Annotated in this window: 60 protein-coding genes (2 of these 60 running past the window's edge); 38 read left to right on the forward strand and 22 right to left on the reverse strand. The window is 64.2% G+C overall.

The window, feature by feature from the left end:
- The 8 genes from ACYCVF_RS32445 to ACYCVF_RS32480 form a co-directional block, all read right to left on the reverse strand.
- A protein-coding gene (locus tag ACYCVF_RS32445; protein ID WP_459603716.1) for a CpaF family protein crosses the window boundary here: on the reverse strand, nt 1–972 show its 5' portion. The gene continues 498 nt to the left of window position 1, outside the view; only the first 972 of its 1,470 coding nucleotides appear in the window; it begins with the start codon at nt 970–972; the stop codon falls past the left edge of the window.
- A 21-nt stretch (nt 973–993) separates the two neighbouring features.
- A complete protein-coding gene (locus tag ACYCVF_RS32450; protein ID WP_459603717.1) occupies nt 994–2,262 on the reverse strand; it encodes an AAA family ATPase in 1,269 nt (422 codons plus the stop codon).
- Nucleotides 2,259–2,993 carry a CpaD family pilus assembly protein gene (locus tag ACYCVF_RS32455; RefSeq protein ID WP_459603718.1) on the reverse strand — a complete coding sequence of 245 codons (735 nt, stop codon included), beginning with the start codon at nt 2,991–2,993 and terminating at the stop codon, nt 2,259–2,261. The genes ACYCVF_RS32450 and ACYCVF_RS32455 overlap by 4 nt, the downstream gene beginning before the upstream one ends.
- Nucleotides 2,994–3,013: 20 nt before the next feature.
- A complete protein-coding gene (locus tag ACYCVF_RS32460; protein WP_459603719.1) occupies nt 3,014–4,489 on the reverse strand; it encodes a type II and III secretion system protein family protein in 1,476 nt (491 codons plus the stop codon).
- A gap of 11 nt (nt 4,490–4,500) precedes the next feature.
- Nucleotides 4,501–5,298: a Flp pilus assembly protein CpaB gene (gene cpaB, locus ACYCVF_RS32465; RefSeq protein WP_459603720.1), complete on the reverse strand. Its 798-nt coding sequence runs from the start codon at nt 5,296–5,298 to the stop codon at nt 4,501–4,503.
- Between the two features lie 128 nt (nt 5,299–5,426).
- Entirely contained in the window at nt 5,427–5,951 is a 525-nt protein-coding gene (locus ACYCVF_RS32470; protein WP_459603721.1) for an A24 family peptidase, read from the reverse strand.
- 120 nt (nt 5,952–6,071) lie between these two features.
- Nucleotides 6,072–6,215, reverse strand: coding sequence for a hypothetical protein (locus ACYCVF_RS32475; protein WP_459603722.1), 144 nt, complete (start codon nt 6,213–6,215; stop codon nt 6,072–6,074).
- Nucleotides 6,216–6,284: 69 nt separating this feature from the next.
- The gene (locus ACYCVF_RS32480; protein WP_027544253.1) at nt 6,285–6,449 is read right to left on the reverse strand and encodes a Flp family type IVb pilin; all 165 of its coding nucleotides are present in this window, start codon (nt 6,447–6,449) and stop codon (nt 6,285–6,287) included.
- A 268-nt stretch (nt 6,450–6,717) separates the two neighbouring features.
- Between ACYCVF_RS32480 and ACYCVF_RS32485 the strand changes: the two genes are divergently transcribed.
- From ACYCVF_RS32485 to ACYCVF_RS32500, 4 genes are all read left to right on the forward strand, one after another.
- The gene (locus ACYCVF_RS32485) at nt 6,718–7,545 is read left to right on the forward strand and encodes a sterol desaturase family protein (protein ID WP_459603723.1); all 828 of its coding nucleotides are present in this window, start codon (nt 6,718–6,720) and stop codon (nt 7,543–7,545) included.
- 150 nt (nt 7,546–7,695) lie between these two features.
- Complete coding sequence (locus tag ACYCVF_RS32490; protein ID WP_459603724.1) at nt 7,696–8,199, forward strand: pilus assembly protein N-terminal domain-containing protein; 504 nt, start codon at nt 7,696–7,698, stop codon at nt 8,197–8,199.
- A 184-nt stretch (nt 8,200–8,383) separates the two neighbouring features.
- Nucleotides 8,384–8,965, forward strand: a complete 582-nt coding sequence (locus ACYCVF_RS32495) for a TadE/TadG family type IV pilus assembly protein (protein ID WP_459603725.1) — start codon at nt 8,384–8,386, stop codon at nt 8,963–8,965.
- Nucleotides 8,966–8,988: 23 nt separating this feature from the next.
- Nucleotides 8,989–9,603: a TadE/TadG family type IV pilus assembly protein gene (locus ACYCVF_RS32500; RefSeq protein ID WP_459603726.1), complete on the forward strand. Its 615-nt coding sequence runs from the start codon at nt 8,989–8,991 to the stop codon at nt 9,601–9,603.
- Nucleotides 9,604–9,703: 100 nt separating this feature from the next.
- Here ACYCVF_RS32500 and ACYCVF_RS32505 read toward each other — a convergent pair whose 3' ends face one another.
- The 3 genes from ACYCVF_RS32505 to ACYCVF_RS32515 form a co-directional block, all read right to left on the reverse strand.
- Nucleotides 9,704–9,916, reverse strand: a complete 213-nt coding sequence (locus ACYCVF_RS32505; RefSeq protein ID WP_014439634.1) for a cold-shock protein — start codon at nt 9,914–9,916, stop codon at nt 9,704–9,706.
- Between the two features lie 256 nt (nt 9,917–10,172).
- On the reverse strand, nt 10,173–10,460 hold the full coding sequence (gene infA, locus ACYCVF_RS32510; protein ID WP_024340539.1) for a translation initiation factor IF-1: 288 nt from the start codon (nt 10,458–10,460) through the stop codon (nt 10,173–10,175).
- Between the two features lie 23 nt (nt 10,461–10,483).
- The gene (locus ACYCVF_RS32515) at nt 10,484–12,067 is read right to left on the reverse strand and encodes a DEAD/DEAH box helicase (protein WP_459603727.1); all 1,584 of its coding nucleotides are present in this window, start codon (nt 12,065–12,067) and stop codon (nt 10,484–10,486) included.
- Between the two features lie 480 nt (nt 12,068–12,547).
- Here ACYCVF_RS32515 and urtA point away from each other — a divergent pair, with 480 nt between their 5' ends.
- The 15 genes from urtA to ACYCVF_RS32590 all read left to right on the forward strand — a co-directional run bounded on the left by urtA (nt 12,548) and on the right by ACYCVF_RS32590 (nt 26,569).
- On the forward strand, nt 12,548–13,870 hold the full coding sequence (gene urtA / locus ACYCVF_RS32520; protein ID WP_459603728.1) for an urea ABC transporter substrate-binding protein: 1,323 nt from the start codon (nt 12,548–12,550) through the stop codon (nt 13,868–13,870).
- Nucleotides 13,871–13,953: 83 nt separating this feature from the next.
- The gene (urtB, locus tag ACYCVF_RS32525) at nt 13,954–15,561 is read left to right on the forward strand and encodes an urea ABC transporter permease subunit UrtB (RefSeq protein WP_459603729.1); all 1,608 of its coding nucleotides are present in this window, start codon (nt 13,954–13,956) and stop codon (nt 15,559–15,561) included.
- On the forward strand, nt 15,558–16,727 hold the full coding sequence (urtC, locus tag ACYCVF_RS32530) for an urea ABC transporter permease subunit UrtC (RefSeq protein ID WP_459603730.1): 1,170 nt from the start codon (nt 15,558–15,560) through the stop codon (nt 16,725–16,727). The genes urtB and urtC overlap by 4 nt, the downstream gene beginning before the upstream one ends.
- 4 nt (nt 16,728–16,731) lie before the next feature.
- Nucleotides 16,732–17,493 (forward strand): urea ABC transporter ATP-binding protein UrtD, encoded by a 762-nt coding sequence (gene urtD, locus ACYCVF_RS32535; protein WP_459603731.1) that lies wholly within the window; start codon nt 16,732–16,734, stop codon nt 17,491–17,493.
- A gap of 3 nt (nt 17,494–17,496) precedes the next feature.
- On the forward strand, nt 17,497–18,192 hold the full coding sequence (gene urtE / locus ACYCVF_RS32540) for an urea ABC transporter ATP-binding subunit UrtE (RefSeq protein WP_459607028.1): 696 nt from the start codon (nt 17,497–17,499) through the stop codon (nt 18,190–18,192).
- Nucleotides 18,193–18,227: 35 nt separating this feature from the next.
- Nucleotides 18,228–19,058: an urease accessory protein UreD gene (locus ACYCVF_RS32545; RefSeq protein WP_459603733.1), complete on the forward strand. Its 831-nt coding sequence runs from the start codon at nt 18,228–18,230 to the stop codon at nt 19,056–19,058.
- Nucleotides 19,059–19,095: 37 nt separating this feature from the next.
- Nucleotides 19,096–19,398: an urease subunit gamma gene (locus ACYCVF_RS32550; RefSeq protein WP_027553946.1), complete on the forward strand. Its 303-nt coding sequence runs from the start codon at nt 19,096–19,098 to the stop codon at nt 19,396–19,398.
- A 130-nt stretch (nt 19,399–19,528) separates the two neighbouring features.
- Nucleotides 19,529–19,834, forward strand: coding sequence for an urease subunit beta (locus tag ACYCVF_RS32555; protein ID WP_194389956.1), 306 nt, complete (start codon nt 19,529–19,531; stop codon nt 19,832–19,834).
- 57 nt (nt 19,835–19,891) lie between these two features.
- Entirely contained in the window at nt 19,892–20,431 is a 540-nt protein-coding gene (locus tag ACYCVF_RS32560; RefSeq protein ID WP_459603734.1) for an HD domain-containing protein, read from the forward strand.
- A gap of 34 nt (nt 20,432–20,465) precedes the next feature.
- A complete protein-coding gene (ureC, locus tag ACYCVF_RS32565; protein ID WP_459603735.1) occupies nt 20,466–22,181 on the forward strand; it encodes an urease subunit alpha in 1,716 nt (571 codons plus the stop codon).
- 122 nt (nt 22,182–22,303) lie between these two features.
- The gene (locus ACYCVF_RS32570) at nt 22,304–22,603 is read left to right on the forward strand and encodes a putative quinol monooxygenase (RefSeq protein WP_459603736.1); all 300 of its coding nucleotides are present in this window, start codon (nt 22,304–22,306) and stop codon (nt 22,601–22,603) included.
- Between the two features lie 12 nt (nt 22,604–22,615).
- Nucleotides 22,616–23,245: an urease accessory protein UreE gene (locus ACYCVF_RS32575; protein ID WP_459603737.1), complete on the forward strand. Its 630-nt coding sequence runs from the start codon at nt 22,616–22,618 to the stop codon at nt 23,243–23,245.
- Nucleotides 23,226–23,954: an urease accessory protein UreF gene (locus ACYCVF_RS32580; protein WP_459603855.1), complete on the forward strand. Its 729-nt coding sequence runs from the start codon at nt 23,226–23,228 to the stop codon at nt 23,952–23,954. Before ACYCVF_RS32575 ends, ACYCVF_RS32580 begins: the two co-directional genes overlap by 20 nt.
- 38 nt (nt 23,955–23,992) lie before the next feature.
- Nucleotides 23,993–24,616, forward strand: coding sequence for an urease accessory protein UreG (gene ureG / locus ACYCVF_RS32585; RefSeq protein ID WP_035708617.1), 624 nt, complete (start codon nt 23,993–23,995; stop codon nt 24,614–24,616).
- Nucleotides 24,617–24,913: 297 nt separating this feature from the next.
- Nucleotides 24,914–26,569 (forward strand): CHASE domain-containing protein, encoded by a 1,656-nt coding sequence (locus ACYCVF_RS32590; protein ID WP_459603738.1) that lies wholly within the window; start codon nt 24,914–24,916, stop codon nt 26,567–26,569.
- 55 nt (nt 26,570–26,624) lie between these two features.
- Here ACYCVF_RS32590 and ACYCVF_RS32595 read toward each other — a convergent pair whose 3' ends face one another.
- Together ACYCVF_RS32595 and ACYCVF_RS32600 are read right to left on the reverse strand one after the other, a co-directional pair.
- Complete coding sequence (locus ACYCVF_RS32595) at nt 26,625–27,233, reverse strand: TetR/AcrR family transcriptional regulator (protein WP_459603856.1); 609 nt, start codon at nt 27,231–27,233, stop codon at nt 26,625–26,627.
- 81 nt (nt 27,234–27,314) lie between these two features.
- Nucleotides 27,315–28,457: an OpgC domain-containing protein gene (locus tag ACYCVF_RS32600; RefSeq protein ID WP_459603739.1), complete on the reverse strand. Its 1,143-nt coding sequence runs from the start codon at nt 28,455–28,457 to the stop codon at nt 27,315–27,317.
- 525 nt (nt 28,458–28,982) lie between these two features.
- Between ACYCVF_RS32600 and ACYCVF_RS32605 the strand changes: the two genes are divergently transcribed.
- Genes ACYCVF_RS32605 through ACYCVF_RS32620 form a run of 4 tightly spaced genes read left to right on the forward strand, consistent with a single transcriptional unit; the run spans nt 28,983 to nt 32,634 of the window.
- Nucleotides 28,983–31,220 carry a TonB-dependent siderophore receptor gene (locus tag ACYCVF_RS32605; protein ID WP_459603740.1) on the forward strand — a complete coding sequence of 746 codons (2,238 nt, stop codon included), beginning with the start codon at nt 28,983–28,985 and terminating at the stop codon, nt 31,218–31,220.
- 9 nt (nt 31,221–31,229) lie between these two features.
- The gene (locus tag ACYCVF_RS32610) at nt 31,230–31,922 is read left to right on the forward strand and encodes a PepSY-associated TM helix domain-containing protein (protein ID WP_459603741.1); all 693 of its coding nucleotides are present in this window, start codon (nt 31,230–31,232) and stop codon (nt 31,920–31,922) included.
- Nucleotides 31,901–32,440: a PepSY-associated TM helix domain-containing protein gene (locus ACYCVF_RS32615; protein WP_459603742.1), complete on the forward strand. Its 540-nt coding sequence runs from the start codon at nt 31,901–31,903 to the stop codon at nt 32,438–32,440. Before ACYCVF_RS32610 ends, ACYCVF_RS32615 begins: the two co-directional genes overlap by 22 nt.
- Nucleotides 32,437–32,634: a hypothetical protein gene (locus ACYCVF_RS32620; RefSeq protein ID WP_459603743.1), complete on the forward strand. Its 198-nt coding sequence runs from the start codon at nt 32,437–32,439 to the stop codon at nt 32,632–32,634. Before ACYCVF_RS32615 ends, ACYCVF_RS32620 begins: the two co-directional genes overlap by 4 nt.
- 8 nt (nt 32,635–32,642) lie before the next feature.
- Here ACYCVF_RS32620 and ACYCVF_RS32625 read toward each other — a convergent pair whose 3' ends face one another.
- The 3 genes from ACYCVF_RS32625 to ACYCVF_RS32635 form a co-directional block, all read right to left on the reverse strand.
- Nucleotides 32,643–33,098 (reverse strand): hypothetical protein, encoded by a 456-nt coding sequence (locus tag ACYCVF_RS32625; RefSeq protein WP_459603744.1) that lies wholly within the window; start codon nt 33,096–33,098, stop codon nt 32,643–32,645.
- Between the two features lie 92 nt (nt 33,099–33,190).
- Nucleotides 33,191–33,562: an ElaB/YgaM/YqjD family protein gene (locus ACYCVF_RS32630; protein WP_459603745.1), complete on the reverse strand. Its 372-nt coding sequence runs from the start codon at nt 33,560–33,562 to the stop codon at nt 33,191–33,193.
- A gap of 79 nt (nt 33,563–33,641) precedes the next feature.
- On the reverse strand, nt 33,642–34,754 hold the full coding sequence (locus tag ACYCVF_RS32635; RefSeq protein ID WP_459603746.1) for an AI-2E family transporter: 1,113 nt from the start codon (nt 34,752–34,754) through the stop codon (nt 33,642–33,644).
- Nucleotides 34,755–34,963: 209 nt separating this feature from the next.
- Between ACYCVF_RS32635 and ACYCVF_RS32640 the strand changes: the two genes are divergently transcribed.
- The 3 genes from ACYCVF_RS32640 (at nt 34,964) to ACYCVF_RS32650 (ending at nt 36,816) form a co-directional block, all read left to right on the forward strand.
- Nucleotides 34,964–35,761, forward strand: a complete 798-nt coding sequence (locus tag ACYCVF_RS32640; protein WP_459607030.1) for a L,D-transpeptidase — start codon at nt 34,964–34,966, stop codon at nt 35,759–35,761.
- Nucleotides 35,762–35,777: 16 nt separating this feature from the next.
- Nucleotides 35,778–36,425: a DUF2865 domain-containing protein gene (locus tag ACYCVF_RS32645; RefSeq protein ID WP_459603748.1), complete on the forward strand. Its 648-nt coding sequence runs from the start codon at nt 35,778–35,780 to the stop codon at nt 36,423–36,425.
- 235 nt (nt 36,426–36,660) lie between these two features.
- Nucleotides 36,661–36,816, forward strand: a complete 156-nt coding sequence (locus tag ACYCVF_RS32650; protein WP_007599832.1) for a Thivi_2564 family membrane protein — start codon at nt 36,661–36,663, stop codon at nt 36,814–36,816.
- A 136-nt stretch (nt 36,817–36,952) separates the two neighbouring features.
- Here ACYCVF_RS32650 and ACYCVF_RS32655 read toward each other — a convergent pair whose 3' ends face one another.
- The 4 genes from ACYCVF_RS32655 to cysD form a co-directional block, all read right to left on the reverse strand.
- On the reverse strand, nt 36,953–37,153 hold the full coding sequence (locus tag ACYCVF_RS32655) for a CsbD family protein (protein ID WP_061880957.1): 201 nt from the start codon (nt 37,151–37,153) through the stop codon (nt 36,953–36,955).
- 129 nt (nt 37,154–37,282) lie between these two features.
- Nucleotides 37,283–39,448, reverse strand: coding sequence for a malate synthase G (locus ACYCVF_RS32660; protein ID WP_459603749.1), 2,166 nt, complete (start codon nt 39,446–39,448; stop codon nt 37,283–37,285).
- A 293-nt stretch (nt 39,449–39,741) separates the two neighbouring features.
- Entirely contained in the window at nt 39,742–41,658 is a 1,917-nt protein-coding gene (cysC, locus tag ACYCVF_RS32665; RefSeq protein WP_459603750.1) for an adenylyl-sulfate kinase, read from the reverse strand.
- Nucleotides 41,659–41,679: 21 nt separating this feature from the next.
- The gene (gene cysD / locus ACYCVF_RS32670; RefSeq protein WP_459603857.1) at nt 41,680–42,474 is read right to left on the reverse strand and encodes a sulfate adenylyltransferase subunit CysD; all 795 of its coding nucleotides are present in this window, start codon (nt 42,472–42,474) and stop codon (nt 41,680–41,682) included.
- Nucleotides 42,475–42,718: 244 nt separating this feature from the next.
- Between cysD and cysG the strand changes: the two genes are divergently transcribed.
- The 5 genes from cysG to ACYCVF_RS32695 are packed head-to-tail and all read left to right on the forward strand — an operon-like array spanning nt 42,719 to nt 47,366.
- A complete protein-coding gene (gene cysG, locus ACYCVF_RS32675; RefSeq protein ID WP_459603751.1) occupies nt 42,719–44,155 on the forward strand; it encodes a siroheme synthase CysG in 1,437 nt (478 codons plus the stop codon).
- Entirely contained in the window at nt 44,152–44,469 is a 318-nt protein-coding gene (locus ACYCVF_RS32680; protein WP_459603752.1) for a DUF2849 domain-containing protein, read from the forward strand. The genes cysG and ACYCVF_RS32680 overlap by 4 nt, the downstream gene beginning before the upstream one ends.
- An 11-nt stretch (nt 44,470–44,480) precedes the next feature.
- A complete protein-coding gene (locus ACYCVF_RS32685; RefSeq protein WP_459603753.1) occupies nt 44,481–46,136 on the forward strand; it encodes a nitrite/sulfite reductase in 1,656 nt (551 codons plus the stop codon).
- Nucleotides 46,123–46,638 carry a DUF934 domain-containing protein gene (locus ACYCVF_RS32690; protein ID WP_459603754.1) on the forward strand — a complete coding sequence of 172 codons (516 nt, stop codon included), beginning with the start codon at nt 46,123–46,125 and terminating at the stop codon, nt 46,636–46,638. Before ACYCVF_RS32685 ends, ACYCVF_RS32690 begins: the two co-directional genes overlap by 14 nt.
- Entirely contained in the window at nt 46,635–47,366 is a 732-nt protein-coding gene (locus ACYCVF_RS32695) for a phosphoadenylyl-sulfate reductase (protein WP_459603755.1), read from the forward strand. The genes ACYCVF_RS32690 and ACYCVF_RS32695 overlap by 4 nt, the downstream gene beginning before the upstream one ends.
- Here the strand turns inward: ACYCVF_RS32695 and ACYCVF_RS32700 are convergent.
- Entirely contained in the window at nt 47,345–47,488 is a 144-nt protein-coding gene (locus tag ACYCVF_RS32700) for a hypothetical protein (protein ID WP_459603859.1), read from the reverse strand. The two genes, ACYCVF_RS32695 and ACYCVF_RS32700, sit on opposite strands and share 22 nt — an antisense overlap.
- Here ACYCVF_RS32700 and ACYCVF_RS32705 point away from each other — a divergent pair.
- The 7 genes from ACYCVF_RS32705 to ACYCVF_RS32735 all read left to right on the forward strand — a co-directional run bounded on the left by ACYCVF_RS32705 (nt 47,475) and on the right by ACYCVF_RS32735 (nt 54,016).
- The gene (locus ACYCVF_RS32705; RefSeq protein ID WP_459603756.1) at nt 47,475–48,476 is read left to right on the forward strand and encodes a sulfate ABC transporter substrate-binding protein; all 1,002 of its coding nucleotides are present in this window, start codon (nt 47,475–47,477) and stop codon (nt 48,474–48,476) included. The two genes, ACYCVF_RS32700 and ACYCVF_RS32705, sit on opposite strands and share 14 nt — an antisense overlap.
- A gap of 38 nt (nt 48,477–48,514) precedes the next feature.
- Entirely contained in the window at nt 48,515–49,351 is an 837-nt protein-coding gene (cysT, locus tag ACYCVF_RS32710) for a sulfate ABC transporter permease subunit CysT (protein ID WP_271529753.1), read from the forward strand.
- Between the two features lie 9 nt (nt 49,352–49,360).
- Nucleotides 49,361–50,272: a sulfate ABC transporter permease subunit CysW gene (cysW, locus tag ACYCVF_RS32715; protein ID WP_459603757.1), complete on the forward strand. Its 912-nt coding sequence runs from the start codon at nt 49,361–49,363 to the stop codon at nt 50,270–50,272.
- On the forward strand, nt 50,262–51,296 hold the full coding sequence (locus tag ACYCVF_RS32720) for a sulfate/molybdate ABC transporter ATP-binding protein (RefSeq protein ID WP_459603758.1): 1,035 nt from the start codon (nt 50,262–50,264) through the stop codon (nt 51,294–51,296). The genes cysW and ACYCVF_RS32720 overlap by 11 nt, the downstream gene beginning before the upstream one ends.
- 172 nt (nt 51,297–51,468) lie before the next feature.
- Nucleotides 51,469–51,972, forward strand: coding sequence for a CAP domain-containing protein (locus tag ACYCVF_RS32725; protein WP_459603759.1), 504 nt, complete (start codon nt 51,469–51,471; stop codon nt 51,970–51,972).
- A 78-nt stretch (nt 51,973–52,050) separates the two neighbouring features.
- Nucleotides 52,051–53,226: a DUF3734 domain-containing protein gene (locus tag ACYCVF_RS32730; protein WP_459603760.1), complete on the forward strand. Its 1,176-nt coding sequence runs from the start codon at nt 52,051–52,053 to the stop codon at nt 53,224–53,226.
- A 1-nt stretch (nt 53,227) separates the two neighbouring features.
- Nucleotides 53,228–54,016, forward strand: coding sequence for a 3-hydroxybutyrate dehydrogenase (locus ACYCVF_RS32735; RefSeq protein ID WP_061025180.1), 789 nt, complete (start codon nt 53,228–53,230; stop codon nt 54,014–54,016).
- A 132-nt stretch (nt 54,017–54,148) separates the two neighbouring features.
- On the opposite strand, the gene ACYCVF_RS32740 is transcribed toward ACYCVF_RS32735, so the two are convergent.
- On the reverse strand, nt 54,149–54,960 hold the 3' portion of the coding sequence (locus ACYCVF_RS32740) for a sulfite exporter TauE/SafE family protein (protein WP_459603761.1). The gene runs 13 nt beyond the window's last position; the window shows 812 of its 825 coding nt (coding positions 14–825); the start codon falls outside the window, past its right edge — the gene reads right to left on this strand; its stop codon occupies nt 54,149–54,151.

Below are 54,960 nucleotides of genomic sequence, written 5' to 3' on the forward strand. Positions count from 1 at the left end.
CAGCTCGCGCATGGTGACCTGGCCCTCGCCCTCGATGTTGGGCGGGCGGGTTTCCAGCCGGACCACATGGGGCTGCTGCAGCTGGAGCTCGGCGGCGTCCTCGCAGGTGATGACGCGTTCGTCGTGCTCGATGTAGTTGGTCAGGCAGTTGAGTAGCGTCGTCTTGCCCGAGCCGGTACCGCCGGAGATCAGCACGTTGCAGCGGACCCGGCCGATGATCTGGAGGATTTCGGCGCCTTCCGGCGAGATCGCGCCGAACTTGACGAGCTGATCGAGCGTCAGCTTGTCCTTCTTGAATTTTCGGATGGTGAGGGCGGGACCGTCGATCGCGAGCGGCGGCACGATGGCGTTGACGCGGGAGCCGTCGGCGAGGCGCGCGTCGCAGATCGGCGAGGATTCGTCGACGCGGCGTCCGACCTGGCTGACGATGCGCTGGCAGATGTTGAGGAGCTGCTGGTTGTCGCGAAAGCGGATGCCGGTGCGCTGGATCTTGCCGCCGACTTCGATGAAGACGGTGCCGGCACCGTTCACCATGATGTCCGCGATATCGTCGCGCGCGAGCAGAGGCTCCAGTGGGCCGTAGCCGAGCACGTCGTTGCAGATGTCATCAAGCAGCTCTTCCTGCTCGGCGATCGACATCACGATGTTCTTGATCGCGATGATCTCGTTGACGATGTCGCGGATTTCCTCGCGCGCCGATTCCGAGTCGAGCTTGGCGAGCTGGGCGAGGTCGATGGCCTCGATCAGTGCGCCGAAGATGGTCGCCTTGACCTCGTAGTAATTGTCCGAACGCCGGTTCTCCATGGCCGGAGGCGGCGGAGCCTTGGCAGGAGCAAGCGGCGGCGAGGCGATGGCCGGCGGAGCCGGGACGCGCGACACCGTCGGCGCCTGAGCCTGGGCAGGCTCGAGCGCCACGGCGCCCGGCTTGGGCGCCCGAAAGTCGGTGTCTGTTCCGCTACGCTTACCGAACACTTAACAACTCCATGCGGCGGCTCATCTTCCCCGCAACTTCTCAATCAGAGGTGAAAGCAGGGACGACTTTTGCTTCTTGGTCTCGCTGCGGCCGGTCAGGCGCTGGGCGATCTGCAAGAACATCTCGATCGACTTGTGATTGGAGGAGATCTCCGCGATCATCTGGCCGTTGTTGGCCGCCGAGCCGAAGATCTGCGGCTCGAACGGGATCGAGACGACCGGCTGACTCTCGATCGCCTTCGCGAACTCCGCGGCGGCGATTTCGGGCCGTTTCGGCACGCCGACCTGGTTCAGGCAGTAGAGCGGCGGCCGGTCGTTGGGGCGCGCGGCCTTCAACAGGTCGAACAGGTTCTTGGTATTGCGCAAATTGGCGAGGTCGGGCGCGGCCACGATCAGGATGTCGTCCGCTCCGATCAAGGCGCGCTTGGTCCAGCCCGACCATTGATGTGGAACGTCGAGCACGATGCACGGCATGGTGGAGCGAAGCGTGTCGAACACGGCGTCGAAGGCGTCGGTACCGAAATCATAGACCCGGTCGAGCGTCGCAGGCGCCGCCAGCAGGCTGAGGTGATCGGTGCATTTCGACAGCAGGCGGTCGATGAAAGCGGTATCGACGCGGTCGGGCGAGAACACGGCGTCGGCGATGCCCTGCGGCGGATCCTGGTTGTAGTCGAGTCCGGCGGTGCCGAAGGCGAGGTCGAGGTCGGCGACGACGGCGTCCATCGCGAGGTCGCGCGCGATCGCCCAGGCGACATTGTGGGAGATGGTGGATGCCCCCACACCGCCCTTGGCGCCGACCACGGCGATGATGCGGCCGACCGCCTTGGCTTCCGGCGCCGAGAACAGGTTGCAGATCGAGCGCACGACGTCGATCGCGCCGACCGGCGCGAGCACGTAGTCGCTGACCCCGCGGCGAACAAGCTCCCGATAGAGCATGACGTCGTTGATGCGGCCGATCACGACGACGCGGGTGCCGGCGTCGCAGACGGTGGCGAGCTGGTCGAGCCCACCCAGCAGGTCGTTGCGGCCGTCGCTCTCGAGCACGATCACGTTCGGCGTCGGGGCCGAGCGGTAAGCCTCGACTGCGGCCGCCATGCCGCCCATCTGGATCTTGAGATGGGCCTTGCCGAGACGGCGATCCTCGCCGGCCGACTGGACCGCCGCGGCAGTCTCCACGGTTTCGCAAAAGGCCTGGACCGAGACGCGGGGCGCGGGCGCAATATGCTCCTCGACCGGCGGAGGAACTGCTTCCGGCTGCTCTTCGTGTGTCTGGCGCGCGTAGCTGATCATCTTCCGGTGTCGCTGAGTTTGGCCCTGTCGGCCTCGGGATAGGTGGTCGTCGTCGAGACTCCCTTGCGATACTTCTCGAGACCTGTGATGCGCCGCGGGGTGTATGACGGAGTTTCGGGGCGCGGCTGCTCGAGGTCGGTCGGGTTGTCGACCATGGCCGCGAGGTTGCGCTGATAGGCGCAGCCGTAATTGTAATAGTCCTTGTTCTCGAACCAGCGCTTGTTCTTCATCGAGGGGCCGATGTCCTCCGGCCACAGGCCGCAAGGACCGGCGACCGCCGCGATCTTGGAATAAGTGAGCCTGATCGGCGGCAGGAAGCGCTTGTCTTCCGGCTGGTAGGGGTGGACGCTGATGCCGCGCGGCGGAACGCCTGCCGCCGCCAATATCGCCTGGATCTCACGCATCGTGTCAGCAACCGGACGGGCATTGGGCGTATTGGACGGCACGTCGATGCGGACGGCGCCGGTGCCTTCGCGCAACCAGGCTGATGCGACGCCCATCACGTCGGCGCGCTGGGCGGCGGTCAAACCGCCGCGGGCATGGCCGACGAAGACGACGATCGAGCGATTTTGCTCCTCGACGGCGATCGGATGGCGCTGCTTGTAGTCGTCGGGAATGGAGGCGGTCGTTACCTCGTCGTGCTGACAGCCAACGAGCGCGAGCGCAACGCCGACGAGCGCGCCACCAAGGCGGATGGCGCGTCTGCGAAGCTGGGGTGGTTTTGTGATCATCGTGAAGTCCCCGTTCCGCCTCAGTCGGTGATGAAGCCGTAGGTGCCGCGGTAGTTCTTGGCCGGTTCGGTTCGTCCGGGCACGCCGTAGAGCCGGTTGATGTTGCCGATCAGCTGAGCCTGCGGATCCGAGGGCGGGGCGAAGCCGTCATCCGGCCGCGACAGGTCCTTCGGCGCAACCGCGCGAACGACGTAGGGCGTCACGATCACGACCAGCTCGGTCGCGTTGTTGACGAAGTCGCGGCTGCGAAACAGCGTGCCCAGGATCGGGAGCTGCATCAGCCCCGGCAATCCGCTGACCGCCTGCTTGGTCTGCTGCTGGATCAGGCCTGCCATCGCCATCGCGCCGCCGGAGGGAATCTCCAGCGAGGTCTCCGCGCGGCGGGTCCTGATCGAAGGCACCGTCAGCGAGTTCACCGAGGTCGAGGTCACGGCCTGCGACAGCGTGATCGAATTCTCGTTCGACAGCTCCGAGACCTCGGTCATCACCCGAAGGCTGATCTTGCCTTCGCTCAGCACTACGGGAGTGAAATTCAGAGAGATGCCGAACTTCTTGAAGCTGATCTGGGTGGTACAGACATGCGTGACGGGGTCGCACGCATAGCCTGCCGGGACCGGGAATTCACCGCCGGCGATGAACGTCGCCGATTCACCCGAGATCGCGGTCAGGTTCGGTTCGGCCAGCGTTCGGATCACGCCCGCGGTTTCCATCGCACGCAGGGTGGCCTGTACCGACGGCGTCGCGCCGAACTTCGTGGTCAGATTGTTGCCGTCCACCAGGTTGCGGCCATAGGCTGTGAACGGGTTCGAGTTGGTGAAGCTCACCACGGAGGTGCCGTAGTTGAGATTGGCGGTGAGGTCGATGCCGAGCTGCTTGACGATGTTGCGCTGGACCTCGGCCACCGTCACCTTGAGCATGATCTGGTCGCGGCCGCGCACCACGATCGAGTTCACCACCTTGTCGGCGCCGCCGGCCAGGCGCGCGGCGAGGTCGTTGGCCTGCTGCGCTTCCATCGGGTTGGCAGCCGTGCCGGTCAGGACGATGCCGTCGCCGAGGCCATCGATCTGGATGTCGGAATGGGGCAGGATCTGCTTCAGCGCGGCCCGTACGCCGTTGAGGTCGCGCTTGACCGCGATGTCATAGGCCGCAATCTGCTGACCGGCGGAATCGAAGAAAACGATGTTGGTCTGGCCGATCGCGGCGCCGATGATGTAGGCGCGCTGTGCCGAGCGGACCACCGCATTGGCGATCTTGGGATCGGCGACCAACACGTCCTTGATGTCGCGCGGCAGGTCGATCACGACGGACTTGCCGACGCCGAGCGAGAGGAAGCGCGCGTTGATCTGGCCGTCCGCCGCGACCGGCGCCACCGGGCGGTAATCGGCAGCGACCACCGGGCTGATGGCCGGGTTGAGCGTCAAGGCGAGGGCGGCCGAAAACGACAGAGCGCGGACCACCGAGGTTCGCATCGTCGCCAAATCTGCCCTGAAATTCATGTCGACTGTCTTCATCGTGCCTTAGCCGTCTGACTTGGAATGCCGTAGCGAATGATCGCGACGCCGTCGCCCTTCTGTATGGAATCGTCGAGCGTGATCTCGCTCATCTTGACGTCGGCTATGCTGCGCAGTGCCAGAGACAGCGTTCCGGCCTGGCGCGCCGACGATAGCGCCTGGGTCTGTGCGGCAGCGAGTTCCAAGGTCACCGTCTTGCCGACCACCGTATTCTGGCCGTCCTTCTCCTTCGGCGCCTGGTCGATGGCCAGGACGCGGATGTTGGTCAGGATGATCTCGGAGGTGACGATGTCCGGAGCACCGTTGCTCTGGTCGGGGTTCTTGAGCCGGCGCGTGAGGATCACATCGACGCGGTCGTTTGGCAGGATGAAGCCGCCTGCGCCGGTCTCCGGCGAGATCTCGGTCGAGATCGCCCGCATGCCGCTCGGCAGGATTGCCGCCATGAAGCCCGAGCCTTCGGCCTTGACCAGCTTCTGGTCGCGGATCGGTTCACCCTGAATGAAGGGAGCGCGCGCGATCGAGCCGGTCACCTGGGTCACGCCATCGGGACGCTCGTTGCGGCGGATGAAAGTGGCGCTGGCGGTCGCTGCCGGCCAGGTCTGCCATTGCACGTCATCCGGCTTGACCGTCTGGCCGAGACCGATGTCGTTCTTGGCCACGAGGACATCGACTGTCGGAAGCTGCGCGGTCGGCGCCGCAGGCGGCGCAGAATTGTCCGTCCCGCTCGCCAGGTACGCGGCGACGCCGCCGGCGCAGATCGCGACCGTCAGGACGACAATGCGTGCCCTATTCATACGCTTCACTTTCCAACAATACGCCGCGACGCTGCCGCCGCCGTGATCGGCAGTTGACCAGCTATTCGTCAAAGCATGGTTAATGAGGCGTATCTAAATCGCCTTAACGCCGGGTTTACCCGGTGTGTTCAGCGCAGTGCGAGGTGAGCGAGGTCGATCGCCTTCACCCATTCGGTCTCCGGGTAGACCATCAACGCGCTCAGCGCGAGCGCGATGCCGTAGGGAATGCCGCTCTCCTTGGCGTGTAGCCGTGCAAGCCAGGCCTGGCCCGCAAGGCCGTAGGGCAGCGGCCATTGCCGGAACTGAAGCAGGAGCAGAGTCAGCGCCCCGCCGAACAGCGAGGCGTAGAGCAGGAAGTTCATCAGGTGTGCAAAGCCGAACCAGAGCGCGACGGAGGCCGCGACCTTGGCGTCGCCACCGCCGACCCAGCCCATAGCGAAACAGGTGAAGGCCACGACGAGAAGCAGCGCGCCGGCACCGACATGGCTCAGCATCTCGTAAGGTGCCATGCCACCAGCGAGGGCGAGGGCGAAGAAGCCTGCGACCAGCGCCAGCGACACCCGGTTCGAGATCGTCATCGTGAGGAGATCGCTCGCGGCGGCGAATGCCATCAGGGCAGGGAAGAGCAGGAGGCGCGCAAGGTCGAGGATCATGGGCTGCGTCTTGAGGCCTGGGTTTGCCGCGGGAGCTGGCGTCGCCGAATGTTAGCGCGCAGTGCTAAACAAACCGACAACGGCGGCGAGGGCGAGATGCCGAGGCCGCCGAAAGCGTCTTCACCAGAAGCTGGCAATGCGCGCGGCAAGCGCGACCGTCGCAAGCAACAGCGCAAGGCAGATCCAATAGGCCGGCGACCTGGCCGCCGCTTCCGCCTCGTGCGCCGCGACAGCGGCATCGGTTCTGAACTTGTGCAACGCCACTGGAACTTGCCGTCTTCAGAAAAGCAAATGCCCCGGAGGTCCGGGGCTCTTGCCGTCGTCGTCGGTTGCTTACTTCAGCGAGGTGCTGATCGAGGTGAACTTGGTGTTCAGCGTGGTGCCGAGATTGTTGACGACGGTGATGATGGCCAGCGCGATGCCGGCGGCGATCAGGCCGTATTCGATGGCGGTGGCGCCGGATTCATCCTTCGCGAAACGCGCAATCAAGTTCTTCATGAACAAAACTCCAACTGGGTGAGATCGCCTCGTTCGGCGCTGTCTTTGACGCGACGACCATGAGAGCCGAGCTCTTTCGGTAGAGTTAATTCGATCGGGTAAACCCGCGTCCGGCGCGATGCTTTTGCCCAGAGTGAATTTCCCCTTAAGGCGACAGCTGCCGCACGCTCCAGTTCCAGATGCATCCGCAGCGCGGCGCCTGCTTCACCCTCCCTTAAATTTCGCCGAGTAGACGTAGGCAGGAGTGGAATTCGCGAGAGAGGCGACGATGTCGAGCCTGCCAATGCAAGTCGCCCTGATGCTCGGCGAGACCGTCGTGAAGGTGATCCCCGTCACCTTCGTCCTCGCGGCGGTCTTCACCGTGCTGGAGCATTTCTGGGCCTGCAATCCCGGTGCGCCGTGGTGGCGCAAGCGGGAAATCGTTACCGACATCTGCTACTGGTTCTTCGTTCCGGTGTTCGCCCGCACCATGCGGATCGGGCTTCTGATCGTCGGCGCCGGCGCCGTCTTCAACATCCACGACCCCGACGAGCTCATCGCCTTCTACGACAATGGCCATGGTCCGCTGGCGCAGCTGCCTCTGTGGGTGCAGGGCCTGCTATTCCTGGTGCTGTCCGATTTCATGCTGTACTGGCTGCACCGGCTTTTCCACGATGGCGGCTTCTGGAAGTACCATGCCATCCATCATTCCTCCGAGGAAATCGGGTGGATCTCCGCGGCTCGTTTCCATCCCGTCAATCTCCTGCTCGGGACGATCAGCGTCGACGTCGTGCTGCTGATGGCCGGTATCTCCCCGAACGTCATGATCTGGGTCGGCCCGTTCACCACCTTCCATTCGGCCTTCGTGCACGCCAACCTGAACTGGACCTTCGGACCGTTCAAATATCTGCTGGCGACGCCGGTATTCCACCGTTGGCACCATACCTCGCTCGAGGAGGGCGGCGACACCAATTTCGCCGGGACGTTCCCGATCTGGGACGTGCTGTTCGGTACCTTCCGCATGCCGGAGGGGCAACTGCCGCAGGATTACGGCAAGGACGAAGCGACCATGCCGAGGGAGATCGGGGGCCAGCTCGCTTATCCGTTCCGCCACTAGGAGGGATGGCGGGCAAAGGCCAGTCCGTTCAAACATTGATCGGCGAGTTTGCGGAACGTTCATGAATTCAAGGCAGGTTAGCCGGGTCGGGCACCGGCTCCGCCGTGTCGAGTCGCTTCTGCCGGTTTGTGTCGTCCCGGGGGTAAGAGTATGCGTAAAGAACTGCTGCGCCGTCAGGCGCGCGTCGGTCTTCTGGTTGCGGCTGCAGTGCTTGCATGGCCGGCCACCGGCGGTGCCGAGCCCATCGCCGACACCATTGCCGTCAATGTCGACCAGGCCAGGCTGGTACGGCTGCCCGGCAAGGTGGCGACCATCGTGGTTGGCAATCCCCTGATCGCCGATGTCACGCTCCAGCCGGGCGGCATGATCGTCGTGACCGGGAAGGGCTATGGGGCCACCAACTTCATCGCGCTCGACCGGGGCGGCGAGATTCTGGTCGACCGTCAGATCCAGGTTGAAGGTCCGAGCGACCGGCTCGTCACCGTCTATCGCGGGGTCGAGCGCGAGTCCTACAGCTGCGTACCGCTTTGTCAGCGTCGCGTGACGCTCGGCGACAGCGACACCTACTTCACCAACACGATGAACCAGGCCGGTTCGCTGAGCAGCAGTGCCAGCGGTAGCAGCGGTGCCGGCGCGGCTGCCAAATCAAACTAAAGCCCCTTGCGGATCCGAGGCGGCGTCTCTTCGCGCGTGCCGTGTTTCCGTGCTTCGGGGCGCGGCTGGTTAACACATTCCTAAAGGCGCGGCCCGCCGGACGCGGATAGCCTGAAACACTTAGACAATCAGTTTCCGCTATTGAACGGGCAGATGATCGCCCGTTGCTGGGGAATTTGACGAGATGCCATCGCCTGCACCTACGAGGTTCACGCTCCGGAAAGCGCTGGCCCGGTTTCGCGGCAACCGTCGCGGCTCCGCAGCCGTCGAGTTTGCGCTGGTCGCACCGATGTTCTTCGGGCTGCTGTTCGCCATCATCGAGACGGCGCTCATGTTCTTCGCAAGCCAGGTGCTCGAGACAATCACTCAGAATTCCGCACGCGCGATTCTGACCGGCCAGGCGCAGGCGCAGGGCGGCTCGGTGGCGGCCTGCCAGACCGCGCCAAATACCGTCATGGCGTGCGACCAGGCAACGTTCAAGGCCTATGTCTGCAGCCAGATTCCGGCGCTGTTCGACTGCAGCAAGCTCTACGTCGACGTCGTGAGCACCAGCTCCTTCGGAGCGCTGAGCCTCAAGAGCTTTGGCACGTCCTGCGACTTCAATCCCACTGGCATGCAGTACAATGCCGGAACTTCCGGCCAGGTCGTCGTGGTGCGGCTGTTCTATCAGTGGCCGCTCGTCGTCACCGGCCTCGGCTACAACATGGGGTGCAGCAACAAGCGGCTGATGGTGGCGACCACCGCCTTCAAGAACGAACCCTTCTGAGGCAGATGGATCTGAGCGGACCAATGCAGGCGATTGCGATTATCTGGAGGAATGCACGTTGCTCCGCGCGCGACTTCGTCGCCGACAAGCGCGCGCTCGCGGCGACCGAATTCGCGGTCATCGTACCGCTGATGCTGGTCATGTTCTTCGGCACCGTCGAATTCTCGTCGGCCGTGGCGATCGACCGCAAGGTCACATTGATCGCGCGGACGCTGTCCGACTTGACGTCGCAGTCGACGGCGCTCGCCGATGCCGACATGCGGAACACGTTTACGGCAAGCATCTCGGTCGTCATGCCTTACGACGCTGCGCTCGTGAAGGGCACGATTTCCCAGATTTACGTCGATGCCAACAGCATTGCCACGGTCCAGTGGAGCAAGGCCGGCGTCATCGCGAGCGGCGCGACGCAAGCCACGTTGGCGACCTCGGCTCGGAACGCCGGCGACAAGGTCACCTCGGAGATTCCCCCGACGCTCTTGATTCCGTCGAGCTACCTCATACTGAGCGAGGCGAACTACACTTACACGCCGACCATCGGCTACGTGTTGAAGCCGAAAATAACGCTGAGCGATCTCTCCTATACGCGACCGCGCCAGGTCACCTGTGTGCCTTACAACGGCGTGCCGTCGACGTGTTGAAATCGCAGGCCGACACTGGAATGAAAAAGGCCGCGCGTTCCGCACGGCCTTCTTGCTTGTTCTGGCTCGGTTGACCGATCGGGGCCAACGGCCCGCAGGCTCAGCCCGCAGCGCGGAGGTTGTCCGCCGCCGACTTGCCGGAGCGGCGGTCGGCCACGATCTCGTAGGAAATCTTCTGGCCTTCGCGCAGCGAGCCGAGACCGGCGCGCTCCACGGCGCTGATGTGAACGAACACGTCCTGGCCGCCGTCGTCGGGCTGGATGAAGCCGAAGCCCTTGGTCGCGTTAAACCACTTCACGGTTCCCATGCTCATGGGGGAGTCCTTCTCAGATACACAATGTCGGAGCCCACTCGCGCGGGCAGGTTAGATCGAATTTCTGGAAGGGTCGTCAGCGTGTCTGAACCGGCTGTACCGGTGGATGCCAATGTCGTCCGGCCGAAAATCGATTAGTTCATTTTATCGGAAACGAGGCTTTGAAACAATCGGGACGTGCACGATTTTTTGATCCGCCGTCGGCGCGGCGGATCAACATGCAGGTCGGATTCGTGCGCCCGCGCGCTGCAGCGGATTAGCGGCGACGGAACTGGCCGCCGCGCTGTCCGGGACGGGGCGGTCCGCCCGCCGTGCTGGGACGCTCGTCCTTGTGGCGGAAAATCAGCCGGCCCTTCTCGAGGTCGTAGGGCGACATCTCCACCGTCACGCGGTCGCCCGCGAGCGTCTTGATGCGGTTCTTCTTCATCTTGCCGGCGGTATAGGCAACGATCTCGTGTCCGGCGTCGAGCTGCACGCGGTAGCGGGCGTCGGGGAGGATTTCGGTGACCAGTCCTTCGAACTGGATCAGCTCTTCCTTAGCCATGAATTTCTCCAGGTCGTGGACGGCTAGTGCGAATAGGGTTTGCGGTTCGGTTGGCTGTTTGGCCGACTCTCGCGGCGTAAAAAAGCAACGCCTTGTATCCCATCAGGGGTCCCGGCGCTATGCGCGGAACGCTGTTCCGGACGGTCGACAGGCGATGAATGCATCTTACCACCGGAGCGGCGGCGCCGAGAACCCTTCGAACCATTGGGGCCATTGCCGGGCCGTCCGTCAGCATGCCTCGCCTCGGCGTGCCGTCCTTCACCGTGCCTTCCGTCGCCTTGCTTGCCGGCACCATGGTGGCGCCCGTCGGCATGTCTTTCGTCGGCACGCCGCCCGTCACCGTTCCGTGCCCCTTGCGGGCGCTGGCCCGGGCGGCCGCCCGGCCGGCCCTGCCGTTGCTGCGACGGGGCGGGGCCGGCATCGCGGCGCCCGGCGTCGGTGCGGTGGTCCTCGCGCGGCAGCACCACGCGGATCAGCCGTTCGATATCACGGAGATAGCCGAGCTCCTCGCCGCCTGCGACCAGCGAGATCGCGGTGCCGTCGGCGCCGGCGCGGGCGGTGCGCCCGATGCGGTGGACGTAGGTCTCCGGGACGTTGGGCAGGTCGAAATTGATGACGTGGGTGATGCCGTCGACGTCGATGCCGCGGGCGGCGATGTCGGTCGCAACCAGGGTGCGGATCTCGCCGGAGCGGAACTGGGCGAGCGTCCGCTCGCGATGGTTCTGGGACTTGTTGCCGTGGATGGCGCTTGCGGCAATGCCGGCCTTTTCAAGGGTCTTCACCACCTTGTCGGCGCCGTGCTTGGTGCGAGTGAAAACCAGTGCGCGGTTGATCGGCTCGTCCTTCAGGAGCTTGGTCAGGAAGGCGGGCTTGGAAGAGAAGTCAACCTGGACGATGCGCTGGTTGATCCGCTCGGCGGTCGAGGAAACCGGGGTCACCGCGACGCGGGCCGGATCGCGCAGCATGGCGTCGGCGAGCTCGGCGATGTCCTTCGGCATGGTGGCCGAGAAGAACAGCGTCTGCCGCTTGATCGGCAGCTTGGCGACGATTTTGCGAATATCGTTGATGAACCCCATGTCGAGCATGCGGTCGGCCTCGTCGAGCACGAGGAACTCGACGCTGGAAAGCTTCAGCCCGTTGCTCTGCACGAGGTCGAGCAGACGGCCGGGGGTGGCGACCAGAACGTCGACGCCCTGCATCAAGGCGCGGACCTGACGGCCCATCGGCACGCCGCCGATGGCGAGGGTCGACGCCAGCCGGAGGTGACGGCCATAGGCGTTGAAGCTGTCCAGGATTTGGCCTGAAAGCTCGCGGGTCGGAGAGAGCACGAGTACGCGGCAGGTCTTGGGCTGCGGCTTGATGCGGTTCTCGAGCAACCGGTGGAGGATCGGCAGCGCGAAGGACGCGGTCTTGCCGGTTCCGGTCTGGGCGATGCCGACGACGTCCCGGCCGGTCAGCGCCGTCGGAATGGTCTGGGCCTGGATCGGGGTGGGGGTGACGTAGTTCTCTTCACGAAGAGCACGGGCGATTGGCTCGGCGAGGCCGAAATCCTGAAACGAAGTCAAAAGAGGGGTTCTTTCCATGTCGGAAGCGGGCGCCCGGCGCATTCAGCGCGGCGCGCGCAAAAGGGTGTCGAGATGACACCTGCGTGTTTGGGGTGTCGGATGGGCTTGGGAGATATGGGGCAAGCCAGAGGCCCGTACGGGCTTAAGAACACGCAGCTCGCTACGACCCCTTGATTCGCAAGAGGTCTCGGATGGTCATATGGAACATCGAGGGGGCGCTTTCAAGGCAAGTTCGCTCGAAACAGTGACCGCGGTGCAAAAATAGTGATGCCGGAAATTTAGCCAAAGTAGGAATTTTGCTTAGATAATAAACTGCCTGCCGCTTTCGCATACATTTGAATTGCCTGGAATTTAGGCGATGTGACTGCGGCGAAACTTTGATTTCTGGCGATTATTCAAACGAAAACAAGTGGTTGAAGGGTGCTCAGCCCATGGCATGGTTCTTGCGATTCCGTTAATCGCAGGCGGCCGTGGGGCCGTTTCGCAGCGTTTTAACGTCTGCGTCAGGGAGATGAGACACTCATGTTTAGCAAATCCACTCACGATATAGCGGCATCATTTAGCCGCCGCGGCGTACTCGCCGCGACCGCCGGACTGGTGCTGGGTCTGGCTTCATTGACTGGCGCGAACGCCGCGGACGACACCATCAAAGTCGGCGTGCTCCACTCCCTGTCGGGCACCATGGCGATCAGCGAAACCACGCTGAAGGACACCATCCTCTTCCTCATCGACGAGCAGAACAAGAAGGGCGGCGTGCTCGGCAAGAAGCTCGAAGCCGTCGTCGTCGATCCCGCTTCGAACTGGCCACTGTTCGCCGAAAAGGCGCGCGAGCTGATCACGAAGGACAAGGTCTCTGTCGTGTTCGGCTGCTGGACCTCGGTGTCGCGCAAGTCAGTGCTCCCGGTCTTCAAGGAGCTGAACAACATTCTGTTCTACCCTGTGCAGTACGAGGGCGAGGAGAGCGAGCGCAACGTGTTCTACACGGGTGCTGCGCCGAACCAGCAGGCGATCCCCGCCGTCGATTATCTGATGAAGGAAGAGAAGGTGAAGCGCTGGGTGCTCGCGGGCACCGACTACGTCTATCCGCGCACCACCAACAAGATCCTGGAAGCCTATCTGAAGTCGAAGGGTGTCGCCCAGGAAGACATCATGATCAACTACACGCCCTTCGGTCACTCCGATTGGCAGACGATCGTCGCCGACATCAAGAAGTTCGGATCGGCCGGCAAGAAGACCGCAGTGGTCTCGACCATCAACGGCGACGCCAACGTTCCCTTCTACAAGGAGCTCGGCAACCAGGGCATCAAGGCCAAGGACATTCCGGTGGTCGCGTTCTCGGTGGGCGAAGAAGAGCTCGCCGGCATCGACACCAAGCCGCTGGTCGGCCATCTCGCCGCCTGGAACTACTTCCAGTCGATCAAGACCCCCGCGAACGAGAAGTTCATCAAGGACTGGCAGGCCTACACCAAGAACCCGAAGCGCGTGACCAACGATCCGATGGAAGCGCATGTGATCGGTTTCGCCATGTGGGTGAAGGCGGTCGAGAAGGTGAAGTCGACCGATCCGGACAAGGTGATCGATGCGCTCCCCGGCATCGAGGCGCCGAACCTGACCGGTGGCGTCTCCAAGATGCTGCCCAACCACCACATCACCAAGCCGGTGTTCATCGGCGAGATCAAGGGCAACGGCCAGTTCGACGTGGTCTGGAAGACGCCGGGTCTCGTTGCGGGCGATGCCTGGTCGAAGGAGCTGGACGGCTCCAAGGACCTGATCGGCGACTGGGTCGAGAAGAAGTGCGGCAATTTCAACACCAAGACCAGCAAGTGCCTCGGTTCGGGCTCCTGAACCGGATCTGACGCTCCATGCACGATCGGGGAAGGCGGCGATCCCGCCGCCTTCTCCACTCATTTCTGCCGGGGTCATTCACAGTGCCAGCCCATTTGTCCGCCCGTCTCCGTTCGCTTGCACTCTCGCTGTTTCTGATCGCATTCGCGCTGCCGGCCTTTGCCGGTCCGTTCGAGGACGCGGTCGCCAAATTCGCCAACGACGATTTTTCCGACACGGAAGAGGCGATAGGTGTGGTCGCGGGCAGCGGCAACAAGCTGGCTTTCCCCATCATCAGCGCGCTTCAGGACGGCCGCCTCATGGCTGATCCTGACAGCAAGAAAGTTTACGTCACCGGCACCGACGGCAAGTCGATCGACGCTGCGACCGGCGAGGCCGTCACCAGCGTTCCCGACAGCGCGGCCGCGGTTCGCCTCAACAACCGCCTGCGCCGCAGCGTCGACGCCGCCATCGGCAGCTTGACGCTCCAGTCTCCGGATATCGGGACGCGGCTCCAGGCCGCGCAATCCGTCTTCAAGTCGCATGAGGAGACCGCGCTCGAGGCGGTCGATGGCGCGCTCGCCAAGGAAACCAACAAATCCGTCAAGGCTGCGCTCGGCGATGCCCGCGCCGCGATTCTGCTGTTCAAGCCGGACGCCACCGAGGTCGAGAAGCTCGAGGCGGTCGCCACCCTCAAGGCGCGCGGCGACCAGGAGGCGATGGCCCTGCTTACCGGCATGGGCGACCAGCCGGCCTCGGTGACCAAGGCCGCAGCGAGCGCGATCGGCTCGATCCAGAGCTCGCTCGCGGTCTGGTCCATGGTGCAGAACGCCTGGTACGGCCTCTCGCTCGGCTCGGTGCTGCTGCTCGCCGCGATCGGGCTCGCCATTACTTTCGGCGTGATGGGCGTCATCAACATGGCGCATGGCGAGATGGTGATGATCGGGGCCTACACCACCTTCGTGGTGCAGGAGGTGATCCGCACCCGCTATCCGGGCCTGTTCGACTATTCGCTGCTGATCGCCGTGCCTCTCGCCTTCCTGGTCGCCGGCGCCATCGGCGTTTTGATCGAGCGCAGCATCATCCGTTTCCTCTACGGCCGGCCGCTGGAGACGCTGCTGGCGACCTGGGGCCTGTCGCTGGTGCTGCAGCAGGCGGTGCGAACCATGTTCGGCCCGACCAATCGCGAGGTCGGCAACCCCTCCTGGATGAGCGGCGCGTTCGAGCTCGGCCAGATCACAATCACCTATAACCGGCTCTGGATCCTCGTCTTCACGCTCGCCGTGTTCATGATCCTGCTCGCGATGCTGCGCCACACGGCGTTGGGGCTCGAGATGCGTGCGGTGACGCAGAACCGCCGCATGGCGGCCTCGATGGGCATCGCCACCTCGCGCGTCGATGCACTGACCTTCGGCCTCGGTTCGGGCATCGCCGGCATCGCCGGCGTAGCGCTGTCGCAGATCGACAATGTCAGCCCCAATCTGGGCCAGAGCTACATCATCGACAGCTTCATGGTCGTGGTGTTCGGTGGTGTCGGCAATCTCTGGGGCACGCTGGTTGGCGCCTTCACGCTCGGTATCGCCAACAAGTTCCTGGAGCCGGTCGCGGGCGCCGTGCTCGGCAAGATCGCGATCCTGGTTCTCATCATCCTGTTCATTCAAAAACGGCCGCGCGGCCTGTTCGCGCTCAAGGGCCGTGCGGTGGAAGCATGACCCCTCACATGCTGACGCGGTCGCTGGACCGCAGCGCGACGATCTTCCTCGCCGTCGTCGCGGCTTGCGGCATCCTCATTCCGCTCTCCAATCTGCTGCTGCCCGCGGGTTCGTTCCTGCAGGTGCCGACCTATCTCGTCGCGCTGTGGGGCAAATATGTCTGCTACGCCATCCTCGCACTCTCGATCGACCTGATCTGGGGCTATTGCGGCATTCTCTCGCTCGGCCATGGCGCGTTCTTCGCGCTCGGCGGTTACGCCATGGGCATGTATCTGATGCGGCAGATCGGCACCCGTGGCGTGTACGGCAATCCGATCCTGCCCGACTTCATGGTGTTCCTGAACTATTCAAAGCTGCCCTGGTACTGGTACGGCTTCGACATGTTCTGGTTCGCGGCGCTGATGGTGCTGGTCGTGCCCGGCCTGCTCGCTTTCTGCTTCGGCTGGCTCGCGTTCCGCTCCCGCGTCACCGGCGTGTATCTGTCGATCATCACGCAGGCGATGACCTATGCGCTGCTGCTCGCCTTCTTCCGCAACGATTTCGGCTTCGGCGGCAACAACGGCCTGACCGACTTCAAGGACATTCTGGGATTCAACGTCCAGGCCGAAGGCACACGCGCGGCGCTGTTCGCGCTGAGCTGCCTGGCGTTGATCCTTGCCTTCCTGATCTGCCGCTCGGTCGTGTCTTCCAAGCTCGGCAAGGTGCTGATCGCGATCCGCGACGCGGAATCGCGCAGCCGGTTCCTCGGTTACCGGGTCGAATCCTACAAGTTGTTCGTGTTCACTCTCTCGGCCTGCATGGCCGGCGTCGCCGGTGCACTCTACGTGCCGCAGGTCGGCATCATCAACCCCTCCGAATTCGCCCCCGGCAATTCGATCGAGGCGGTGATTTGGGTCGCGGTGGGTGGCCGCGGCACCTTGGTGGGCGCAGCGCTCGGCGCCGTCGTCGTCAACTACGCGAAGACCTTCTTCACGTCCGGCATGCTCGCGCCCTACTGGCTGTTCATGCTGGGGGCGATGTTCATCCTCGTGACGCTGCTGCTGCCCAAGGGCATCGTCGGCACATTCAACGCCTGGTGGGACTCGTCGAAGGAAAAGCGCACTGCCGCGGCCGCGGCGAGCGCTGCGGCCGAAGACGGCGTCACCGAACCCAAGATGGCGGAGTAGCGCGATGAACGTCATGGACACCCGCGCGACCTCCGCGATGCTCTATCTCGACGGCGTGCACGTCTCGTTCGACGGCTTCCACGCCATCAACAATCTGTCGCTGACGCTTGAGCCCGGCGAGATGCGCGCCATCATCGGCCCGAACGGTGCAGGCAAGACCACGATGATGGACATCATCACCGGCAAGACCAAACCCGACGAGGGCGTGGTGCTGTTCGACGGCGTCACCGACCTGACGCGGCTCGACGAGACGCGCATCGCCGAGCTCGGCATTGGCCGGAAATTCCAGAAGCCGACCGTGTTCGAGAGCCAGACCGTGCAGGACAACCTTCTGCTCGCGCTCAACGTCGATCACTCGGTCCGCGGCACGTTGTTCTGGCGCGGCAACAAGGCGGAAGCGGAACGCATCGACAAGGTGCTGGAGACGATCCGCCTGACCGACGCCCGCAACCGCCTAGCCGGCAGCCTCAGCCACGGCCAGAAGCAGTGGCTCGAAATCGGCATGCTGCTGGCGCAGGATCCGAAGTTGCTGCTCGTCGACGAGCCGGTCGCGGGGATGACCGATGTCGAGACGCATCTCACCGCCGAGCTGCTGAAGGAGATCAACAAGACCCACACCGTGATGGTGGTCGAGCACGACATGACGTTCGTGCGCGAGCTCGGCGTCAAGGTCACCTGCCTGCACGAGGGTACCGTGCTCGCGGAGGGAACCATCGACCAGGTCTCGTCCAACGAGCGGGTCATCGAAGTGTATTTGGGACGCTGAGCCATGCTTGAGGTCAAGGACATCAACCTGTTCTACGGCGCGGCCCAGGCGTTGCGCGGCGTCTCGATTTCGGCGGAGCCCGGCAAGGTCACCTGCGTGCTGGGGCGCAACGGGGTCGGCAAGACCTCGCTCTTGCGCGCCATGGTCGGCCAGTATCCGGTCGCCTCGGGCGCCATTGTGTTCGATGGCAGCGATATCACCGGCCTCAAGCCGTATGAGCGGGCGCGCAAGGGCATCGGCTTCGTGCCGCAGGGCCGCGAGATATTCCCGCTGCTGACGGTCGAGGAGAATCTCAAGACCGGATTCGGTCCGCTCAAGCGCGAGGTCAGGCACATTCCGGACGACGTGTTCTCGCTATTTCCGGTGCTGCAATCCATGCTCGGCCGCCGCGGCGGCGATCTTTCCGGCGGCCAGCAGCAGCAACTCGCGATCGGGCGTGCGCTGGTGATGCGGCCGAAGCTGCTCCTGCTCGACGAGCCGACCGAAGGCATCCAGCCTTCCATCATCAAGGACATCGGCCGCGCCATCTCTTACCTGCGCAACCTCGGCAGCATCGCCATCGTACTGGTCGAACAATATCTCGACTTTGCGTGCGAACTCGGCGACAGTTTCGCCGTGATGGATCGCGGCGCGGTGAAGTACACCTGCGACCGCTCCAATCTCGACGCAAGCGAAATCAGCCGCCAGATGGCGCTGTAATCCGGCAGTTTCTGCCGCGACCGGCTGGGGGGCGGATGCGCAGCGACGTTTCAGTCACATCCGGGATTTTCGAAGCCAACCGCGCCCGCGGCGCGGTGCGCTTCGACGTTCATGCGCGCGATGGGGTGACGCGGCGGGGCGCCTTGCATGAATCCGGCTCGCTGCGCGTGCGCTTTCCCTCGCCGGAAGGTGAGGGTCTCTCCGGCGTGTTCGTCAACACAGCCGGCGGGGTGGCCGGCGGAGACCGTTTCGACGTCGAAATCGCAGCAGGACAGGGCTCGGGGCTCACACTCACCACCGCGGCAGCCGAAAAGGTCTATCGTGCGCCCGGTGCGGCAGCGCAGCTCAGTATCGCCTTGAAAGTCGCCGCGGGAGCCCATCTGGCCTGGCTGCCTCAGGAGACGATCCTGTTCGATCGTGCCCGGGTTCACCGTCGCTTCGATATCACGCTCGACGAGAACGCCTCGCTCCTGCTTTGCGAGATCGTCGTGTTTGGCCGCACTGCAATGGGAGAGCGGATGGAGCAGGGCGAGTTCGTCGACCGCTGGCGGCTGCGCCGCGGCGGGAAGCTGGTCTTCGCCGAAACGGTCAGGCTCAGCGGCGATATCGGCGCAAAGCTCGCGCGCTCCGCGGTCGCCAAGGGCGGCGCGGCAATCGGCACGGCCCTGATCGTGCCCGGCGACGAGGCATTGGTCGAGCGCGTTCGTGAAGCATCGGAATCCTTCGCGGGCGAGGTCGGGATATCCGCGTGGAATGGGTTTGCAATGGCGCGGTTCTGTGCCCAAGATGCGGCGCGTTTGCGCGCCGACATGATGGCCGTGCTGGCGCGCACCGGCGCCGTGCTGCCGCGACTGTGGTTGAATTGATTGGCTGAATTTACGTGTCGAACGGAAGAGATGTTGCATGAACCTGTCTCCACGCGAAAAGGACAAGCTCTTGATCTCGATGGCGGCGATCGTGGCGCGCCGCAGGCTGGACCGCGGCGTCAAGCTCAACCATCCCGAGGCGGTCGCGATCATCTCCGACTTCATCCTCGAGGGCGCGCGCGACGGCCGGACCGTCGCCGAGCTGATGCAATCCGGCGCGCAGGTACTGACCCGCGACCAGGTGATGCCGGGCATTCCCGAGATGATTCATGACATCCAGGTCGAGGCGACGTTTCCGGACGGCACCAAGCTCGTCACCGTGCACGAGCCGATCCGTTGAAGCGCGAAACCTTATCAACATCGTCATGCCCGGGCTTGTCCCGGGCATCCACGACTTTCAACCAGGCGGCACCACGTGGATGGCCGGGACAAGCCCGGCCATGACGCAGCGGAGCAAGACGAGGTAGCACATGATTCCCGGCGAACTCTTCATCCAGGACGGCGAGATCGAGCTCAATGCCGGCCGCAAGACGGTCACGCTGACCGTCGCCAACACCGGCGACCGCCCGATCCAGGTCGGCTCGCACTACCATTTCTTCGAGACCAACCCGGCCCTGAAATTCGACCGCAAGAAGGCCCGCGGCATGCGCCTCGACATCGCCGCCGGCACCGCCGTCCGCTTCGAGCCCGGCCAGACCCGCGATGTCCAGCTCGTCGCGATGGCCGGCAAGAGGACCATCTACGGTTTCCGCGGCGACGTGATGGGGAAGCTGTGACCTCCACAGGAACGAGCGCGGCGCGGCACGGTTGAGGCGGGAATGGAGGTATTTCCCATGCTCACGCCAATCCGCCTTGTCTCCGAAGCCGCCGAGCTCGCTGCGCAGCGCCACAACGGCATGGCGCGCAAGGGGCGCGGTAACGAGCCTTACATCAATCATCTCGCCGAGGTCGCGAATCTGCTTGCGACCGCGACTGACGGCGCCGACGCCGAGCTGGTTGCGGCCGGCTGGCTGCATGATGCGATCGAGGACACCGACACCGCGCCCGAGGAGCTGGCACGGAGATTTTCCGCGCGTGTTGCTTCCCTCGTCGTTGAATGCACCGACGACATGAGCTTGCCGAAGGCCGAGCGGCGGCGCCGGCAGGTGATGGACGCCCCGAACAAATCCGCTGGCGCGAAGCTGATCAAGATCGCGGACAAGATCAGCAATACAGGGGCGCGCATTCAAACCGATCCCAGTGCCGAGGAACGCGACGATCTCGCCGACTACGTCGGGTGGGCCACGCAGGTCGTTGCGGGCTGCCGCGGCGGCAATGCGTGGCTCGACGAGAAATTCGATGATGCCGTGAAAGCAGCGAAGGCGCTGCTGTGACCCACCAAATATTCAAACGCAAACGGGGCTTGCGATGTCCGTCAGAATGAAACGTTCCGTCTACGCCGACATGTTCGGCCCCACCACCGGCGACAAGGTGCGGCTGGCCGACACCGACCTCATCATCGAGGTCGAGAAGGATTTTACCACCTATGGCGAGGAGGTGAAATTCGGCGGCGGCAAGGTGATCCGCGACGGCATGGGTCAGTCGCAGGTCACCAACAGGCAGGGCGCGGCCGACACGGTCATCACCAATGCGCTGATCGTCGACCATTGGGGCATCGTGAAAGCCGACGTCGCCATAAAGGACGGCATGATCGCCGCGATCGGCAAGGCCGGCAATCCCGACATCCAGCCCGGCGTGACCATCATCATAGGCCCGGGCACCGATGTGATCGCGGGCGAGGGCAAGATCCTCACGGCCGGCGGTTTCGACAGCCACATCCATTTCATCTGCCCGCAGCAGATCGAGCACGCACTCATGAGCGGCGTCACCTCGATGCTCGGCGGTGGCACCGGTCCGTCGCATGGCACCTTTGCCACCACTTGCACGCCGGGACCATGGCACATCGCGAGGATGATCCAGTCGTTCGATGCCTTCCCGGTCAATCTCGGCATCTCCGGCAAGGGCAATGCCTCGCGGCCGGCCGCGCTGGTCGAGATGATCAAGGCCGGCGCCTGCGCGCTGAAGCTGCACGAGGACTGGGGCACGACGCCGGCCGCGATCGACAACTGCCTGTCGGTCGCCGACGATCACGACATCCAGGTGATGATCCATACCGATACGCTGAACGAATCCGGTTTCGTCGAGGATACGATCAAGGTATTCAAAGGCCGCACCATTCATGCCTTCCACACCGAGGGTGCCGGCGGCGGTCACGCGCCCGACATCATCAAGGTCGCGGGGCTGAAGAACGTGCTGCCGTCCTCGACCAACCCGACGCGGCCGTTCACCCGCAACACCATCGACGAGCATCTGGACATGCTGATGGTGTGCCACCATCTCGACCCCTCGATCGCGGAAGATCTGGCGTTCGCCGAGAGCCGCATCCGCAAGGAGACGATCGCGGCCGAGGACATCCTGCACGATCTCGGCGCGCTCTCGATGATGTCCTCGGACTCCCAGGCCATGGGCCGCCTCGGCGAGGTCATCATCCGGACCTGGCAGACCGCCGACAAGATGAAGAAGCAGCGCGGGTCGTTGCCGCAGGACAAGGGCAAGGACAACGACAATTTTCGGGTCAAGCGTTACATCGCCAAGTACACGATCAATCCGGCGATCGCGCACGGCGTGTCGAAGCTGATCGGCTCGGTGGAGAAGGGCAAGCTCGCCGATCTCGTGCTGTGGTCGCCGGCCTTCTTCGGCGTCAAGCCGGACTGCATCGTCAAGGGCGGTTCGATCGTCGCAGCGCCCATGGGCGATCCCAACGCTTCGATCCCGACGCCGCAGCCGGTGCACTACCAGCCGATGTTCGGCGCCTTCGGCAAGGCACGTACGGCGTCCTCCGTCGTCTTCGCCTCGAAGGCTGCCGTCACCGGCGGCCTCGCGCGAAAGCTCGGCATCGACAAGAAGCTCTATGCCGTCCAGAACACCCGCGGCAGGATCTCCAAGAAGAGCATGATCCACAACGACGCCACGCCCAATATCGAGGTCGATCCGGAGACCTACGAGGTCCGCGCCGACGGCGAACTGCTCACTTGCGCGCCTGCCGAGGTGCTGCCGATGGCGCAGCGATATTTCATGTACTGAAATAGCGCGTTTGCATGCCTCAGGAGCATGTTCGGGTGGCTTTTCGGTTTTGCGTTCGATCCCGCCTGGTCTAATGTCCGGCCCGGTATCTGAAGCCAGAAGAAAAGCCGGGAGGATTTCTCGTGATCTACGTCGTTGCCACCTTGACCATCAAGCCCGAAACGCGCGCCGAATTCATTGCAGCGGCCACCGCCTGCATCAAGGAGACCCGGAAGGAGCCCGGCAATATCGCCTATGATCTGCACGAGAGCGTCACAGATCCCAGCAAGATGGTGTTCGTCGAGCAGTGGGAGAATGCCGAGGCTCTGGTGCCGCATCGTGGCATGGAGCACATGAAGACGTTCGGCCGCGTCGCGGTGAAATGCTTTACGGCGCCGCCGAAGATCGAGGTGATCACGCCCGAGAAGGTCGAAAAGCGGTAGCGGGGTAAACGGATGATCCGGGCGACGCAGGTCAAGGGACAGTACCGCTTCACCGAAGCGCCAGCGGATACGGTCGTGCTCGATTTCGACGATCGGCACCGGCGCCGCATGGCGATGACGGGCACGCGGGGCCTCGAATTCCTGCTCGACCTGGAGCAGGCCGTCGCGCTGCGCGGCGGCGACGCCCTCGTGCTGGAGGACGGCCGGCTGGTCGAGGTGGTCGCGGCGCCCGAGCCGCTGCTGGAGATCCGCGGGCGCGATCCGCACCATCTCGTTCGCGTTGGCTGGCACCTCGGCAATCGGCATCTGCCGACGCAGATCATGGCCAAGGCCCTGCGCATCCGTCGTGATCACGTGATCGAGGCGATGGTGAAGGGCCTCGGAGCGCGCGTGATCGAGATCGAGGCGCCGTTCGATCCCGAAGGCGGGGCTTATGCCGATGCGGCCCACGCGCATGGACACGACGACCATGCGCATCACGACCACGGCCACCATCACCACGATCATGACCACCACGATGACCATGATCATCACGGCCATGCCGCGCATGACCATGCGCACGATCATCACCATCATCACGACGAGCATTGCGACCACCCCGACCATCACCACGGCCACAAGCATGCTCATGACCACAAATGAGCCGGTTGGCGCTGCTGACCTCGCCGAGCGCGAGGCGGCGGCGCTGTACCGGTTGATGACCTGGCTATCGCCCGCGTTCCCGGTCGGCGGCTTTTCCTATTCCAGCGGCCTCGAATGGGCGGTCGAGGCGGGCGACGTCACCGACACGACCTCGCTGGCGGATTGGCTCGATGCGATGCTCGTCGACGGCTCCGGTTTCTGTGACGCGACGTTTCTGGTCCATTCCTATCGCGCCGCGGAAGCGGGCGAGACCGCCGCTTTGAACGACATCGCCGAACTCGCCGCCGCCTTCGTGCCCTCGCGCGAGCGACAGCTGGAGACGACCTCGCAGGGCCGCGCCTTCATCGACATCGCCCGCGCCGCGTGGGACGCCGATGGGCTGGATGGCACGATCGCGGAATGCAGCGCGCCATTGGTCTATCCCGTCGCGGTCGGCGTGGTCGCGGCCATGCACGGCGTGCCACTGGCGCCCACGCTGCATGCCTTCCTGCATGCGCTGGTCTCGAACTGGATTTCCGCGGCCAGCCGGCTCATCCCGCTCGGGCAGACCGACAGCCAGCGCGTGCTGGTGAGGCTGGAAGGCGCCGTCGCAGCGACCGCCAACCGTGCGCTGAATGCGGCATTGGACGATCTCGGCGGTGCGACGTTTCGCGCCGATCTCGCCAGCCTGCGACACGAGACGCAATACACGCGGCTGTTCCGGTCATGATCCGTGCGGCCTTCAACCCATCGAGAGAGAGCGATCGTATGTCGAAATCTCACGGCCCCTTGCGTGTCGGCGTCGGCGGTCCGGTCGGATCTGGCAAGACCGCCCTGATGGACCTGCTCTGCAAGACCATGCGCGAGCGCTATGACATTGCGGCGATCACCAACGACATCTACACCAAATGGGATGCGGAGTTCCTGGTGCGTTCGGGATCGCTGACGCCGGATCGCATCGCCGGCGTCGAGACCGGCGGCTGCCCGCACACCGCGATCCGCGAGGATGCCTCGATGAACCTGGCCGCGGTCGCGGATATGCGCGCCAAGTTTCCCGGACTTGATCTCGTGCTGATCGAGTCCGGCGGTGACAATCTCGCTGCCACTTTTTCCCCGGAGCTGGCCGACCTCACCATCTACGTCATCGATGTCGCCGCCGGCGACAAGATTCCGTCCAAGGGCGGCCCTGGCATCACCCGGTCCGACCTGCTGGTCATCAACAAGACCGACCTTGCGCCCCATGTCGGCGCCTCCCTGGAGAAGATGGAGACGGACGCCAGGCGCATGCGCGGCGAACGTCCGTTCGTCATGACCAACCTGAAGAAAAGCGAGGGGCTGGACCGGATTGTCGGCTTCATCGAGGCCAAGGGCGGCCTGAAACGGCCGGGCTGACGGGACGCGACCACTTGGCGCAGGTGTTTTCGTCGTTAACGCCCGGGCAGCGCCGTGACCCCGGAACAAAATTCGGACACGGCGATTGACTACCTCCTGCGCCCGGGGCGAATTCATCCCGGCCAGACCATCGGCCAGGCGGATTAAGCTTTTCGGGCGACCCAAGTTGCGTACTGATGCCTCCTCCTTCATTATCTCCGCCACCAGGGTTTGCCCTGTTTCGGCACATGGTCGTTCGGGCGGCGTTCATATGCTCCGTGTTTATTGCCGACCTCCTGCATTCGCCTGAGTAGTCGCGTGGTCAGGCTGGGCTTCATCATCGGCTTCATTGCTCTGCTCGGGGCCTTGCTCTCCGGGCTTGCAGCCTATCGCGTCCACGACCAGGAGCTGGCGCTGGACCGGATCGCGCTCGCGCGTGCGATCGACGTTCATGCGAGCCTGGTTCAGGACCGCCTCACCGAGCGGGAGCTGCTTGCGCGTGTCGCCTCGGGCCTGTTCCGCGCGCCATCCGTGATCAAGCCGAACATGCTGGAGCCGCTGCGCTCGGCGATCTACGCCTTCAAGACCGATTTCGTGGTCGCCGGCTGGATAGCCCGGCTTCAGCCGAACGAACTGGCGGCGGCGCAGGCTGCCATCGCCGGCGGCGGCTTTCCAAATCCGCAGATTCGCTCCTACGACGACAAGCCGATCAATCCGGCCGACGTCACTCAGCCGATCGACGTGCTGATCGATCTCGAGCCACGCAGCAACGATACCAAGGCGCTGCCCGGCCGCAGCTACGATCAGGACCCGGTTCGCAGTGCGATGCTGAGGCGTGCGCGCGCCGAGAAGAGGTCGGTCGCCTCGGACCCGGTGCCGTTGATCCGCGGGAACGGGGCGATCGGCATCATCGTGGCTGCACCCGTCATTCCCGAGGGAGCAACGGAGCCGGCCGGGTTCGTCACATTCTCCTATGAGCTCGCCTCCCTGATGTTGACCAATGACGACATGTCGTTGTTCGCGGTCGCGCTCAGGGATCCGCGCAAGGAAGGCGGCGAACTGATCGCCAACGACCAGGGCGTGGTCTCGACGCGCATGGCGGCGGAAGGAGCGGCCCCGTCCGCGATACGCACGGTCAGCTTCGGCGGCCGTGATTGGCAGCTCGGCTATTACGCCAAGACCAACTCGTTGCGCCGCGCCGAGCAGACCGCGATCATCGTTGCGGCGATCGGCTTTGCGATCACGGCCATGGTGTGCGGCCTGTTCGGCTATGTCGCTTACAACAATCTGCGGCTCAGTCGGGAGATCCAGGTCAGAATCGGCTTCGAGCGCCGGCTGACCGCGGTCATCGACGAGCTCAACCACCGCGTCAAGAACATCCTGGCGGTGATCCAGTCGATCGTGACGCGCACCTTGCGCCACGGCTCGGACATCGACGTCGCACGCGAGTTGCTGATCGGGCGCATCCATGCCATGTCCAACGTGGTCTCGCTGCTCAGCGAGAGCCAGTGGCAGGGCGTCAAGCTGAAGGGCCTGTTCGAGGCGCGCGCGATCCCGCATGCCGACCGCATCGCGGTGACCGGTCCTGATATTGCGGTCAGCGCACGCGCGGCACAGAGCCTATCGCTGCTGTTCTTCGAGCTTGCCTCGCATTCCGACGAAGGCCTGTCACTGGTTGGGAAGCATCCGCATATCACCGCCAGCTGGACGGTGACGGGGGAGGAGGGCGACGAGGTCTTCCATTTCCGCTGGGAAGAGTTCAACACCAGCGAATCGACACGCCGGCCCGATTCCGATTTCGGCCTGATCCTGCTCGACCGTGTCGCGCCCGAGGCGTTAGGCGGCACCGCCAAGCGCTTCTTCACCGACGTCTCCTACGTCTATGAATTGACTGCACCGATGGAGACGGTGGTCGACATGACCGAACGCGACCGCACGGACAAGATCTCGGCGCCGGTCAGGCCCGTGCGGTAGGGGGTTGTCTCATGATCGTTTCGGAAAACCGCTTCGCACTTTTCCGGATCCTGTTTTAACCCTTGGGCCGCAACACGAGATCGACGAGGTTACGCGCGTAGGCCGGCGTGACCGGCGTGATGCCGAAGACGTAGCGATAGAAGAGGCTGCCATAGATCGCGTCGTAGAGATCCTCAGCAAGCCCCTCGGCCAGAATGCTGCCGTCCTTCTGGCCCGCGGCGATCATCTCGACGAGCGCGGCGCGGCGGAATTGCAGATAACGCGTGTAGAACAACTCCGCCGAGCCGGCCTTGGAGATGCATTCGGAGATCACGGCGAGCTGGACCTTGCCGAACTCGCCCTGGAGTGCCTCGGCATAGGCCGCCGCGTGGCGGCGTGCGCGTGTGGCGGGACTGCCGGAGCTTTCCGGCGGTAGCGGCAGCATCTGTGCGGCGTGGTGGAGAAACGCGTCGATCAACAGCGCCTCGCGGGACGGCCACCATTTGTAGATCGTCATCTTGGAGACGCTGGAGTGGCGCGCGACTGCGTCGATGGTGGTGGCCGCAAGGCCGGTGGAAGCCATCAGCGCATAGGCGCTTTCGAGAATGGCGTTGCTGGTCTCGATTGACCTTGGCCGGCCGCGCCGGGGCGCGCTGTCAGCCTCGTCACCCCCGCCTTTCGCCATCGCCACGCCCGGTCTCCTCACGAGATTCCCGGCATAGCGCAGCCACAGCTTTCGGCCTAGCAGAATCGCACGATTCTGCGGTTAGGCCTGCTGCCGCAGGGCGGCAGGCAGGTCCTGCCGCCTCGACCAGGCGACGTAATGGGCCACCGCGGTCATGGCGGCGAAGCCGACGATGCTCACCACGATCTGCATCATCACCAGATTGGGGCCGGTGATCAGGATGAGATGGCCGGCAAAGGACAGGAACACGCCGACGCAGAACACGGCGAGCCATTCCTCGCCGCATCGGATGACTGCCTGAAGCGGCTTCAATCGCAGGCCGGGGTGATCGGCCGGGATCAGATGGGTGGCGAGGAAGGCGAGCGCGAGGAAGTGAACCACGCGATAAGGCGCAAGGTTCTCCTTGTCGGCCGGCGCGATGCTGTCGAGGAGGAGATCCGGCAGATAGGCGGACAATTCCGGCGAACGGCGCAGCAGGGTGATGGCCATGGCGAAGACCAGATAGCTGCCTGCGAGTATTCGCAGCCAGGGCAGATCGCGCAGCACCCGCAATGGCGCTCCTGCCACGGCGAACCAGCCGCCCAGCACCATCAGCATCTGCCAGCAAAGCGGATTGAAGGTCCACTCCTGATCCGGATAGACCCGAAAATTCCAGTCGAACCAGCGTGCGGCAAGGTATAGCGCGACCGATGCCGCCAGCGTCACGTTCGGTCGTCGCAGCAGACCCCAAAGCGCGAGAGGAAAGAAGGCCATCAGCGGGATCATCAGCTGCAGCAGGTCGAGGTTCAGCGGCTCTTCCTGGAGCACGAGACCGCGGATCAGGATGCGCAGCGGGTGTTCGAGAATGCCCGAGATGTTGTATTCGTGGATGATCTCCGGCGCCATGGATTGCGAGGCGACATAGGCGATGGCGTCGATATAGATCACGAACAGCACGACATAGGCGGCGTAAAGCCGCCAGACGCGGTGAAAGATTCGCGTCGCCGCGACCACGTAGCCGCGCTCCAGCGCCATCCTGCCATGGATAATGGCAACTCCGTAGCCCACTACGAAAACGAAGAGATCGGCCGCTCCGCTGAAGCCGAAGTTGCGCAGCGTCAGCAGATTGACGACGTTGTTCGGAATGTGGTCGACGAACACCGACCAATTGGCGATTCCAAGCGTCAGATAGAGCCTGGCGTCGTGCTGGAATGCGGCGAGGTTCGCCTTGACGGACGGTTTCATTGAGTAAAATAGCTTTGGGAATCAGGATGATGCTTCTAGCGGCAACCGCCTGCCCATCCGAGTAGCGTTTGCGTGAGTGGGACCGGATGTCCCGTTGCGCAAAAATCGCGCAGGAGCGCCGGCGCGCCTCCGTTTACGCGGTTCTTCGGAGAGAAGGACGATCTGTCCTCCGGTCATAACGGCCTCTTGAAGAGGGCGACCCGCAGCAGCGCGGGGCTTACAGCCGGCGTGCTCAGATCCCCGATGATCTGCGCGCGCTTGCGCGCCTGCGGGGGCGGTTCTGCATGATTCTGTTCAAGGTTGCAGCGCTTCTCGAGTCTGGAAATTGAAAACATACAATCTGGAGACCTTCCAGCACCCGCCGATTACGCGCTGCGGTACCTCCTTCTTGCGGCTGCAGTCAGGCATAGCCGTCGGAATTGGGGAAGTTCAGTGGGCGTCTTGGAAGTGGGGTGCTGGCGGCTGATGGGGGCTGCCAGCTCGTTTGTTTTGATCGTTGCGACTGGAGGGGCGGCAGCACAATCATTGCCTTCGGGGGCGTCCGCGGGGTCGGCGACCGAGCTCAGCCCGGTCATCGTTCAGGGCGGTGCGTCGCCGAAGCGTGCCGGCGCATCGTCCTCGCGCAGCCGCAGCGCGGTCCGCGCGCGAGCGATCTCACGTGCGAATGGGCCCGCCAACGCCGCGGCGGCGACGGCGGTCGCGGCTGGTGCGGGTGGCGGGCACAGGGAGTCAGCATTCGGTCACGTCGACGGCGTGGTCGCGACGCGGAGCGCGACCGGCACCAAGACCGACACACCGCTGATCGAGACGCCTGCAGCGATCTCGGTCATTACTCAGGATCAGATCCAGGCCCAGGGCGTACAGAGCATCGCACAGGCGGTGCGCTATACGCCGGGTACGCGCAGCGAGTTCGCCGGCGCCGACGCTCGCACCGATGCCGTCTACATCCGCGGCTTTCTCGCCGACCAGTATCTGGATTCGCTGCGGCTTCTCAACTTTGGCATCTTCGCCTACTCGCTCGTCGAGCCGTTCAATCTCGAGCGGGTCGAAGTCCTGCACGGCCCAGCTTCCATCCTGTACGGCCAGTCGTCGCCGGGAGGTCTCGTCGACATGGTCTCGAAGCGCCCAACGCTCGAGCCTTATCACGAGATGTTCGTCTCGACCGGCAGCTATGGCCGCGCCCAAGCGGGCGTCGACCTGTCCGGGCCGATCGACAAGGACAAGGAGTTTCTCTACCGCTTCACGGCGTCCGGATTCGACGTCGGCAGCCAGGTCGATCATGGCGATTACCGGCGTATCTCCATCGCGCCGTCACTGACCTGGCGGCCGGACAACAATACCACGCTTACGGTGCTCGGCACCTATCAGCGCGATCCCAAGGCTGGCTTCTACAATCAGTTGCTGCCGGCCGGAATCGGCACCGTCACGCCCTACAAGGGCAGCTTCATTCCGACCAGCTTCTATTCGGGCGAACCGGGCTTCGACAAGACCGACCGTACCCATGGCTCGGTCGGCTATCTGTTCGAGCACAGTTTCAACAACAATGTGAAGGTGCGGCAGAATCTGCGCTATACCGACCTCAGTACCGACTTCGCGGTGGCGTCGCCCAACCCCGGCACCGATCCCACCAACATGACCCGCGGCGCCTACACCACGCAGGAGAGCATCCGCTCCATTGCCGTCGACAACCAGGTCGAGGCGAAGTTCTATGCGGGTCCGTTCGAGCATACCGTGCTCGCCGGCATCGACTATCGCAACGGCGTCGATAAGACCCTCAATGGCCTGCTTGGTTCCGTGCCGCCGATCAATGCCTTCAATCCGGTTTACGGTACTTCGTTCGGGCCCGTGCCGTTCACGACCCGAAACCGCCAGCGGATCGACCAGGTCGGCGAATATATCCAGGACCAGATCAGGTTCGACCGCTGGGTGGCGCTGCTGGGCATTCGTCATGATCTCGCCCAGTCCCGCACCGAAAGCACGTCACTCGCATCGAACATCACCACCATCGCGCCGAAGTCGGATACCGCGGTGACCAAGCGTGGTGCGCTGCTCTACAAGTTCGACAACGGAATCGCGCCCTACATCCAGTACACCGAGTCGTTCCAGCCGACCGCCGGCACGACTTTCTCCGGCAGCCCGTTCGTGCCAACGACCGGTCAGCAGGAGGAGGTTGGCATCAAGTACCAGCCCAATGCCAAATCCCTCTATACGATCGCGGCGTACAACCTGATCCAGCAGAACGTGCTGACGCCGGATACCGATCCGTCCCATGGCGTTGGCCAGCGCGTCCAGACCGGCGAGATCCGGTCGCGCGGCGTCGAGTTCGAGGCCAAGACCGAGATCAATCGCGAACTGACGGTTCTGGCATCCTATACCTATCTCGACAACGTCGTGACCAGGACCAATACCGCGACCCAACTCGGCAAGCATCCGGTTGGCTTTCCCATGAATTCCGCCTCGGTCTGGGCGGATTACACCTTCCGCGGTGGAGCGCTCGACGGTTTCGGCCTGTCCGGCGGCGTCCGCTACATCGGCGAGCTTCCGGGCAATACCGCCAACACGTTCTATGTCCCCGACGTGACGCTGTTCGATGCGGCGATCCACTACGACTTCTCGGCGCTCGGACCGCTGTTCAAGGGCTATTCGGCGCAGGTCAACGCGACCAATCTGTTCGACAAGACCTACGTGGCCTATTGCCAGGACGTCGGCTGCTATTACGGCCTGCGCCGCAACGTCATCGCGACGCTACGCTACCGCTGGTAGGGGCTTGCGATGAGCGGTCAGGAGATCTCCAGGGAGCGTGTCTACGAACGAAAGCCCGTTCTGTGGCGCTGGCTTTTCGTGCACAAATGGTCGAGCCTGATATGCACGCTGTTCCTGCTCCTGATCTGCATCACCGGTCTGCCGCTGGTGCTGCGGGAGGAGATCAACAGCCTGGTCGACGACGCCTTGCCCTATGCACAGGTGCCGGAGGGCACGCCCAATGTCAGTCTCGACCGTGTCGTCGACGCCAGCCGGAAGCTTTATCCCGTCGAGACCATCATCTCGGTGTTCGTCGACGACGACGAGCCCAAGATCATGGTCTACATGGCGAGTTCGTGGGAGGCGTTCAACGCCAACCGCAAATCGCTGTACTCGATCCGGTTCGATGCCCACACCGGCGACGTGCTGAAGCAGACAAAGCCGTTCGGTGCGGACGGGCTCACCTTCCTGCAATTGATGTTGACGCTGCATCGCGACCTGTTCGCGGGTCTGCCGGGTGAGCTGTTCCTCGGCGGGATGGCTCTGCTGTTCATCGCGGCGATTGTCTCCGGCATCGCGATCTACGGGCCGTTCATGCGCAAGCTGGATTTCGGCACGGTGCGTCTGGCCCGGTCGCGGCGCCTGAAATGGCTCGATCTGCACAATCTGCTCGGCGTCGTCACATTAGGCTGGGCGCGCTCGTGGTCGGCGCGACCGGGGTGATCAACGAACTCTCGACGCCGCTCTTCGCGTTGTGGCAGCAGACCGACGTGCGCGCGATGCTGGCGCCGCTGCAGGGCAAGCAGGTGTCGCAGACCTCTGAACTGTCCTCGCCGCAGGCCGCCTATGACAAGGTGCAGGCGGCATTCCCCGAGATGATCGCCACAACCGTGGTCTATCCGGGTTCGCCGTTCGGCTCGCCCTTTCACTACATCGTCTGGACCAAGGGCAAGCAGCCGCTGACCTCGCGCCTGTTCAGTCCGGTACTGGTCGACGCCAGGAGCGGCGCGCTGGTGTCCGCGGTCGCCATGCCCTGGTACCTGCGCGCCCTGGAGCTGTCGCGCCCGCTGCATTTCGGCGATTACGGCGGGATGCCGCTGAAGATCATCTGGGTGTTGCTCGACCTCGTCACGATCGTCGTGCTCGCCAGCGGGCTATATCTCTGGCTGTCACGGTCGCGGGCCGCGAGAACGCAGCAGCATTCCACCGTAGCCCTGCAGTTACCGGGAGCGGCTGAATGACCGGCACTCGTTCGCTTCGTCTGATCTGGCGCTGGCCGGCCTTGCTTGCGGCTCTGAACGTGTTCGGCCTGCTGGCCGCCTTGATCGGCCAGACCGGGATATGGCTGCCGTTGTCGTGGATCGCGCTGACCATTCCGCTCGCGGTGGCCGCGATCTGCATCGTTCGCAGCCGGGCACAGACGCAGGCGGCCTGAGCGCCACGCTACTCGGCAGGTTCAGCCGACGCTTCGTCGGACATGCCGGCGCGGCTTGCCATGATTCCGAGCGCGACGCCGCCGATCGCCAGGATCGGCAACAGCCGCTTGATGCCGATGGCGCGAACGATCTGGAGCCCCGTGGCTAGCAGCATGGGGTCGGCGAGCATGCTCTGCGCCGTCGATCTCGCGGCCCGCTCGGCGGCGATATGGGCCCGTTTCTGCACCTCGCGCTTGTAGCCCCAGTAGGAGCCTGCGGCCGTGAGCGTCAGCAGGAAAAAGATGCCTGCGCCGGCAAGACAGGCTTGCACCGGGCCATATTGTTCCAGCACCGAGATGAAGGCTGCGGCACAGAGGAAGCACGTCGTCACGAACAGCGCGAATGCGGCAGCCGCAGCCAGCGAGGTCAGCCGCACGGTCGTGCCGGTGGATGCGCTGATCCCGTCGATGATGCGCTGAAACATGGCCTTGCTCCTCAAATCCCCATACGCCGAATCGTCACGAGCCGGCAGCGGCGGCGCCGCAGCGCCGCCGTCTCAATATCCGTTCCGCAAGCCTATCGGCGCCAGGCGGCGCCGATCAGGAAGCCGATGCCGAGCGCGAGCCCGACGGTCGCGAGCGGCCGCTGCGTGATCGCGTCTTCCAGCGTCTCCTCGATCGAGCCATAGGCGTCCTGCGCAGCCTCCATCATCGCGCTGCCGCGCTCCGACATGTCATCCATCGCGGAATCCATGTTCTCGCGCGCCTGGCGATAGCCGCTGCGAGCCTGCTTGCTGGTGGAGTTGGCAAAGGTGTTGAGCGCGTCGGTGATCTGGTCGGTGAGGGCGGCGATATCGCTTTTCACGGCTGCTACATCCTTCTCGAGGCGTTCTCTGGTGGCTTTGTCGGTCCAGTCTCTCATCCCGGCTTCGACATTGGTCGTGGACATCGGGAGCTCCAAAGTGTTTGACGGCTGAGATGGGCGGAGAACGTTTGGTCGCCGCGTAAGTTCCGTTCGCTGAAACCGGTCAGGCTTGCGGGAGCTGCGGCGAATTCACCGGCAACAGGTGCTCCTTCAGGATCAGCGCGACGATCAGGAGCGGCGACGACAGGAACGCGCCCATCGGCCCCCAAAGCCAGGTCCAGAACGCGAGTGCCAGCAGCACGGCCAGCGCGTTCAAGGCCAGTCGCCGCCCGATGATGGTCGGCGTGATGAAGTGCCCCTCCAGAAAGGTGAGGCCACCAAAGGCGAGGGCGGCCATGAGCCCGCCGCCGATGGTCGGGAAGGCGACCAGCCCCACCACGACCAGCACCACGAACATCGCAACCGGCCCGATGATCGGGATGAAATTGAGCGTTGCTGCCAGCGCGCCGAGCCCGGCCGGATTGGGCATTCCGGTAAGCGCGCAGATGAGGCCGGTGGCGACACCGACGGCGACGTTGATGAGGGTGACGGTCAGGAGATAGCTGCCGAGATGCTCTTCGATCTCGTTGAGAATGCGAAGCGTGCGCAGCCGCGCGTCATGATCGCTGAAAGTCATGATCATCGCCCGCCGCAGGTCGCGCCAGCTTGCGATGAACAGGATCAGGGTGACGAAGAACAGCAGGAATTCGGTAAAGGTCGGTGACAGGAATTCCAGCGTCGGCTGCACCCACTCGATCTTGGGCATGTGGATGCTCGGCAATGCTTCCGAGCCGCCGAGCATGGCTTGCATCTCCCGCCACAACGCAAGCGGCCGGTCGAACACGTGCAACTTGTCCTTCAGTTGCGCGCCGAGCTCCGGCAGCCGCGTGCTCCATTCCATCACGGGAGAGGCAATCAGCGCCACGACGAAGGCGACTACCGCGGTCACAGCGACCACGATAAGGACGGCGCCAAGGCTGCGGGGGACCTTGCTCCGCTCGAGGAAGCTCGCCGCCGGAGACAGCATCGTGCCGGTCACGAACGCCATCACCACCGGCAGGAAGAATGCCCTCCCGAAATAGAGCACGGCGACGACGGCAATCAGCAAGAGCCCGGCCAGCGCGAAGGCGACAAAGTCGGTGCGGCGGATGACCGGCGGCAGCTCGACATGGCTTTCGGGAAGCGGCTCGCCGTCGTTGTGGCCGGAAATCAGACGTTCACTTGGAAGGACGCGCACAATACTTCTCCCGCGAGGAATCCGCGATCCGCGCGCCCATCAATTACCTGACAACGCGCGGACGGCGCGCCGGTTCCATCGCGGCATCGTGAACAGCAGCTCGCTTGACTGTGACGTCGCTGCCTCACGCCTCGCGGGAACTTCGATCCCGCCGGCGGCGTTGTTCGGCAGCGCATCACGCTTGGTGCACACATCCAACGGGGCAGCACATGACCAAGTTCTCTGCAGTCCGTCGCAGCGTCTCGCCGCGCGCCGTCACCGCCTTCGCCTTTGCGACCGCAATGCTGGCACTGCCCTTGGGCAGCGCGTCTGCGCAGACGTTCGGCTATGCGCCGATGCAGTCGCAGGCGTACCCGCAGGACCAGGGCTACTCACAGGACTATTTGAACGAGGCGCCGCAGCAGTCGGACGAGGATGCTCAGCTGCCTGATCGCCTGCGCAAGCAGATCGTCGGCTTCGACCGCAGCGAGCCGGCCGGCACCATCGTGATCGACACCAACAACACCTATCTCTATTACGTGCTCGGCAACGGCCGCGCCATCCGCTACGGCGTCGGCGTCGGCCGCGAAGGCTTCACTTGGTCGGGAGTGCAGACCGTCAGCCGGAAGGCCGAGTGGCCGGATTGGCATCCGCCGGTCGAGATGATTGCGCGCCAGCCTTATCTTCCGCGCTTCGTCGCCGGCGGCCCCGGCAATCCGCTCGGCGCGCGTGCGATGTATCTGGGCTCCAGCCAATACCGCATCCACGGCACCAACGATCCTTCCACGATCGGCAAGTTCGTCTCGTCCGGCTGCATCCGCATGACCAACGAGGACGTCGTCGACCTGTTCAACCGCGTCAATGTCGGCGCCAAGGTCGTGGTGCTGCCGAAGAACGCTCCGTTGATGGCCAGGGGAGGCGACAAGGGAGGCGACAAGGCGGGCGATCCCGTGCGCAAGCGTCCGGCCATGACGACACTGCCCTCGGGCCGGCAGGCGTTGAACATCACGACCTCGGCCGTGAACTGAGAGCGAGCGAGGTCATATGAGCGGACGCCTGATTGGAAAAATGGCTGGAGGTGCGGCGATCCTGATCGTTGTCTCCGCCGGTTTGGCGTCGGCACCGTCGGCGCATGCGGAGGACTTTTTCTCGGCATTGTTCGGCGGCTTCCGCATGCGGCCGCCGCCCCAGATCCGGGTGCCGTTTCCGAACGACGACGTGCCGCGCTACGACACGCCACGGCGGGCCTCCTATGGCGGCGGCACGGCTTATTGCGTGCGCGGCTGCGACGGCCGCTACTTCCCGGCGCAAGGCACCGATGCCGCCAGCAAGGCGCAATCCTGCAAGAGCTTTTGCCCGGCCTCGGAAACTTCGCTGGTCTACGGCAGCAATATCGACGACGCCACGACGGAGAACGGAAAGTCGTACTCCGATCTGCCGAACGCGTTCAGGTATCGAAACGAGATCGTCGCGGGATGTACTTGCAACGGCAAGGATCCGGCGGGGCTCGCATCGGTCAAGGTCGAGGACGATCCAACCCTGCGCAAGGGCGACATCGTCGCCGGCGCCGGCGGCCTCGTGGTCGCCAGCCGCAATGCCAACGACCGCCGCGGCGCGACGATGAATTTTTCGCCGCTGCCGGAGTCGATGCGCGCGAAATTCCGCCAGGTCCCGGTCGTGGCGAAGGAATAGCCTGCCGCTCCCGACCTTGCCGGAACGTCACCGATCGTGTGCGCCAGCGCGACGGTAAGGTCGCCGCGCGCGACCTTTCACGGGCCGCGCCCCCCCGTCTTCAAAGTCTTAAGGCCACCCCGGATCACCGAAAGATTGCGGATCGTCCTGATGTTGCAGTGGGTTGCTTCACGGGAACCAGCGTCGATGCCGTGCGTTAGGTAGCATCGGCAATTTGCCTGAAGGGGGCCTCGCGATGCTGGTCGGCGTACTCGTCACCTTTCTCGTCGTTATTCTCGTGCTTTATCTCATCAACATGCTGCCGATGGACGGCCGTGCGAAGCAGATCGCGCGCGTGGTCGTCATCATCATCGGTATCGTGTCGCTGCTGAAATATCTGGCGGTATTCTAGCGAAGGTTTTGTAGCCCGGATGAGTGAAGCGATATCCGGGAAGACGCAACAAAAGTCCCCGGATATCGCTTCGCTCATCCGGGCTACACCTCAAAACAAAAGCCCCGGCGTGAGCCGGGGCTTCGTTTGTGCTGCTTTAGTGCAGCCCTTTGAGCCAATCATCCACGTCCTGGCGAACCTGGTCCTTGGCCTTGCCATAGCGTTCCTGGAGCCGGCCTTCGAGCTGCTCGCGTCGACCCTCGATCAATTGGAGGTCGTCGTCGGTGAGCTTGGCCCATTTTTCCTTGGCCGAGCCCTTGAATTGCTTCCAGTTTCCTTCGATCCGATTCCAGTCCATGACCATCTCCCGTTGGTTGATGGCCGGACAACGCGGTCCCCGGCGCAGCCGTTCCGCGGCCCGCCGCGGCGTTTCGCCCGCAAAAAAGCCCCGGCGTAAACCGGGGCTCTTGAAGTTCTCGATCGGAGCTCAGCCCGTCGCCTTCGCCTCGCGGCGGCGCGCGGTGAGGATGTATTCGGTGTAGCCGTTCGGTTGCTCGCGGCCCTTGAAGATGAGGTCGCAGGCGGCCTTGAAGGCGACGCCGTCGAAGGCGGGTGCCATCGGCTTGTAGACGGGATCGCCCGCGTTCTGCTTGTCGACGACGACGGCCATGCGCTTCAGCGATTCCATCACCTGCGCCTCGGTGATCACGCCCTGGTGCAGCCAGTTGGCGAGATGCTGGCTGGAAATGCGCAAGGTCGCGCGGTCTTCCATCAGGCCGACGTCGTGGATGTCGGGCACCTTGGAGCAGCCGACGCCCTGGTCGATCCAGCGCACGACGTAGCCGAGGATGCCCTGGCAGTTGTTGTCGATCTCCTGCTTGACGTCATCTGGCGCCCAGTTCGATTTCGATACCGGGATGGTGAGGATGTCCGAGAGCTTCGCGCGCGGTCCGCCCCTGGTGAGCTCTTCCTGGCGCGCGATGACGTTGACCTGGTGGTAGTGCAGGGCGTGCAGCGTCGCGGCCGTCGGCGAGGGCACCCAGGCGGTGGTGGCGCCGGCCTGCGGATGGCCGAGCTTTTGCGCCAGCATATCCGCCATCTTGTCGGGCGCTGCCCACATGCCCTTGCCGATCTGCGCATGCCCGGGCAGGCCACAGGTCAGGCCCATGTCGACGTTCCAGTCCTCATAGGACTTGATCCACGCCTGAGCCTTCATCTCGTTCTTGCGGATCATCGGACCCGCCTCCATCGAGGTGTGGATCTCGTCGCCGGTGCGGTCGAGGAAGCCGGTGTTGATGAACATGATGCGCTTGGAAGCGCGCTGGATGCAGGCCTTGAGGTTGACGGTGGTGCGCCGCTCCTCGTCCATGATGCCGACCTTGAGCGTGTTTTCCGGCAGGCCCAGCATCTTCTCGACGCGATCGAAAATCTCGCAGGTCAGCGACACCTCGTCCGGGCCGTGCATCTTCGGCTTGACGATATAGGCCGAGCCGGTGCGGCTGTTCTTGACCTTGGAGTTGCCCTTGAGGTCGTGAATGGCTAGCAGGCCCGAGACGGCGGCATCCAGCAGGCCCTCGGGGACCTCCTCGCCCTTCTCGTCCAGCACCGCGTCGGTGAACATGTGGTGACCGCAATTGCGCATCAGGAGGAGGCTGCGGCCGTGCAGCGTCACCTCGCCCTTGCCGTCCGGTGTCGTGTAAGATCGGTCGGCGTTGAGCGCGCGCGTCAACGTCTTGCCGCCCTTCTCGAAATCGGCCGACAGCGTGCCGTTCATCAGGCCGAGCGTATTGCGGTAGACCAGCACCTTGTCGTCGGCATCGACCGCTGCGACCGAGTCTTCCATGTCGAGGATGGTCGAGACCGCCGCTTCCATGATCATGTCGGCGACGCCAGCCGGATCGTCCTTGCCGATGGCGCTGCTGCGGTCAATCTTGACCTCGACATGGAGGCCGTTGTTGACGAGCAGCACCGCGCTCGGCGCGGCGGCATCACCCTGGAAGCCCGCGAACTGTGCGGCGTTCTTCAGCGCGGTGGCGTTGCCGCTCTTCAGCTTCACCGCGAGCTGGCCCGCGACGACGCTATAGGCGGTGACGTCGGTGTGGCTGCCGGTTGCCAGCGGCACGGCACTATCGAGGAACGCCTTGGCCTTGGCGATCACCTTGTCGCCGCGTGCCTTGTTGTAGCCCTTGCCGCTTTCCGAGGGATCGTGCGGGATCGCGTCGGTGCCGTAGAAGGCATCGTAGAGTGAGCCCCATCGTGCATTCGCCGCGTTCAACGCGTAGCGCGCATTGGTGAGAGGCACGACCAGCTGCGGGCCGCAGATCTTGCCGATTTCCTCGTCCACATTGGCAGTCTCGACCTTCTGCGTCGCCGGTTCGGGGACCAGATAGCCGATCTCCTTCAGGAAAGCGGTGTAGGCATCGAGGTCAAAGGCCTTGCCCTTGTTGGCGCGGTGCCAGTCATCGATCTTGGCCTGCAGCGTGTCGCGGAATGCGAGTAACTCGCGGTTCTTCGGGCCCAGCTCCTTGATGATGGCAGCAAGCCCGGCCCAGAATGCATCCGGTGCAATCCCCGTTTTCGGGGCCGCTTCCTTGGCGATGAAATCGAACAGGACGGGAGCGATCTTCAATCCGTGGGCGTCGACGCGTTTCATGATGGGCTTTCTTGTTGGAAATGGCTGTTTTTGGCTGCCTTTGACCCTTGAGCAGCAAAATGCACCCACGAGGGGCGGCTTTCGGGACCTATTAGCCCCAAAATCGGGGCGGTGAGAAGACCCCCAAAGGTTTGTCAAAATGTCAAGGAAAGGGGGCGGCCCAGCGCACCGCTGTCATTCCCCGCGAAAGCGAGGAATCCAGGACGCCGCCACTTTTCCGTATCCCGACCCTGTCTCTGGAATATTGGGTCGCCCGGCCGAGCCGGGCGACGACAGCGGAGAGTAGGGCGGCCTCAGATATTCGCGGCGAGGTCCACGACCTCGTCGAACAGTATGCCGGTGGTCTTCAGCATCTGCTCGATCTCGTCCGCAGCCTCGGTCACCGTCCGTTTGGACGTATCGATCACCAGCTCGGCGGACTCCGGCGCCTCGTAGTCGTTGCCAATGCCGGTGAACGAGGCCAGCGCGCCGGCGCGTGCCTTCTTGTAGTGGCCCTTGGGATCGCGTTCCTCGCACACCTGCGCCGGCGTCGCGACGTGGATCTCGCGGAACGCAGTATCCGCGATGCGGCGCGCGGTGGCGCGGTCCTCGCGGGCCGGCGAGACCGCGGCGACGATGGCGATATGGCCGTTGCGGGCGAGATGCGTCGCGACCTCGGCGAGACGGCGGATGTTTTCGCTGCGGTCAGTGGCGGAGAAGCCGAGATCGCTGTTGAGCCCGGCGCGCAGCGTGTCGCCGTCGAGCAGGATCGGCGAGCCGCCATTGCTGAACAGCCGCCGCTCCAGCGCCTTCGCCAGCGTCGACTTGCCCGAGGCGGGCAGGCCCGTGAGCCAGACCACGGCGCCGTTGTGGCGATAGCGCGCGGAGCGCTCGTCCGGCCGCAGTGCCGATTCCACCGGCACGATGTCAACAGGCACGGCGCGCTGGCCGGCATCGACCGACAGAACCAGGCCGCCGCCGGCGATGCGGCCGGAGACCTCGATCACGAGGCGGCCGGTGCGCGGGTTCTCGGTGTAGGGATCGGTCGCGATCGGATTGGACAGGGAGATGTCGATCTCGCCGACGTGGTTGCGGCCGATCACCCTGTTCTCGGAGCTCGAGAGCTCGCCGGGATCGATCGCCTTCTCGATGGCGACCACGGTGGCGCGGCTCTCCTTCGGACCGCTGCGCACCAGGAGCTGGTCGCCCTTGGCCAGCGGCTTGTCGTGCAGCCAGAAAATGCGCGCGCGCAGCCGCCTCGTCTCGCGCGGGGCACTGCCTGCATGCGCGATGATGTCGCCGCGCTCGATGAACAATTCGCGGTCGAGCGTGATGCCGACCGAGCGGCCGGCGCCCTGTCGTCCCGCCAGCGGCGTCGCCGGCCAGCTCTCGACCGTCTTGATCCTGGCGATCTTGCCGGCCGGCATGATCACGATCTCGTCGCCGGCTTTGAGGCTGCCGGATTCGATGCGGCCCGCCACGATGCGACGGTCGTCGAATTTGTAGATCGCCTGCACCGGCAGGCGCAGCGCCAGCGCTTCCAACGCCCGCGCCGGCTCCAGCCGGTCGAGCGCCTCGACCACGGTCGGTCCCTTGTACCAGCCGATGCGGCCCGTGCGCTCCGCGACGCCGTCGCCGTCGCGCGCCGAGATCGGGATCACGGCGGTCGGCGTCACGCCGAGGCCGCTCAGATGCGCCGAAATCTCGTCGCTGATGTCCCTGAAGCGCGCGGCGGAGAAATCGACGCGGTCCATCTTGTTGACGACGACAGCCACCTGCTTCACGCCGAGCAGATGCAGGAGATAGCCGTGCCGCCTCGTCTGGTCGCGCACGCCCTCGAGCGCATCGATGATCAGCACCGCGCCGTCGGCCTGCGAGGCGCCGGTGATCATGTTGCGCAGGAACTCGGCATGGCCTGGCGCGTCGATCAGGACGATGTCGCGCGAATTGGTCCGGAAGCGGATCTGCGTGGTGTCGATGGTGATGCCCTGGTCGCGCTCGGTCTGGAGCGCATCGAGCAGGAACGACCATTCGAACGGCATGCCGCGCCGCGCGCTCACGGCCTTCAGCATTTCCAACTTGCCCTCGGGCAGGCTGCCGGTCTCGTGGAGGAGACGGCCGACCAGCGTGGACTTGCCGTGATCGACATGGCCGACGATGACGATGCGTACCTGGGGGCGCGTGGTGCCGTTCGGGGTGGCGGGCGAGGCAGGCGTGACGATCATGTTCATGGCCGCGTGGCGTCCTTGAGGTCAGAGATAGCCGGCGACGCGCAGGCGCTCGAAAGCGTCTTCGGTCTCGTGGTCGAGCGCGCGTCCGGCGCGCTCCGGCACCTTGGTCTGTTCGAGCTCGACCAGGATCTCGTCGATGCTCGAGGCGTTCGAGGCGACCGGGTTGGTGATGTCCTGATCGCCGAGCGAGCGATAGCGCTTGCCGTTCTTGGCGAGATACAGCGGGATGATGGGGATGTTCTCACGCTTGGTGTAGGCCCAGATGTCGGCCTCGGTCCAATGCAGGATCGGATGGATGCGCAGATGCGCGCCTTGCGGCGGCGAGGCGTTGAAATGATCCCAGAACTCCGGCGGCTGGTCGCGCACGTCCCAATTGCCTTCGAGGCCGCGCGGCGAGAACACGCGCTCCTTGGCGCGCGTCGCCTCCTCGTCGCGGCGGATGCCGGCGATCAGGCCGTCGAAGCCGTATTTGGCGAGCGCCATCTTGAGGCCTTCGGTCTTGCGCGCTGCGGAGCGCGCGGCCGGCGGCAGCGTCGGATCGACGGCATCGATCGGCGGGCAGGGCTCGACGCGCAGATCAAGCTCCCACTCCTTGCCGTAATGATCGCGGAAGCGATACATCTCCGGAAACTTCTTGCCGGTGTCGACGTGAAGGGCGGGGAACGGCATCTTGCCGAAGAAGGCTTTCCGCGCCAGCCAGATCATCACGTTGGAATCCTTGCCGAGCGACCACAGCAGGGCGATCTTCTTCAGGCGGGCGAAGGCCTCGCGGAAGATGTAGATGCTCTGTGCCTCGAGCTGGTCGAGGTGGTCCATGCTGGGGGCAAGCTCGGCAGAGAATTCCTGCGCACGCGCGCGCTCCGCCAGCGCCAGGTTGCTCATCCGATCAGCAGCGGAATCGTCCTTGAGAAGATGCATCTCTGCCACTTTGCGTTTGGAGGCGAAAATTCTATAGTTGCAATGCGGAAGAGAAGAAAAAAATTTCTCTTTGCGCACTCGAAACGAGACATATATAGAAAATAATTCCAGTCAACCCCGTTCGTGGGGAAGCGAGTAGCGCATGCGGTTCTTGCCGGTGTTTCTCGATCTCAAGGCCGGTCCGGTGGTTCTCATCGGCGCGGGCGAGCTTCTGCGCGCCAAGCTGCGTGTGCTCGCAGCGGCGGGCGCGCGTATCCGCGTGCATGCGATCGACGGCAATCAGGATCTGGGCCTCAGCTCCGAGGACGCCGCGCGCATTGAAATCGCGAGCGGCGATCCACTCACCGCTGATCTCTCAGGTGTCATCGCTGTCGTCTGCGCGGGTGCAGGCGATATCGGCGTGGCGATGTCGGCGCGCGCCAAGGCGCTCGGTCTGCCCGTCAACGTCATGGACGATCTCGAGCATTCCAGCTTCATCTTCCCGGCGATCGTCGATCGCGGTGATGTCGTGGTCGCGGTCGGCACCGGCGGCACCTCGCCGGTGGTGGCCCGGCGCGTGCGCGAGAAAATCGAGGCGCTGCTGCCGGCCCGCATCGGCGAGCTCGCCGAGTTCATCGGCGGGTTCCGCAAATCCATCAACGAACGCATCGCCGAGTTTCCGCTGCGCCGCCGATTTTGGGAGCGCGTCATTGACGGCCCGATCGGCTCGGCCGTGCTCGCTGGTCGCAAGGGCGAGGCGGACGCTGCGCTCAAGGCAATTGCCGATCCCTCGGAATTCGCGCGTGCCGACAAGCCGGAAGGCTCGATTGCGCTGGTGGGCGCCGGCCCCGGCGATCCCGATCTCCTCACCATCAAGGCGCTGCGCGCATTGCAGGATGCCGACATCGTTTTCCATGACGAGCTGGTTTCGCCCGAGATTCTCGACCGTATCCGCCGCGACACCACGCGCGTTGCGGTCGGCCGCCGCGTCGGCAAGCCCGGCATCGGCCAGGACGCCATCAACACGCGCATGATCGAGGCCGCGCAAGCCGGCCAGCGGGTGGTCCGGCTGAAGGGCGGCGACCCCTTTGTGTTCGGCCGGGGTGGTGAAGAGGTCGAAGCATTGCGCGCGGCAGGCATCGCCTACTCGATCATTCCCGGCATCACCGCGGGACTCGGCGGCGCTGCCGATTTCGAGGTGCCGCTCACCTATCGTCACGAAGCCACCCGCATCACCTTCCTCACCGCGCACAAGGCGCGCGACGCGGAAGTCGTGGACTGGTCGACATTGACCGACACCAGGATGACCGTCGTGGTTTACATGGGCATGACTGCCGCGCCCGCGATCCGCGCCGGGCTGTTTGCCGCCGGCCGCTCGCCGGAAACGCCGGTTGGTGTGTTCGCGCGTGTCACGCGGCCCGATGCGCAGGGCGCGATCGGCACGCTGCGCGATCTGCCCGAACTCGTGCGGCGGATCCAGGGTGGTCCCGCGATCCTCATCATCGGCGACGTGGTCCGGCATGCCGGCTCGCTTGGCCGTCAAACCTCCAAGAAAACCCCCAAGCAAATCATCTCTGACCTCCTGGATGCAGCCGAATGACCTCCCCCCTTGAACAGAAGAAAATCAAGATCGCCGGCCCCTCCGTCGTGACCGCCAACCGCACCTGGGACGGCATCGTGGTGTACCGCACCGCCGCCAGGAGCTGGTCCGCGGACCTCTCGGAAGCTGCGATCGTGCGCAACTCGGACGAGGCCAAGGCGTTGCTAGCGGAGTCCATGGCCGATGACGTCGGCGCGATCGGTCCTTATATCGCGCCGGTGCAGATCGGTGAGGATGGCAAGATCCTGCCCGGCAATCTGCGCGAACAGATCCGCCGCACCGGCGTCACCATCGGACAGCCGGCCCAGGTTTAAGGCACGCTCTTATGTACGCTTACGACGAAATCGACCGCACGCTCGTCAACGAGCGCGTCTCGGAGTTCCGCGACCAGGTGAAGCGGCGCCTCTCCGGCGAGCTCACCGAGGACGAGTTCAAGATCCTGCGGCTACAGAACGGCGTCTATCTGCAACTGCATGCCTACATGTTCCGCGTCGCGATCCCCTACGGCACGCTGGCGACCAACCAGCTGCGGGCGCTTGCCCATGTCGCGCGCAAATACGACCGCGGCTACGGCCATTTCACCACGCGGCAGAACATCCAGTTCAACTGGATCAAGCTCGCCGAGCTGCCGGACGCGCTCGAAGATCTCGCCAAGGTCGGCATCCATGCGATGCAGACCTCCGGCAACAACATGCGCAACGTCACGTCGGACCAGTGGGCCGGCGTTGCGCCCGGCGAGATCGAGGACCCCCGGATCTGGTCGGAGCTGATCCGTCAGCACACCACGCTGCATCCGGAATTCTCGTTCCTGCCGCGCAAGTTCAAGATCGCGATCACCGCGTCGGACCATGACCGCGCCGCGATCAAGATCCACGATATCGGCCTTCGGCTGATCAAGAACGAGAAAGGCGAGACCGGCTTCGAGGTGCTGGTCGGCGGCGGTCTCGGCCGCACGCCGTTCATCGCCAAGACCATCAAGCCCTTCGTGCACGGCCGCGACATCCTCAGCTACATCGAGGCCATCCTGCGCGTCTACAATCAGTACGGCCGCCGCGACAACATCTACAAGGCGCGCATCAAGATCCTGGTGCACGAGCTCGGCATCGAGAAGTTCTCCCGCGAGGTCGAGGAGGAGTGGCAGCATATCCGCAACTCCTCGCTCCAGATCGACGACGAGGTGATCGAGGACATCCGCTCGCGCTTCACCTATCCCGCTTACGAGAAGCTGCCGCACATGCCGGACGAGCTGCGTCAGGCCGCGGCCGATCCTGAGTTCGAAGCGTGGCGCAAGAACTCGGTGGCCCCGCATAAGGTGCAGGGCTATTCCATCGTCACGATCTCGCTGAAGCCGACCGGCGGACCTCCGGGCGATGCCACCGCCGAGCAGATGGATGCGCTGGCCGATCTCGCCGACAAATATTCGTTCGGCGAAATCCGCGTCGGCCACGAGCAGAACCTGGCGCTGCCGCACGTCGCCAAGCGCGACCTGCCGGCGCTGTGGAAGGCGCTCGACAAGTTTGGACTTGCGACGCCAAACGTCAATCTGATCACCGACATCATCGCCTGCCCGGGGCTCGACTACTGCTCGCTGGCGAATGCCCGCTCGATCCCGATCGCGCAGGAACTGACGCGGCGCTTCGCAAATCACGAGCTCGCCAATCTGATCGGCCGGCTGCACATCAACATCTCCGGCTGCATCAATGCCTGCGGCCATCACCATGTCGGCCACATCGGCATTCTCGGCGTCGAGAAGAACGGCGAGGAAGTCTACCAGATCACCATCGGCGGACGTGCCGACGAGAATGCCGCGCTCGGGACCTTGATTGGTCCCGGCGTCAAGTTCGACGAGGTCGCCGATGTCGTCGAGGACGTCGTGGAAGCCTATCTGGCACTGCGCGAGCGGCCGGAGGAGCTGTTCATGGATACCGTGAAGCGTCTCGGCGTCGAACCCTTCAAGGAGCGCGTCTATGCCACTCGTTAACGGCGGAAAGATCGTCGACGACGGCTTCGTCAAGCTCGCCGTCGATACGCCGCTGCCCGAGCGCGGCGACATCCTGGTTCCGGCCGAGCGTTTCCTCAGCGAGGCCGAAGGCCTGCTCGCGCGTGGCGGCAAGGTCGGCGTGATCTGGCCGAACAACCGCGACATCGCCGAGCTCGTGCCATATCTCGGCAAGCTCGCTACGGTCGCGCTGGTGTTCCCGACTTTCCGCGACGGGCGTGCTTACAGCCAGGCGCGACTGCTGCGAGAACGTTACAATTACCGCGGCGAGTTGCGCGCCACTGGCCAGGTGCTGCGCGACCAGTTCGTGTTCATGCTGCGCGCCGGGTTCGATGCCTTCGAGGTCAAGAAGCAGGCCGACGCCGAAGCCTTCATGCAGACGGCGAAGCGCTATTCGGTGTTCTACCAGCCGACCGGCGATGGCCGCATCACGGCGCTGCATCGGCGCATGCAGCTGCGCCACTCCGAAGGGGTCGGCACATGAACGCAATCGCGCCTCAGATGTCCTCCGCGTCCGCCTCCGCGCTGCCTTCGGCGGAAAAGCTCGATCGCGCCTTGCGCGATGCCTCGCCTGCGGAGGTCATTGCTGTGGCGCTGAAGACGGTCGGGCGCGACAATCTCGCGCTGGTGTCGTCCTTCGGGACGGAATCGGCGTCGCTTCTGAAAGTGATGGCGGACGTCGATCCGGCGATCCCGGTGATCTTCCTCGATACCGGCTGGCTGTTCGAGGAGACGCTCGCCTACCGCGACACGCTGATCGAAATGTTGGGCCTGACGGACGTCCGCTCGATCAAGCCGGCCGACGAGACGTTGGCGCGCGACGATCCCGGCCGCGACCTCTGGTTCTCCGATCCCGATGCCTGCTGCCGCATCCGCAAGGTGGAACCGCTGGCGCGTGCGCTCAAGCCGTTCTCGGCCTGGCTCAATGGCCGCAAGCGGTTTCAGGGCAGTGCACGCGCCGACATTCCCGTCGTCGAGAGCGACGGCGCACGGCTGAAATTCAATCCCTTCGCCAACGCTTCGCGCGAGGAGATCGAGGCGATCTTCATGCGCGCCGGATTGCCGCGGCACCCTCTGGTTGCGTCGGGATTCCTGTCGGTGGGATGCATGCCGTGCACCAGCAGAACGGTCGAGGGCGAGGATTCTCGCGCCGGCCGCTGGCGGGGCCGCGCCAAGACAGAATGCGGCATTCACACGATGAAGGTTTCGTAGCACGGTTGCGCTGCCACGCCGCGAACAAGAAAATCCGGTTCCGTTGACTCGAGCGCCTTTCGCCCCGAGTTATGCCTGCCATCGATGACGCCGATGTCGTCGAGGTGAATGGAGATGGACATGATGCGTCGTATCGTTCCGCTCGCTGCAGGTCTCCTCTGGGCAAGCTCGGCTTTCGCCGCCGACGTCAATCTTTTGAACGTCTCGTACGATCCGACGCGGGAGCTCTATAGCGAGTTCAACAAGGCTTTCGCGACTTCCTTTCGCAAGGAGACCGGCAAGAGCGTCGAGATCAAGCAGTCGCATGGTGGCAGCGGCTCGCAGGCGCGCGCAGTGATCGACGGATTGCAGGCCGATGTGGTGACCCTCGCGCTCGCCTTTGACATCGATGCCATCGCTGCCAAGGGCCTGGTCGGGGCGGATTGGCAAAAGCGTCTGCCGCAGAACTCATCGCCCTATACCTCGACGATCGTCTTCCTGGTGCGCAAGGGCAATCCCAAGGGCATCAAGGACTGGGACGATCTGATCAAGCCGGGCGTTGCCGTGATCACGCCGAACCCGAAGACCTCGGGCGGCGCGCGCTGGAATTATCTCGCGGCCTGGGGCTTCGCGCAGAAGAAGCTCGGCTCGGCCGACAAGGCCAAGGATTTCATCGGAAAACTCTATCAGCAGGTGCCGGTGCTTGATACCGGCGCGCGCGGTGCTACCGTGACCTTCGTCGAGCGTGGCGTCGGCGACGTGCTGCTCGCCTGGGAGAACGAGGCGCACCTCGCTTTGAGGGAGTTCGGCTCAGCGAAGTTCGAGATCGTGGCGCCGCCACAATCGATCCTGGCCGAGCCGCCGGTCGCGATCGTCGACAAGGTTGCCGACAGGAAGGGCAATCGCAACGTCGCGGATGCCTACCTCCGGTATTGGTATACGAGGGAAGGTCAGGAAATCGCCGCGCGCAATTTCTACCGCCCGCGCGATGGCGAAATCGCCAAGAAGTATGAAAATGCCTTCGCCAAGGTCGAACTGTTCACGATCGACGACGTTTTTGGCGGTTGGACGAAGGCCCAGAAGGAACATTTCGCCGATGGCGGCGTCTTTGATCAGATCTACAAGAACTGATCAGGCGCTGTCTTAGGAGGCTTTTGCGGGGGGGCCTGGTGAGCGCAGTTGCAGCACGACGCCGGACATTGCCGGGCTTCGGTCTCACCATGGGACTGACGCTGACCTGGCTGTCCGTGATCATCCTGATTCCGCTCGCCGGCCTGTTCCTGAAATCGCTCGAACTCAGCCCCGAGCAGTTCTGGAATATCCTTTCCAGCCGACGCACCCTGAACGCGCTCCGCGTCTCGTTCGGCCTCGCCTTTGCGGCGGCCTGCGTCAATCTCGTCATGGGCAGCATCATCGTCTGGGCGCTGGTGCGCTACCGCTTCCCGGGCCGGCGGCTGTTCGACGCCATCGTGGATGTGCCGTTCGCGTTGCCGACGGCGGTCGCCGGCGTGGCCCTGACTGCGCTGTTCGCGGAGAAAGGCTGGCTGGGCGCGCCGCTCGCCGCGCTCGGCCTCAAGGTGGCGTTCACGCCGCTCGGCATCTTCGTCGCCATGATCTTCATCGGTATTCCCTTCGTGGTGCGCACGGTGCAGCCGGTGCTCCAGGATCTCGACCCCGAGATCGAGGAAGCTGCCGGCAGCCTTGGCGCCAGCCGCTGGCAGACCATCATCCGCGTGATCCTGCCTTCGCTGGCTCCGGCGCTGCTCACCGGCCTCGCGCTCGCCTTCGCCCGCGCGGTCGGCGAATACGGCTCGGTGATCTTCATTGCCGGCAATCTGCCCAACGTCTCCGAGATCGCGCCGCTCCTGATCGTGATCCGGCTCTCCGAGTTCCGCTACGCCGATGCGACCGCGATCGCGGTGGTCATGCTCGTCGTCTCCTTCGTCATCATCTTCGCCGTCAACCGGCTGCAGCGTTGGGCGCAAAGCCGGATCCCGGCGCGCTGAGGGCGGATCATGACGATGCAGATCGCAGATTCCATATCGCTCTCGGCCTCCGACGCGAAGGCGCGTGCGCAGGCGGCGGCAGCTCGGGACAATCTGCGTACCGAGCCGCGCGCGGTGCGCATCGCCATCATCGCGCTCGCGATGATCTTCCTCACGGTCTTCGTCGTGCTGCCGCTCGTCGTCGTGTTTGCGCAGGCGTTCTCGAGAGGCATCGCCGCCTATCTCGCCGCGCTCGCCGAGCCGGAGGCGCTGGCCGCAATCAGGCTGACCTTGCTGGTCGCCGCGATTTCGGTAGGCCTCAATCTGCTGTTCGGCCTCGTCGCGGCCTGGGCCATCGCCAAGTTCGATTTCCCGGGCAAGACGTTCCTGATCACGCTGATCGACCTGCCTTTCTCCGTAAGCCCGGTGATCTCGGGCCTCGTCTTCGTGCTGCTGTTCGGCGCACAGGGCTATTTCGGCAGCTGGCTGCGCGACCACGACATCCAGATCCTGTTCGCGGTGCCCGGCATTGCGCTCGCCACCACCTTCGTCACCTTTCCCTTCGTGGCCCGTGCGCTGATCCCCCTGATGCAGGAGCAGGGCACGCAGGAGGAGGAGGCCGCGATCTCGCTGGGCGCCTCGGGATTCCAGACCTTCTTCCGCGTCACGCTGCCCAACATCAAATGGGGCGTGCTCTACGGCGTCCTGCTCTGCAACGCCCGCGCGATGGGCGAGTTTGGTGCCGTCTCCGTGGTTTCAGGCCACATTCGCGGCGAGACCAACACGATGCCGCTGCTTGTCGAAATTCTCTACAACGAGTACCAGTTCGTCGCCGCCTTCGCGATCGCCTCGCTGCTGGCGATGCTGGCGCTGATCACGCTGATCGTGAAAACTGTTCTCGAACGCCGTCTGGACGAAGGGCAAGACCCGAATGACCATTGAAGTCAGGAATCTCGTCAAGTCGTTCGGCAGCTTCAAAGCCCTCGACGGCGTCGATCTCAAGGTCGACAGCGGCGAGTTGGTGGCGTTGCTCGGTCCGTCCGGCTCCGGCAAGACCACGCTGCTGCGGATCGTCGCCGGGCTCGACTGGCCCGATTCCGGCGAGCTCTTCATCAATGGCGAGGACGCGCTGGCGCAGGGCGCGCGCGAGCGGCATGTCGGCTTCGTGTTTCAGCACTACGCGCTGTTTCGCCACATGAGCGTGTTCGAGAACGTCGCCTTCGGCTTGCGCGTGCAGCCGCGTGCGATCCGGAAGGATGAAGCGACCATTCGCGCGCGCGTCAAGGAACTGCTCGATCTCGTGCAACTCGACTGGCTCGCCGAGCGCTATCCGAACCAGCTCTCCGGCGGCCAGCGCCAGCGCATCGCGCTCGCCCGCGCGCTCGCGATCGAGCCGCGCATCCTGCTGCTCGACGAGCCCTTCGGCGCACTCGATGCCAAGGTGCGCAAGGAGCTGCGAAGGTGGCTGCGTGCGCTGCATCACGAGATCAACGTCACCTCGATCTTCGTTACCCACGACCAGGAGGAGGCGCTGGAAGTCGCCAACCGCGTCGTGGTGCTGGACAAGGGCCGGATCGAGCAGATCGGCTCGCCCGATGACGTCTATGAAAGTCCCGCGACCGCCTTCGTCCACGGCTTCATCGGTGAATCCATCGAGCTGCCGGTTGAGGTCGTGGGTGGTGCTATCACGCTCGGCGGCCGGCCGCTTCGGCTTGCCGCAGACGGGCTTGCGCCTGGCGCGTCGAGGCTGTTCGTGCGGCGACATGACATGCTGGTCGGCCCGCCCGGCAGCGGCGCCTTCGAGGGCGCGGTCCGGCATGTCCGCAATTTCGGCCCCGTGCAGCGGGCCGAGGTCGCGCTCTCGGGCGGTGAAACCATCGAGATCGACGCCCCCCGTGATAGGGAACTGCGCGCCGGCGACACCATCGGCCTTGAGCCCCGCCGCTACCGGATATTTGCGGGTTAAGGCACCCGGCATTCCGGGGCGCGCGTCAGCGCGGACCGAGAGTCTCATGGAGCGATATTCCGGGTTCGATGCTTCGCATCGCCCGGAACGACCCGCGCCGATTTTCTTCAAAATTCACCTTTCAGCCACGGTTGGTATGCAACAACGGCCCCTCATTTGGGGGCCTCGATTCATGCGCGCTGCGGCCGCAATTCTCATCACTTTGCTGCTCGCCGGCTGCGCCGGCAACGAAGCACCGGTCCAGCAGCCGTCCATGTATGCCGACATGGCGGTCCCGGGCTCCAAGCTCGATGCGCAGGCGGCTGCCGTGATGATCTCGCAATACCGACAGAACAACGGGCTCGGCACCGTCATGATCGATCCTGATCTGATGCGGCTCGCCGAGTCCCAGTCGGGTGCGATGGCGGCGGCCAACAAGATGGACCACGACGTCCGCGCGCCGCTGGCCAAGCGTCTGGCCACCGGCGGGTATCCCGCGACCGTGGCAGTCGAGAACGTTTCGGCCGGCTATCATACGCTGGCGGAAGCGTTTTCCGGCTGGCGCGACTCGCCGCCTCACCGCGCCAACATGCTCAAGGGCGGTGTCACAAAATTGGGCATTGCGGCGAGCTATGCTCCCGGCACCAAATACAAGGTGTTCTGGACCATGATCCTGGCCTCGACGGAGCCTCGATAAGCAAGACTTGATCCCGGGATGCATTGACGCCGCGGCGGGGTGTCGCCACGGTGACCAGCCTTTTGCTATTGTTCCCGAATGACAGATCATAGTCCCGCCATTGCAACGATCCCGACGAATGCGCAACGCGTCCTGGTCCTCCAGGGCGGCGGCGCGCTCGGCTCTTACCAGGCCGGCGCCTATCAGGCGCTGTGCGGCTACGGCTTCGAGCCGGAATGGGTGGCCGGCATCTCCATCGGCGCGGTCAACGCCGCCATCATCGCCGGCAATGAGGGGCAGACGCGGGTCAAGCGGCTCAAGGAATTCTGGGAGATGGTCTCGGCACCCGTGCCGTGGAAGCCTCTCGGCAAGAGCGACCACAGCCGCGAACTGTTCAATTCGACCAGTGCTGCGCTGATTGCGACCTTCGGCGTGCCCGGCTTCTTCACCCCGCGCATTCCGCCGGCGCCGCTCTGGCCGCCTGGGCATCCCGAAGCGGAAAGCTATTACGACACCTCGCCGCTCAAGAAGACGCTGGAGCGTCTCGTCGATTTCGACCGCATCAACGATCTGAAGACGCGGCTGTCGGTCGGCGCGGTCGGCGTCACCTCGGGCAATTTCAAGTATTTCGATAATTACGAGTTCAAGAAGCTCGGCAAGACCATCGGCCCCGAGCACATCATGGCCTCTGGTGCGTTGCCGCCGGGCTTTCCGTCCGTCGTCATCGACGGCGAGCATTATTGGGACGGCGGCATCGCCTCCAATACCCCGCTCGACTACGTGCTCGATACCGAGCTCGACCGCGACATGCTGATCTTCCAGGTCGACCTGTTTTCCGCGCGCGGCGATCTGCCGAACTCGCTGCTGGAGGCGGCCGAGCGCGAGAAGGACATTCGCTATTCCAGCCGCACGCGGATGAACACCGACAAGAACAAGCAGCTGCACAACGCCCGCCGGGCCGTGCGCGACCTCATCGGCAAATTGCCGGACTATCTCAAGAACGATCCTTCGGTCGAATTCCTGGCGAAAGTGTCGCGCGAAAGCACCGTCACGGTGGTGCATCTGATCTACCGCAGCAAGAACTACGAATCCTCGTCCAAGGATTACGACTTCTCGCATGTTGCCATGGTCGAGCATTGGGAAGCCGGCGTGCGCGACGTGCATCTGTCGATGCGCCACAGGGACTGGCTCGAGCGGCCGCAGTCCGGCGAGACCATGGTGACCTACGATCTCACGGGGGACGTCTCCGCGCCCCCGGCAAAAAGGAGCGAATAGAATGGGTAGTCTGTCAGGCAAGAACGCCGTCGTGACCGGATCGACCAGCGGCATCGGGCTCGCTTACGCGCGCGCCTTCGCCGCCGCCGGTGCCAATGTCGTCATCAACGGCTTCGGCTCGGCCGAGGACATCGAGAAGGAACGCGCCAAGATCGAGTCCGACTTCAAGGTCAAGGCGATCTACTCGCCTGCCGACATGACCAAGCCCGCCGAGATCGCCGGCATGATCGCGCTCGGCGAGAAGACGTTCGGCTCGGTCGACATCCTGGTCAACAACGCCGGCATCCAGTTCGTCTCGCCGATCGAGGAGTTTCCGCCGGAGAAGTGGGACCAGATCATCGCGATCAACCTGTCCTCGGCCTTCCATGCCATCCGTGCCGCCGTCCCCGGCATGAAGAAGAAGGGCTGGGGCCGCATCATCAACACGGCATCCGCGCATTCGCTGGTCGCCTCGCCCTTCAAGTCGGCCTACGTCTCGGCCAAGCACGGCATCGCCGGTCTCACCAAGACCGTGGCGCTGGAGGTCGCGACCCACAAGATCACCTGCAATTGCATCAGCCCCGGTTATGTCTGGACGCCGCTGGTCGAAAAGCAGATCCCCGACACGATGAAGGCGCGCAATCTGACACGCGAGCAGGTCATCAACGACGTGCTGCTCGACGCGCAGCCCACCAAGGAGTTCGTCACCTCCGAACAGGTCGCGGCGCTCGCGCTGTTTCTGTGCAGCGACGATGCCGCGCAGATCACCGGCACCAATCTCTCCATCGACGGCGGCTGGACCGCAGAGTAAGCACGACGATGCAGTACCGGATGGTGGGCAAAGGCGCATTGCGCCATGCCCACCATGCGTCCCCCAGCGAGGTGAAATGGTGGGCAAGCCTTCGCTTTGCCAACCCTCCGATTCCGTCGTCCGGTCCCGGCTTCAATGGCTCCAGGCCAGCGCCGTCACGATGGCCGACGACAAATTCAGTTCCGCAAACATGATCTTGCCGGCGACCACGAACAGTACGCAGGCAAGCGTCAGCCGCAGCACCGTCTCGGGTACGCGCGTCGCGCTGAAGCTGCCGATGATGATGCCGGGCAGGGAGCCCAGCAGCAGCACGCCCATCAGGGCCCAGTCGACGTCACCGAGCGCCCAGTGTCCGATGCCGGCAACCAGTGTCAGCGGCACCGCATGGGCGATGTCGGAGCCGACGATGGTCACCATCGGCAGGCGCGGATAGAGCAGCAGCAGCACGGTGACGCCGACCGCGCCGGCGCCGACAGAGGAGATCGAGACCAGCACGCCCAGCACGACGCCGGTGATCACGGTCGCAATCAAGGTGGTGCGCTCGTCGACCTGTTCGAGACGCTTTCGGTAGCGGTCCATGATCGACTTGCGAAAAATCAGCGAGGTCGCAGTCAGCAGCAGCGCAAGGCACAGCACCAGATTGACCAGGCTGCGCTCGGCATCGCTCTTGAGGTCGAGCTTCCACAGCACCAGCAGCGTCACCGCGCTGGCAGGAATGCTGCCGCAGGCGAGCCGCAGTACCGCCGGCCAGTGCACGCTGCGCGACCAGCCATGGACGACGCTGCCGCCGGTCTTGGTGGCGGCGGCATAGAGCAGGTCGGTCCCGACTGCGGTGGCGGGGTGGACGCCGAACAACAGGATCAGCAGCGGTGTCATCAACGAACCGCCGCCGACGCCGGTCATCCCGACGAGCAGGCCGACGCCGAATCCGGAGGCGACGTAAA

Source organism: Bradyrhizobium cedriense (assembly GCF_054602315.1).

Excerpts from the sequence above, each read along its gene's own strand:
- ACYCVF_RS32450 (WP_459603717.1), bottom strand. The coding sequence starts at position 2,262 with ATGATCAGCTACGCGCGCCAGACACACGAAGAGCAGCCGGAAGCAGTT.
- ACYCVF_RS32455 (WP_459603718.1), bottom strand. The coding sequence starts at position 2,993 with ATGATCACAAAACCACCCCAGCTTCGCAGACGCGCCATCCGCCTTGGT.
- ACYCVF_RS32460 (WP_459603719.1), bottom strand. The coding sequence starts at position 4,489 with ATGAATTTCAGGGCAGATTTGGCGACGATGCGAACCTCGGTGGTCCGC.
- cpaB (WP_459603720.1), bottom strand. The coding sequence starts at position 5,298 with ATGAATAGGGCACGCATTGTCGTCCTGACGGTCGCGATCTGCGCCGGC.
- ACYCVF_RS32470 (WP_459603721.1), bottom strand. The coding sequence starts at position 5,951 with ATGATCCTCGACCTTGCGCGCCTCCTGCTCTTCCCTGCCCTGATGGCA.
- ACYCVF_RS32480 (WP_027544253.1), bottom strand. The coding sequence starts at position 6,449 with ATGAAGAACTTGATTGCGCGTTTCGCGAAGGATGAATCCGGCGCCACC.
- ACYCVF_RS32485 (WP_459603723.1), top strand. The coding sequence starts at position 6,718 with ATGTCGAGCCTGCCAATGCAAGTCGCCCTGATGCTCGGCGAGACCGTC.
- ACYCVF_RS32490 (WP_459603724.1), top strand. The coding sequence starts at position 7,696 with ATGCGTAAAGAACTGCTGCGCCGTCAGGCGCGCGTCGGTCTTCTGGTT.
- ACYCVF_RS32495 (WP_459603725.1), top strand. The coding sequence starts at position 8,384 with ATGCCATCGCCTGCACCTACGAGGTTCACGCTCCGGAAAGCGCTGGCC.
- ACYCVF_RS32500 (WP_459603726.1), top strand. The coding sequence starts at position 8,989 with ATGCAGGCGATTGCGATTATCTGGAGGAATGCACGTTGCTCCGCGCGC.
- ACYCVF_RS32505 (WP_014439634.1), bottom strand. The coding sequence starts at position 9,916 with ATGAGCATGGGAACCGTGAAGTGGTTTAACGCGACCAAGGGCTTCGGC.
- infA (WP_024340539.1), bottom strand. The coding sequence starts at position 10,460 with ATGGCTAAGGAAGAGCTGATCCAGTTCGAAGGACTGGTCACCGAAATC.
- ACYCVF_RS32515 (WP_459603727.1), bottom strand. The coding sequence starts at position 12,067 with ATGCGCCGGGCGCCCGCTTCCGACATGGAAAGAACCCCTCTTTTGACT.
- urtA (WP_459603728.1), top strand. The coding sequence starts at position 12,548 with ATGTTTAGCAAATCCACTCACGATATAGCGGCATCATTTAGCCGCCGC.
- urtC (WP_459603730.1), top strand. The coding sequence starts at position 15,558 with ATGACCCCTCACATGCTGACGCGGTCGCTGGACCGCAGCGCGACGATC.
- urtD (WP_459603731.1), top strand. The coding sequence starts at position 16,732 with ATGAACGTCATGGACACCCGCGCGACCTCCGCGATGCTCTATCTCGAC.
- urtE (WP_459607028.1), top strand. The coding sequence starts at position 17,497 with ATGCTTGAGGTCAAGGACATCAACCTGTTCTACGGCGCGGCCCAGGCG.
- ACYCVF_RS32545 (WP_459603733.1), top strand. The coding sequence starts at position 18,228 with ATGCGCAGCGACGTTTCAGTCACATCCGGGATTTTCGAAGCCAACCGC.
- ACYCVF_RS32550 (WP_027553946.1), top strand. The coding sequence starts at position 19,096 with ATGAACCTGTCTCCACGCGAAAAGGACAAGCTCTTGATCTCGATGGCG.
- ACYCVF_RS32555 (WP_194389956.1), top strand. The coding sequence starts at position 19,529 with ATGATTCCCGGCGAACTCTTCATCCAGGACGGCGAGATCGAGCTCAAT.
- ACYCVF_RS32560 (WP_459603734.1), top strand. The coding sequence starts at position 19,892 with ATGCTCACGCCAATCCGCCTTGTCTCCGAAGCCGCCGAGCTCGCTGCG.
- ureC (WP_459603735.1), top strand. The coding sequence starts at position 20,466 with ATGTCCGTCAGAATGAAACGTTCCGTCTACGCCGACATGTTCGGCCCC.
- ACYCVF_RS32575 (WP_459603737.1), top strand. The coding sequence starts at position 22,616 with ATGATCCGGGCGACGCAGGTCAAGGGACAGTACCGCTTCACCGAAGCG.
- ACYCVF_RS32580 (WP_459603855.1), top strand. The coding sequence starts at position 23,226 with ATGCTCATGACCACAAATGAGCCGGTTGGCGCTGCTGACCTCGCCGAG.
- ureG (WP_035708617.1), top strand. The coding sequence starts at position 23,993 with ATGTCGAAATCTCACGGCCCCTTGCGTGTCGGCGTCGGCGGTCCGGTC.
- ACYCVF_RS32595 (WP_459603856.1), bottom strand. The coding sequence starts at position 27,233 with ATGGCGAAAGGCGGGGGTGACGAGGCTGACAGCGCGCCCCGGCGCGGC.
- ACYCVF_RS32600 (WP_459603739.1), bottom strand. The coding sequence starts at position 28,457 with ATGAAACCGTCCGTCAAGGCGAACCTCGCCGCATTCCAGCACGACGCC.
- ACYCVF_RS32610 (WP_459603741.1), top strand. The coding sequence starts at position 31,230 with ATGAGCGGTCAGGAGATCTCCAGGGAGCGTGTCTACGAACGAAAGCCC.
- ACYCVF_RS32620 (WP_459603743.1), top strand. The coding sequence starts at position 32,437 with ATGACCGGCACTCGTTCGCTTCGTCTGATCTGGCGCTGGCCGGCCTTG.
- ACYCVF_RS32625 (WP_459603744.1), bottom strand. The coding sequence starts at position 33,098 with ATGTTTCAGCGCATCATCGACGGGATCAGCGCATCCACCGGCACGACC.
- ACYCVF_RS32630 (WP_459603745.1), bottom strand. The coding sequence starts at position 33,562 with ATGTCCACGACCAATGTCGAAGCCGGGATGAGAGACTGGACCGACAAA.
- ACYCVF_RS32640 (WP_459607030.1), top strand. The coding sequence starts at position 34,964 with ATGACCAAGTTCTCTGCAGTCCGTCGCAGCGTCTCGCCGCGCGCCGTC.
- ACYCVF_RS32645 (WP_459603748.1), top strand. The coding sequence starts at position 35,778 with ATGAGCGGACGCCTGATTGGAAAAATGGCTGGAGGTGCGGCGATCCTG.
- ACYCVF_RS32650 (WP_007599832.1), top strand. The coding sequence starts at position 36,661 with ATGCTGGTCGGCGTACTCGTCACCTTTCTCGTCGTTATTCTCGTGCTT.
- ACYCVF_RS32655 (WP_061880957.1), bottom strand. The coding sequence starts at position 37,153 with ATGGACTGGAATCGGATCGAAGGAAACTGGAAGCAATTCAAGGGCTCG.
- ACYCVF_RS32660 (WP_459603749.1), bottom strand. The coding sequence starts at position 39,448 with ATGAAACGCGTCGACGCCCACGGATTGAAGATCGCTCCCGTCCTGTTC.
- cysC (WP_459603750.1), bottom strand. The coding sequence starts at position 41,658 with ATGAACATGATCGTCACGCCTGCCTCGCCCGCCACCCCGAACGGCACC.
- cysD (WP_459603857.1), bottom strand. The coding sequence starts at position 42,474 with ATGGACCACCTCGACCAGCTCGAGGCACAGAGCATCTACATCTTCCGC.
- cysG (WP_459603751.1), top strand. The coding sequence starts at position 42,719 with ATGCGGTTCTTGCCGGTGTTTCTCGATCTCAAGGCCGGTCCGGTGGTT.
- ACYCVF_RS32680 (WP_459603752.1), top strand. The coding sequence starts at position 44,152 with ATGACCTCCCCCCTTGAACAGAAGAAAATCAAGATCGCCGGCCCCTCC.
- ACYCVF_RS32685 (WP_459603753.1), top strand. The coding sequence starts at position 44,481 with ATGTACGCTTACGACGAAATCGACCGCACGCTCGTCAACGAGCGCGTC.
- ACYCVF_RS32690 (WP_459603754.1), top strand. The coding sequence starts at position 46,123 with ATGCCACTCGTTAACGGCGGAAAGATCGTCGACGACGGCTTCGTCAAG.
- ACYCVF_RS32695 (WP_459603755.1), top strand. The coding sequence starts at position 46,635 with ATGAACGCAATCGCGCCTCAGATGTCCTCCGCGTCCGCCTCCGCGCTG.
- ACYCVF_RS32705 (WP_459603756.1), top strand. The coding sequence starts at position 47,475 with ATGGAGATGGACATGATGCGTCGTATCGTTCCGCTCGCTGCAGGTCTC.
- ACYCVF_RS32700 (WP_459603859.1), bottom strand. The coding sequence starts at position 47,488 with ATGTCCATCTCCATTCACCTCGACGACATCGGCGTCATCGATGGCAGG.
- cysW (WP_459603757.1), top strand. The coding sequence starts at position 49,361 with ATGACGATGCAGATCGCAGATTCCATATCGCTCTCGGCCTCCGACGCG.
- ACYCVF_RS32720 (WP_459603758.1), top strand. The coding sequence starts at position 50,262 with ATGACCATTGAAGTCAGGAATCTCGTCAAGTCGTTCGGCAGCTTCAAA.
- ACYCVF_RS32725 (WP_459603759.1), top strand. The coding sequence starts at position 51,469 with ATGCGCGCTGCGGCCGCAATTCTCATCACTTTGCTGCTCGCCGGCTGC.
- ACYCVF_RS32730 (WP_459603760.1), top strand. The coding sequence starts at position 52,051 with ATGACAGATCATAGTCCCGCCATTGCAACGATCCCGACGAATGCGCAA.
- ACYCVF_RS32735 (WP_061025180.1), top strand. The coding sequence starts at position 53,228 with ATGGGTAGTCTGTCAGGCAAGAACGCCGTCGTGACCGGATCGACCAGC.